Raw genomic sequence first — 57,671 nt, 5'->3', positions numbered from 1 at the left:
CCTGTCCGCTCCCCGGCGCTGCCGAGATTTTCCCCGACGAAGGCGTCGTACTCGTTCATGCCAAACGAGAGCAGGTAGCGGGCAATCGCAGCCGGATTGTTTTCCTGATCGGTCAGGAGGGCCACTTTTTCCTTGCCGTCGATCCGCTGGGCCAGACCCTTGATGCTGCGCCCGTGAACGCTGAGAAACGCGGCATCCTGCCACGCCTCTCCCATCCTGGCAAAAGCAAGCTGGATCGAGCTGAGATGCGGATAAATCTCCACCTGCAATTTTTTCGCGAGCAGGCTGCCGATTCCGTAGAACAGCGGGTCCCCGGAGGCAAGGATGACCGTTTTCCGCTTCTCCTCGCGCAATTGCTCGACCATGGCGGTCAGGCCGCCTTTTAAAACCAGCTTTTCCCCCGGATAATCGGGAAAAAAGGAGAGATGCCGTTCTCCCCCCACGAGCAGCTCGCTTTCCTCTATCCACGTCCGGTACAACGGCAGCAGGCTTTGCGTACCGTCATCTCCGATTCCAATCACCTTCATTGCCTGTGTCATGAACCGTCACCTTCCCCAACAGGGTTCCTTTCATCGTGATCAGCATGGTCTCGATCTCCATGCCCCCGCCAACCTCGCGAAGTCCTGCCCGCGAGCAGCTTTCGCACAGCTTTTCAAAAAAGAGGGGGTATTCTGCCATCATGTCCCCTACCTGGGAAGCGGTATTGGCTCCCCGCGCCTCCTCGACCAACGCTTCCGGTGCACCCGCCTCCCGGACGAGCTGGGCCAGAAAGCCGAAGTCGACGGGAGCGCTTTTGGAATGGACCATCATGACGCCCTGCGCCACCTTGGAGAATTTCCCCATCATGCCCACCAGCGTCACCTTTTCGATGCCCTTGAGCTTGCATTGCTTGAGCGCAAAGCCGACAAAATCGCCCATCTCCACGAATGCTTCCTCGGGCAGCTCCGGATACTGCGTCATGCCAAACTGCTCGCTTTTGCCTCCCGTGGAAAGCACGATGTGGCGGCAGCCCATCTTCTGCGCGACGTTGATCGCCTGGGCGACGCTGGCCTTGTAGGCGGACGTGGAAAACGGCACGACGATGCCGCGCGTCCCCAGGATGGAGATGCCCCCGATGATGCCAAGCCGGCCGTTCAAGGTCTTTTTGGCGATTTCCTCGCCAGCCGGTACGGAAATGACGATTTTGATCCCCCGCTCGATCCCGTGCTCATCCAGGACGGCCTGCGCGGTCTCCCTGATCATTTTGCGCGGGACCGGATTGATCGCAGCTTCACCGATGGGGACAGGCAGGCCCGGCTTGGTGACGCGGCCCACGCCGATTCCGCCGTCCAGCACGATCCCCGGTTCGTCCAGCCAGCTCACCGTACTGATGATCAAAGCGCCGTGGGTCGCATCGGGGTCATCCCCGCCGTCCTTGATAATTCCTGCTGTCGCGGAAACGGCATCAAACTCGCAGCTTTCCGTCTGGAAGCTGACGTCCTGTCCGATCGGCAGACGGATCGTCGCCTCGCGCTGTTCTTGCTGCGTGATCAGGGCGGTCAGCGCCGCTTTGGTGGCTGCCGTGGCGCATGAACCGGTTGTATAGCCGTGACGCAATGGTTTTGCTTCCTTTTCCTCCGCAGTCGCTTTCCCCGCCATGAATTATCCCTGCCGTTCTGCCATCAGCGAGAGTGCGTTGAGCGCAGCCACCGTAACAGGGCTCCCGCCTTTCCGCCCGATGTTTGTGATGAAAGGCACATCCAGCTTGGCCAGCTCTTCCTTGGACTCTGCCGCCGACACAAAGCCGACTGGCATCCCGATGATCAGGCCCGGCTTCGCCTCTCCCTCTTTGACCAGACGGATCAGCTCCAGAAGCGCTGTCGGCGCATTGCCGATCGCGAAAATGCCGCCCTCCGCTTCTTTGACCGCTTTGCGGATGGAGATGATTGCGCGCGTGGTGTTCAGGCGCTTCGCTTCCTCCATGACATCCTTGTCGGAGATGTACACCTTCACTTCGCCGCCGAATTTTTCGATCCGGTTCTTGCTGATCCCGACCTGAACCATCTGGACGTCGGCCACGACAATCTTGCCGCTTCGGATCGCCTGAATGCCCGCTTTCACCGCATCCGGGTGGAATACGAGACTGCGCCCCAGGTCAAAGTCCGCCGAGGCGTGGATGACGCGCTGCACGACAGGGTACTGCTCTTCGGTGAAAGGATGCTCTCCGAGCTCTTCGGTGATGATTTGAAAGCTCTTTTCCTCGATTTCTTGCGGTTGTACGGTCAAAGGCTTGAATTCCGTGCGAAAATCCATGGTATGCTCCTCCTTTGTATTGGGGTTTGGCTTTGGCTGCAGCAAGCCGTTAGATTTCGGCCAAGCCGAACGATTCGTCCTTGCTTACTTGCTTGTTTCAATTTATCTCGCCAAGCGTTCCGCTCTATTTTCTCTGAAAAACCGCCCGTTACGCTTCTTGCGGCAGGGGCAGCAGCTGCTTCAACTGACCGATCACTCCGGCGAAGTCGGAAAATTTGGTGCCGTAATCGATCTTGGGCCGGGCGATGACAATCGTCTCGATGCCCATTTCCAGCGCTGCTTCCACCTTTTCGTCAAAGGCGCCGACTTTGCCGCTCTCCTTGGTGATCATCAGCGTCACTTTGTAGTGGTCATAGAGGGCCTTGTTCAGCTCCTTGGAAAAAGGGCCCTGCATGGCGACGATATTTTTTTGCTCGATGCCCAGCTCCTCGCATTTTTGCATGTTGTCGGTGCGCGGAAGCATGCGGGCCACCAGCGTCGTATCCGGCAAGCCCAAGAGCCGGTCGGAAAAGATTTTCAACGTTTTGCTGCCGGTCGTCAGCATGATCACACCGCGCTTTTCTGCCGCTATCTCGGCGGCTTGGACGTAGTCCTCGGCGAAGATGATCTTCTCGTGCCCCGGCGACTGGGCGCTTTCGCGTTCGTACCGGATGTAGGGAACTCCCGCCGCCTCTGCTCCGGCCATCGCGTTTTTCGACGCTTCCTCGGCATAAGGGTGGCTGGCGTCCACTACCGCCTGAAAGCCTTTTTCACGGATCAACGCCTCGATGTCGGCGGATGTCAGACGGCCTACCTGCACCGGCAGCCCCGCTTCCTCGATGCTTTTGGCCGCGTTATCGGTAACGACTGTGGCAAGCAGGTCATATCCGGTTTCCTTGATCAAGAGAGCCAGCTCCCGGGCGTCACTGGTTCCCGCCAATACAAGAATCATCGCTCGTCCCTCCTTATTTCTTTACAGGGTGATGCTCATGGGCGTGATTGTCGCTGTGTCCGTGTTTATGTTCATGATCGTGGTCATGGTCGTGATCGTGGCTGTGGCTGTGGCCGTGACCGTGCCCATGATCGTGATCGTGGCTGTGACCGTGGCTATGTGCGTGACCGTGACTGTGTCCATGGTGATGATGGTGATGATGCCCATGGTCGTCGTCGTGATGGTGGTGATGATGGTCGATATGCTCCATCGCCGCCAGACGGTACTGGCAAGTATCGCAATTCAGTTTGACTTCGCCGTGCAGCGCCTCTTCCACCCGGTCTTTCAGCACTTCCTTGAGCAGCGGATGGAAGCCGAAGTACTCCGCCAGCGTAAATTCAGCCTCTGGATAGCGAGCGCGGAACTGTTCAAGCTGGTCGGCCATCCGTTTGATCAGCACGCCGGTAAACAGGAAGTACGGCAGGACGACGATGCGGCGGGCACCCAGCCTGAGGCAGCGCTCAATCCCTTCCTCGTACAGCGGGAAGGTCACGCCCATGAAAGCAGTCTCCACCCACTTTGCCTTCCAGCGTTCCCAGAACAGTCGGGACATTTTGTAGATGTCGCTGTTCGCGTCCGCATCGCTGCTGCCGCGTCCGATGATCAGAACGGCTGTGTCCCCGTGCTCCTCGCCGGATGCAAAGCCGGCTTCCTGCATGCGGGTGGCCAAAATATTCAGGACCTCTTCGTGAATACCTATTGGGCGTCCGTAAATAAATTGCACATGCGGATATTTCGCTTTTGCTTCGTCGATCGCCGCCGGAATGTGAATCTTGGCGTGCCCGGCCGAGAACAGAATGATCGGGATGACGGCTACCCGAGTGGCTCCCCGCTTTACGCAGGCGTCCAATCCCTGAAGCATATCGGGACGTTCAAATTCGAGAAAGCATGTCTCCAGAATCGGAACGTCGATCTCTGGCATCAGCGACGCCACAAACTGCCTTACCTCTTCATTTCCTTCGGGATCCTTGCTCCCGTGTCCGACAAACAGTACCGCGTCCATCCTGATTCCTCCCCGTTATTTTTTCTGCCTGGCCCGTGGTTTGGGGCCTTGCTGCTTTTGCAAAACCAAAACCCCCGGATATGCTGGCGCTTGAATCTAGCGGCTAGTCGCCGCAAACAGCGTTTTCAATTTTGGGAATGGCTGGCTCTCTCCAGACGTATCCCTCGATTTCGCCGACCCTTTGGAAAAATTTGTGGAACCTTTCATTCGGGAATGCTTCCCGCTTGTATCTGTCAATAATCCGCTCGATCAAGGGAACGATGTCCTCCGGCTCGATGCCTTCCGCTACCGGCAAGCCGGAATGTGCCGTTCTCCCCACGGTTTTGGCGCCGAGGAACAGATCGAACCTGCCCTTGCGGAACACGAGACCGATGTCTTCCTGAACTGCCCCGTAGCAGGCCATCCCGCAGCCGTTTACGCCGATCTTCAGCTCTTTTGGCATTTCCTGTCCGCCCAGCTTGCGGTGGATCTCCTCCGCGTACGGAATCGCGTCCTTCTTCTCGCCGTCGCAGAAGTCGCAAGCCTTCACCTGCAGGACGTCCCCGACCGGAGTCAAGATGAGACCGAGGTTGCGGAGCGGCGCAGTTACCTCCTCCGGGTTGCTCGTCGGAACACGCAAAATGATCTGGTGGTGCGGCGTGTACTCCAGCTCCCCTTTTTCTCCGGCTGCCTGGGCAAGCGCCATCATCTGCGCCGGAGTGAACTTTTTGTTGGCTACGCCCGGACTTACCGCGCACTCGAAAATCATTTCCGGGACAAAGACCGGGCGATGGGACTGGCTGGAGGATACGAGCGAAGCATCCGTTTCGATCCCCCTGGATTCGTTTACTGCCTGCAAAGCCTGAGCCGCCCAGTCAAACGGCGTCAATGTGCCGGTCTCCTCTTTTGGCTGGGGAGTGGCCCGCAAGCTCGCTGTGTCCGCTTTTTCAACCTGTGGTTCGACAAGTGAAGAAGTTGCGTCGGGTGCCGCTTGTTCCACAGCGTTTTGCGAAGCCGCCTCCAGCGACCACGGCTCGTTTTCCACGCGAAGCCGCTGATGGGGCTTCAGCGATTGCTCATCTGTCGCAAGCGTATACTTCCGCTGATAGCCGCGCGGGGTAATCATTTTGCCGTCATAGACAAATGTGGACGAGTTCCCGATGATGACCGTCGTCAGCATCCCGATGTCATGGTTCAGCATCTCTGCCAGTGTCGTGATGACGATATGCTCCCGCTCCCGATAGGCGCTCTTGACGATCCCGACCGGCGTGTCCGGGGAACGGTACTGCAGCAGGATGCGCTGTGCCTCGACGATCTGTCTGGTGCGACGCCCGCTGCGCGGGTTGTACAGCGCGATGACAAAATCGGCCATGCCCGCAGCGTCGATCCGCTTGGCGATCAGCTCCCATGGCGTGAGATGGTCGCTCAGGCTGATCGTGCAGGCATCGTGCATGATGGGCGCGCCGAGCAGAGCGCCGCAGGAGTTGATCGCCGATATTCCCGGAACGATTTCCACCTCCACGCCCTCCGCAGATGTCCAGCCTTTTTCCACGAGCACCTCGTAAACGAGTCCGGCCATGCCGTACACGCCCGCATCGCCGCTGGAGATCACGGCCACCTTTTTGCCCGCTTCCGCCTGCCGGACGGCTTCGCGCGCACGCGTCACTTCCTCCGTCATCCCGGTGCTGACGATCTCCTGATCGGTCAACAGCCCTCTGATCAGGTCCACATAAGTGGTGTATCCAATGATGATGTCACTCTCTTCGATCGCTTCCCGCGCCCGTTTGGTAATATGCTCAAAGCTGCCCGGCCCGAAGCCGATCACAAACAGCTTGCCGCTCATAGAAAGTCCCCCTTTCATTATTTTGCCTCTATTTGAAAAACGCTGTTCATCCATGCAGAACATAAGCAAAAGCAGCCAGACCGGCTGTGCACATGATCGAAGTGACTGTCATCAAGCGCACCGTAGCCGCAATATCGCCTGCACACAGCGGCCGAAGCGGATCACCCAGCTTGGCGCGGTGAGAAGCCACGCCCTGATAGTAATTCAGTCCGCCCAGTTGAACGCCCAGCGCACCGGCGACTGCCGCTTCCGGAAGACCGCTGTTGGGGCTGGGATGAAGTCCGGCGTCCCGCCGCATGATGCGGTAGCAGCGGCGCCAGTCCAGCCGTTGCAGCCAGCTCGCCCCGACCAACAGCAGAGCGGTGAGGCGGGCCGGTATGTAATTCAACACGTCGTCAAAGCGGGCGGAGGCCCAGCCGAGATTCAGGTATTTATCGTTTTTGTAGCCGACCATGGAATCAAGCGTGTTCGCCGCCCGATAGGCCATCGCCAGCGGGGCGCCTCCGATCGCAGCGTAAAAGAGCGGAGACACGATGGCATCGACGATGTTTTCCGCCACCGTCTCTACAGCCCCGCGGCTGATCTCGGCCTCATCCAGATGCTCCGTGTCCCGCCCGACCACCATCGAGAGCGAACGGCGGGCCATTGCCAGATCCCCGGCCAGCAGGTGGCGGCCTATTTCCAATCCGGCATCCGCCAAGCCTTTTGTCGCGATCGTCGTAGAGATCAGCCAGATTTCCAGCGCGATAGCCAGCCAGGGATGGATCAGCCCCGCGCCGTACACAAGTACGGCGACGACCGCATAGCTGCCCCCGACGATCAGGAGGGGAAACAGCAAGCCGGCTGCCCTCAAGCCCTTCTCCTGTTTGACAGACAGCCGGATGGCGCGCTCCAGGCGGGCAATACACCACCCCATGATCACTACGGGATGCGGCAGACTGCGCGGGTCTCCAACCAGGCGGTCGAGCACGTAAGCCGCCACGATGAGAAAAGCGGTTGTCATCTATGCTTCACTCTCTTCCCTGATGTCGATTGCGTGCGATGCTGGCTTCCACGTCCCCGTTACATGCTCCACGATCATCGCCTGACCGTGCCCGAGGCCTTTCATGTGCCAGTACAATCCGGGGTCACCGTGCAGCCAGGCCGCCTGAAACCAGCGGATGACACCACCGTGCGTCACCAATGCGACCGTGTGATCCGGCTCCGTTAAACCGCATGCATCTCTCATTTCTTTCCACATGCCGCTCAACCAGCGGTTCACTCGTTCGCCCAACTGCGTCAGCGTTTCTCCGCCCGGCGGCGCGATGCCGAACGGATCGTCGTACCAACGGCTTGCCCGCACGCTTTCTCTGACCATCAGTTCTTCGTAGGTGAGCCGCTCCCATTCGCCAAAAGACAGCTCGCGAAGCTCAGGAACCCGGATCGGACTCATCCCCCAGACCGCTGCCAGCCGATCAGCCGTCTGCACGCAGCGGAGCAAATCGCTGGTAAAAAAATGGGCCGGGCGTTCATGCCCGAGCTGTCTGGCGAGAAGCGCCGCCTGCTCCACCCCCGCGTCATTCAGCGGCACATCCGTATGTCCCAGATAGCGCCCTTCGCGATTTTCCTCTGTCTCCCCGTGCCTGATCCAGATCCATCTCACGTCCACCAGCTCCCTGCCGCAACAAGCAGCATCACTGCTTCACTGCTTTCAATGATCGCGCCGTAGCAATCGCCCGTCAGTCCTCCGAGCCTGCGGCAGATGCCGCGTGCGAACCAGAGGCTGAACAAAAGCGACACCGCGACTGCCGCTATCGCCTGAATGCCGGCGATCCACCAGCCAAGTCCGAGGACAGCTGCGTAGGCCGCCACAATATGCCAGAGCCGCAACCCTGCACCGATCCCTTTTCCGACGCCGTTGTCGGAAGAAACGTTGGGGAAGCAGCGTATCGCGAGCAGCACATGAGCGCGGGCAGCAAATGGAATGAGGACAAGCAGGAGAGAGCCGCTATAAAGTGTCAGCCCTTCCGCTCTTGGGCCACCTGCTAACAGACCCGACAAGCTTGCCTGGTTTGGCGGATTTGTCAGCAGACCCGCCAGTTCCGTTATCCCTGCCGTTTTCAAAAAGAGCAGCAGGATCGCAGCCAGGACAGCCATGGCACCCGAGCGGCTGTCCTTCATAATCTCCAGCATGCGTTCTTGCGTACGGCTGCTGCCGAGGCCATCCGCCAGGTCCATCCACCCGTCCAGATGGAGTCCTCCCGTGATGTACACCCAGGCCGTGCACGTCAAAACGGCGGCGATCAGCGGCGGAAAGGCCCATAATGCAGCCTCGTGCACGATCCACAGCACGCATCCGATCACCAGCCCGACAGCCGGATACCAAGCGACGCTGTCACGCCAAGCCTTTTCCGACGGCTTCAGCCACGGCACGGGAATGCGTGTAAAAAAAGTCAGCGCGTGAAAAAATGCGTTCATCCTTTCATCCTCCAGGGGAGCCCGGCGATCACGGCATAAACGGTGTCAGCCTGGCGCGCGGCTTGCTGATTCACATCGCCCAAAATATCGGCAAACCATCGTCCCAGCCTCGACATCGCTACCCCGCCAAGACCCACTTCACTCGTTACTGCAATCACGGTTTGATTCGTTTGGGCGACAGCATCCAGCCACGCCTTTGCTTCTCCCACAATCTCTTTTGTAATGGATTCGTCCCGCCACGCCTGCTCCGGGATGTCCATCAGGCGACCGCTGACCCAGGTGGAGAGACAATCGAGCAAGACGACACTGTACCCTTTGCTCGCGTCCAGCGATTCGGACAGCCGTCCGCCGAGCTCGCACAATCCCCACGTATCAGGGCGGCGCTCCCGATGCAGCTCGATTCGTCTGGCCATCTCATCGTCCCACGCTTTTCCTGTCGCCACGTACAACACGTCCTGCGCGGCATCACGGGCCAATTCCTCGGCAAAACGGCTCTTTCCCGACCGAACGCCCCCTGTGACCAAAATAAGGCTCACAAGACCGCCCCCCTTTTTTCCATCACATCATGAAAGGCAGACAGCAGCCGTTCATTCTCGGCCCGCGAGCGAACGGCGATGCGAAAATCGCGGGCGGTCAGTCCCGGATACATGGCGCAGTTGCGGATCAGAATGCCCCGTTTGCCCATTTCCTCCTGCAGCGCCGTCGCGTCTGTCCATTCCGGGGAGCGAACGAGCAAAAAGTTGGCCTCTCCCGTCCATACCTGCCAGCCCAGCCCCGACTGCAGTCCGTCCAGCAAAAAGCGGCGTTCTGCAGCGATGAGGCGCCTCGTCTCTTCTTCATAATCCGCTTCCTGCAAACACAACTCTCCCGCAAGCAAGGCCAAGCCGTTGACGCTCCAGCTCACCTGTTTGCTCCTCATCCTCTCGATCAGTGCGGGGTGACCGATCGCATAACCGAGCCGAAGCCCCGGGATAGCGAACATTTTGGTCATGGAGCGTATCAACAGGACGCGCGGAAAATGTCCTAGCCGATCCGCAAGTGTAAACTGCTTCTCCCGAGCCGCAAAATCGAGAAAAGCTTCATCGACAATCAAATGGGTACCGGTTTCATTTGTCCATTCGGCCATTTGCAAAAGCTCGTCTGGTTCATACAATAGACCGGTCGGATTGTTCGGAGAACCGATGAACACGAGCTGCGTCTCCCGAAAGAGCCGATACAGCTCCCGCGCGTCTGGCTTGAAGCCGTTTTCTTCCCGTCCCGCGCATTCCACGACGCGAGCGCCGAATTGGCGGGAAAGTTGGGCATATTCGGAAAAGCACGGCGTCACCACACCTGCGCTTTCCGGCTGCAGAGCGAGCACGGCCAGCGCCATCGCTTCCGCCGCTCCATTTGCCGGCAAAAGGGCGTCTTCCGGCAGACGCAGCCGGGCAGCCAATGCCCGCTTGAAAGCTCGATGGCCGGGATCAGGATAGCGGATAACGGCGGTAAGCGACCTCCCCAGCGCTTCCAGGACCCTTGCCGGAGGACCGAGCGGATTTATATTGGCGCTGTAATCAAGGAACGCCTCGGCCGATACGCCAAAGCGCTCTGCAGCCGTCACCAGATCCCCGCCGTGGCCGTAGGTCTCCAGCAGCCCCATCAGTACTCAACTCCGAGTACAGCGGGAATGCCTTCGTCATAGTAGTGCTTGACCGGCTTCATCTCCGTCACAAGATCGGCCATCTCGATGATCGCGGGCTGCGCATTGCGGCCGGTAATGACCAGATGGACGTGGCGCGGCCTGTTTTGGACCGTATCCAGCACGTCAGCCAGCGGGAGCACATCGTCAATCGGAAAACGATCAATTGCCAGGGCATTGTTCAATTCGTCCAGGATCACCACATCGTACTCGCCGCCAAGCACCTTTTCGCGGGCAAAGCTCCACGCCTTTTCAAGGGCGCTGCGGTGCTCCTCCGGTGTTTTGGTCCAGGTAAAGCCGACGCCCATCTGCACCATTTCGATTCCGAGACGGTCGAAAATAATCTTCTCGCCATAGGTGCGTTCCGGAGACTTGATAAACTGGATCATTAAAACCCGTTTTCCTCTGCCGGTTGCACGTACAGCCAAGCCTAACGCCGCTGTCGTCTTGCCTTTTCCGTCTCCTGTATAGACCAGCAGCAGCCCTCGCTTGTTGTCGGCCTTGCTCATCAACAGCCCCTCCTTCGTTCTGCGCAATCCTTTTGAACATACAAAGCCACTCGGGCAAATCTCCGGGTGAAACGCGAAACTGCCGCCTGCTTTTCCAGGGGAGTACACGCCAACCTTCCGAAAAGTATAAAAAAACGCCTTGTTCCCTTTGGAAAACAAAGGGAGACAAAGCGCGGACAGTTCGCTACAACGATCCACCTCTTCCTTTGACCCGAAGGAAATCAGTGCTCAGGCAAGACAGGCAGGTCTCCTGGCTCGAGAATCGCTGCTTTCCTTCTCCTTCCCGTCCCCGACCCGGGGCAGTGGATGGCAAAATGCCTTGAAGGAAAACTCCTCTCTTACAGTGGCGGGACCGCGTTGGATTTTCACCAAACTTCCCTTTTAACTTCGCTTCCCGCGGCGTGCACCGTGCAGGAAGCAAAGACCTGTTTGCGCGATATGGAAATGTTCAGCCAGCCAAAGACTGGCGCTTGCTATCATCATAACAAAAGTGGGCACGGATAGAAAGAACAAGCTGATCATCGAGTTTTATTCAACAAATGAAAATTAAATGCAGTTTACTAAAGTTTTGTTCTTTGCTAGGATGATGGAAAACATATCCACACACAGGAGGTGGTCCAGATGAAACAGGATCTCCCAATTCCTCCGGAGCGGCCACATCTCTACGTACAGCCTCTCCTTGAAGAATGCGGCGAAGCAATGCTCCCCCTCTCCAGCTTGTCCGAAAAAATTACGGTCTGGCCGATGTACTACAAGCAAGGCTACGACGGAACCACTCCCGAAGCGTACTTGCGAAAAAGCGCCGCTCTCCGCCTGGTCCAAGCAGCCGAACGCTTGCCCGACGGCCATCGCTTCGTCGTATTTGACGGCTGGCGCTCCTACCAGGTGCAAGGCTCTCTCTATGAAAGATTCAAGCAAACACTGCTCAAGCAGGGCTGGGAAGAAGGCGAGGCGCTTCAGGCCGAACTGAGCAAATTTGTCGCCGTCCCCAGCAAGGATGTGCAAAAGCCATCGCCCCATTTGTCCGGTGGAGCAGTAGACCTGACGATCGAAGGCCCCGATGGGTGGCTCGACATGGGAACAGAGTTTGACGATTTCAGCGAACGGGCCTCTACCCGATTCTATGAAAACGCTCTCAGCCCTGATGAACAGGCGAAAACGATCCGCGCCAACAGACGTCTTCTGTATCACCTGATGACCGAGGCCGGTTTCGTCAATTACCCCAAAGAGTGGTGGCATTACGAATACGGCACGCTTTCCTGGGCACGGCAAACTACTGGACAAGCCATGTACGGGGGAATCTTGGAAATTGATAGCGAAAATAGTTGAATAACCTCAATTTTTGCAATATATTAAAAATATATTAAATTTATAACAAAATGTTGGGGGTTGATCTCTTTGAAGCGCAGATGGTCATTCGTCCTCACCAGCCTGGTTCTCGCTGTTTCCATGCTCGTTGCCGCTTGCGGCACACCGGCGAACCAGCCTCAAGCTCAGAACAACTCGCCGGAATCGCCGGCAAAAACCGAGCCGACCGCACCGAAGACGTCAGCAGACACACTGTTCGTCGCGATCAACGCGGATCAAGGCACGCTCGATCCCGCCGTCACCTTTGACAACGCCGCATGGAAAATCACTTATCCCACCTACGAACGTCTCGTCGAATACGACGGGGAGTCCACAGAGGTCAAGCCCGGTCTCGCCAAGGAATGGAAAGTGAGCGAAGACGGCCTTACCTGGACCTTTACACTGGAAGAAGGACATAAGTTTGCCGACGGTACTCCGGTCACGGCAGAAGCCGTCAAGTTCACCTTCGACCGCACGCTCGCCATCAAGAAAGGCCCGGCTGACGTATACAGCGTGATCAAAGAAGTCAAAGTCGATTCGCCGACACAGGTTACCTTCGTTCTCTCCAAAAACTTCCCGCCATTCCTCTCGACTCTCGCAGCCAACTACGGCGGCATCGTCAATCCGAAGGTAAAAGAAGAAGAACAAAACGGCGATCTGGGCCAAAACTTCCTCGCAAACAACACGATGGGCAGCGGCCCGTACAAGCTCGAAGAATGGAAAAAAGGCGAATATCTCAAGCTCACCGTCAACCCGCACTCCACAGTGAAACCCGCATTCCAAACCGTATACTTCAAAATCGTTCCGGATGCGACAGCTCAGCGCCTGCAGTTGGAACAGGGCGAGATTGACATCGCCGAAGGCATCCCCAATGAACAATTGAAAGCCGTCAAAGAATTGCCCAACGTAGAAGTCCTGCAAAAACCGAGCCTGTTCGTCGACTACGTGTACGTAAACTCCTCCAAAGGCAACGAAGCGCTCAAAAACCCGAAGGTTCGCCAGGCGTTAAGCTACGCGATCGACTATGACGCCCTGACCGAATCCGTGCAGGAAGGCTACGCTACGCAAATGCGCGGTCCAATTCCAAAAGGTCTGTGGGGGCATGATGAATCTGCCCATCAGTACAAGCGCGATGTGGAAAAAGCCAAAGCGCTCCTGGCGGAAGCAGGCGTCTCCAACCTGACCCTCGATCTGCTGTATTCCGACAACAAACCGTGGTGGGAGACAGAAGCACTCACCCTGCAGGCATTTTTCGCCGACATCGGGGTAAAGCTCAATCTCAAAAAGATCGCCTACGCCACGTCCCGCGAAATGATTGACGCCGGCGAATTCGACCTCGCTCTTGGCGTTTGGAGCCCGGACTTCGGCGACCCGTACATGTTCATGAACTACTGGTTTGACTCCGTCAACTTCGGTCTGGCCGGAAACCGCGCCTTCTATAAAAACGACAAAGTGGACGAGCTGGTGCGCAAAGCCGCATCGATCAACGACAAGGCAGAGCGCGAGAAGCTGTACAAGGAAGCGCAGAAGATCGTCATTGATGAAGCGCCTTACCTTTATCTGTATCAAAAGGACTTCCTCCTGCCGGTCAGCAAAAACGTCAAAGGCTTCGTCTACAACCCGATGCTGGAGGGCATTTACAACCTGGCGGAGATGTCTAAATAACGCCTTGAATAAAGGAGTGCTTTCCTCATGAAACAGATCATCCTGAAACGTCTCGCCATGCTGGTGCTGGTGCTCCTCGGGGTCACATTGATCACCTTTTTCCTCTCTCATGTGATCCCGGGAGATCCGGCGCGGATGATGGTGGGACAGCGCGCCAGTGAGGAAACACTGCAAGAAGTTCGTCGCCAATTGGGCCTGGACCAGCCGGTCTGGGTCCAATATCTTACCTACATGAAAGGGCTTTTTGCAGGTGACTTTGGCACCTCGATTCGCACGCAGCAGCCTGTCGTCCATGATCTGATCGCCTTTTTCCCTGCAACGCTGGAGCTGGCCATCACCGCTTTTATTATCGCGATCGCCATCGGAATACCGCTGGGCGTCCTGTCCGCCGTGAAAAAGGACACTGGCTGGGACCACTCCAGCCGCTTTTTCTCCATCGCGGGAATCTCTACACCCGTGTTCTGGAGCGGCCTCGTCGGCATCCTGATCTTTTACAAGTTTCTCGGGGCGCTGCCATCCAGCGGCAGGCTGGACCTGACTGTCCCGGCTCCGACCAAAATTACCGGCCTTTACCTGTTTGACAGCCTGCTCACGGGCAATTGGGCCGCATTTAAAAACAGCTTGTGGCATCTGATCCTGCCTGCCTTTACGCTGGCATTTGCTCAGCTGGCAATCGTCACCCGCCAGGTCCGCTCCAGCATGCTGGAGGTACTCGGACAGGATTACATTCGGACCGCGCTGGCCAACGGCATCCACGGCCCTGTCCTTTTGATCCGCTACGCCTTGCGAAATGCGCTGATCCCGACGATTACCGTCGTAGGTCTTTCCTTTGGCTCGCTGCTTGGCGGAGCAGTCGTGACGGAAACGATTTTCAGCTGGCCCGGCATGGGGAAATACGTCGTCGACTCGATTGCGTTTCTCGACTTCCCGGCGATGATGGGCTTCACTTTTGTCATATCTTTCGGGTACGTCGTGATCAACCTGCTGGTTGACCTCACTTACTACGTACTAGACCCGCAAATCAAGGAATAGGAGGGGCCACCATGTCCAGTCTATCGGCAAAAGCGGATACTGCTGCCCAGCCGTCCCGTAAGGTAAACCCCTTTTGGTTCCGGATCCGGCAGAGCCCGCTCACCTTGTTTGGCTTGTTTCTGCTCGTCATGCTGCTGCTCTTGTCCGTGTGCGCGCCGCTCATCTCCCCGCATGACCCGACCAAGATCAATATCCCGGAGCGGTTCTCCCCTCCGTCCGCTGCTCACTGGTTCGGAACAGATGAAGTGGGACGCGATATTTTTACGCGCATTCTGTACGGCGCTCGCCTGTCGCTCGGCGTTGGCGTAGCGGTCGTTCTCTCGGCGGGTCTGGTCGGAACGGTCATCGGGGCGATCTCCGGATACTTCGGCGGCCGCGTCGACCAGATCATCATGCGGATGATGGATATCGTCCTCGCGTTTCCTTCGCTCGTGCTGGCGATGGCGGTGGCCGCTGTTCTCGGCCCCAACCTCCAGAACGCCATGCTGGCCATTGCCATCATCAAGATACCTGTCTACGTCCGGCTGGCCCGTGCGGAAACACTGGCTCTGCGGGAAAAGCTGTATGTCAAAGCGGCTGTCACCTTCGGCATCAAGCCCTGGCGGATCATTACCCGCCACATTATTCCCAATGCCGTCTCCCCCGTGATCATCCAGGTCACGCTGGATATCGGCGATGCCATCCTGCTCGTCGCAACACTCGGCTTCCTCGGCCTGGGCGCTCAGCCTCCTACGCCGGAATGGGGCGCGATGATCAGTATCGGCTGGAAATACCTGCTTGATTATTGGTGGTATCCCACCTTCCCTGGGCTTGCCCTATTCCTCGCCTCGTGCGGGTTTAATCTGATCGGCGATGGCATTCGGGACATCCTCGATCCGAAAGCCAACCGATAGGGAGAGATACCTATGCTTCTTACAATCAAAGACCTGTCTGTCGAATTTTCCTCGATGCAGCAGACCGTCAAAGCGCTGAACCACGTCTCTTTTTCCATCGACCAGGGGGAAATTGTCGGCATCGTGGGAGAATCCGGCTCGGGCAAGTCGGTTACGGCGCTAACCATTCTCGGGCTGCTGGATAACAATGCGACGATCAAAAACGGAGAAATTCTTTATAAAGGAAGAAACGTCCTGCAGCTTCACAAAAAGGAGCAGCAATCCCTTCGGGGCAAGCAGATCGGCATGATCTTCCAGGAGCCGATGACGGCCCTCCACCCGACGATGCGGATCGGGGATCAACTGGCCGAGGTCATTCACCGGCACCGTGAGATCGCCTACAAGGAAGCTTACCGGCAAGCCGTCCTCAGCCTGGCGGAGGTAAAGATCAACGAGCCGGAGCTGGTCGCACGGAAGTACCCGTTTGAACTGAGCGGCGGCATGCGCCAGCGGGTCGTGATCGCGCTGGCGATGTCGGCGCCACCTGACTTGTTGATCGCCGACGAGCCGACTACAGCGCTGGACGTGACCATCCAGCATGAAATTCTCAAGCTGATGAAGGAGCTGGCTGAAAAACGCGGCACGTCCATCATGCTGATCACCCACGATCTCGGTGTCGTTGCCGAGGTATGCCAGCGGGTCGTCGTCATGTATGCGGGTGAAGTGGTTGAAACGGGAACGACCGATGAAGTACTCGCTCATCCCGTTCATCCGTACACACGCGCCCTGATCGGAGCCCTGCCAGACCTCGCTTCCCCTGATCAGCCGCTGCATGCGATCCCGGGGGAGTCTCCCGATCTGCGGAATTTGCCGTCCGGCTGCGTTTTCGCGCCGCGCTGCGACCGTGCCTTGCCGCTCTGCCGCGAGGACCATCCTGTTTTGGAGCCGGTACCGGGCTCGCGAGACGCATCGACAGGTACACATCAAGTCGCTTGCTGGGTGAGGTGATTACATATGGAAGCACTGCTGCAGCTTTCCGGCGTCAGCAAGCAATACGGGAAGGGAAGCCAACTGTTTCACGCTGTCTCTGACGCCGCTTTTTCGATCTATCCCGGTGAGACGTTTGGCCTGATTGGCGAATCCGGTTCCGGCAAAAGCACGCTGGGAAAAATGGTAACAGGACTGGAATACCCGACTTCCGGGTCCCTTCTGTACCAAGGAAGTCCGCTTTGGAACGGGAAAAAATTCAACAGAAGGAAGCCTGGCGAGATGCAGATCGTCTTTCAGGACCCGCAGTCCTCTCTCGATCCGCGGATGAAGGTTCAAGACATCATACTCGAGCCGCTGTGGGCCCTGCCTGCCGAAGAACGGAGGCAAAAGGGCAGCACGGAACGATTGCACGCCCTGATCGCACGGGTAGGCCTCAAGCCGGAGCATCTGCCGCGCTATCCCCACGAATTCAGCGGAGGCCAGCGCCAGCGAATCGCCATCGCACGGGCCCTGATTACCGATCCGACGTTCGTTATTTTGGACGAACCCACCTCGGCTCTGGACGTTTCCGTTCAGGCGCATGTCCTCAATTTATTGAAGGAGTTAAAGCGCGAACGGGGCCTCACCTATCTCTTCATCTCGCACAACATGGCGGTCATTCGCTACATGTGCGACCGGATGGCCGTCATGCAGAAGGGAAGAATTGTGGAGACGGGAACCGTTGAAGACATTTTTAAGCATCCGCAGGAAGCCTACACGAAGACCTTGTTGTCGTCCCTTCCAAGCCTGCACAAGGAAAACGCCTCTCTTCACGCATGAATGAAGAACACATGAGCCAACAGACTAGCTTGCATAGCAAAGAAGGTCGATACCATGTTCAACGGAGCGGAACTTAGAGAAATCCGCAAACAAAAACAGCTGACCCTGCAAAATCTTGCCAATCGGACCGGTCTCAGCATGAGCCTGCTTTCCCAAATCGAACGCGGCCTGGTCGATCCCACCGTAGGAACGTTTTGGAAAATCTGCTCCGCTCTCGATGTACCGATCAATCATTTTTTCAAGGCAAAGGATGACGAAGAACCTGTCATCCGACGTGATCAGCACAAGATCATTCAGTTGAAGAACACCCACGTCAAGTATCACGTACTCACGCCCATACAGGCCGGAAAAATCGAATTCCTGCTGATCGAAATCGAGCCCGGGGAGACACTGGAGCAGGAGCAGATTTCCCACTCCGGAGAAGAGTGCGGCTTCATTCTCAAGGGCGAGCTGAAGGTGCTGCTCGCCGATCGCGAGTACCATCTGTACGAAGGCGACAGCATCGGTTTCAACAGCTCGTCGCCCCATCGGTTTATCAACCCTGGAAACTCTGTCTCCCTGGCGATTTGGGCACGGGCTACGTAGGTTTCCTTCGACACCAGAACAACGTCCGTCTGATCAAAAAAGCTCCGGGGCCAGCTTGCAGCCTCGGAGCTTTTTACCGTCGTTTATCGTCGTTTATCGCTTAATCGGAAGGAATAAATACAAGAGTGATGCGTCTGTCTCCATGCGGAGATCTCGCCTCTCCCCCGACTATGTACGATCCCCGGCAGGCTTGGGCGACTTCGCCTGCCCAACGGGAGCTGCCACCCGCTCATTTCCCATCATCAGGATAAACAGAACGGCCAGAATGGCGGGGACCAGCGCCCAAAGAAAGGTATGGGCGATGGAGCTTGCCAGCGTGTCCGTTATTTTTTCCAAAACGGGAGCCGGAATTTGTGCTCTTGTCTCCGGCGATAGAATAGCTCTCGGATCGGAGAGTGACCCGCCTGGAATCGCACCGCCATTTCCCGCAAGAGCAGTGCTCAAGCCACTCTCAAACAAATTTCGCTGAATGATGCCAAAAATCGTGATCCCCAGCGTCATCCCGAGCGAACGGAAAAAGGAGTTGGTCGACGAGGCAGATCCTCGCTGCCGCATGTCAAAATTGTGAATCGCCGCCATCCCCAGGACGGAAAAAGAGAACCCGACGCCAAAGCCGGTAAGAATCATATAAATCGTTACCATGACGCGCGAGGTTTCCGGCGAGAGCGTTCCGAGCAAAAGAAGCCCCGGAACGAAAAACACGGCTGAGATCAGCATGATGTTGCGGAAGCTCGTCTTGGTCGTGAGCAGCCCTCCGACCTGGCTGCCGGCAACAGAGCCGAGCATCATCGGCGTGAGCAGCAGGCCGGAGTTGGTCGCGCTCCCGCCAAATACGCCTTGAATAAAGATTGGAATGTAGATGGTCGCAATGATAAACGCCGAGCCGTACAGGAGCGCCACGCCGTTGCTCGCGGCAAACAAACGCTTTCTGAACATGGCAAACGAGATGATCGGTTCCGCTGCCTTCCGCTCAACCGCGATAAAGGCGGCAAACAGGATCACAAACACAGCGAACAACGCGATGATCTGAACCGAATCCCATGCGTACTGATTGCCGCCAAGCTCCAGAGCAAACATCAAGCTGACGACGGCACCGACCAGGGTTATCGCACCCCACCAGTCAATGCTTTGCTTGTTGTGCGCCAGCGACTCCTTGTAGTGCAGACTGATAAAAAGCAGGGACAATAGCCCGATCGGCACATTGATGTAAAAGACCCAATGCCAGCCGAAATACTCCGTTATGTATGCTCCAAGCAGCGGACCAAAGACACTGGATGTACCGAAGACAGCTCCGAACAGTCCGGTCATCTTTCCCCGTTTTTCCGGCGGGAAAATATCAAAAATGATGGTGAAGGCAATCGGCATCAGCGCGCCTCCGCCAATCCCCTGGATCGCCCGGTATACACTCAGCTCGATCATGCTGCCCGCTGTCCCGCACAGGATGGAGCCCAGCAAAAAGACGGCAAGGCCAAAAATGTAAAACCGTTTGCGTCCGTACATGTCGGACAGCTTTCCGAAGATCGGCATCCCCGCCATCGTGGCTACCATATAAGCGGAGGTCACCCAGACGAACTTGTCCATTCCCCCCATCTCGGACACTATCGTCCCCATGGCTGTAGCCACAATCGTATTGTCCATCGATGCCATCAGCAGACCGAGCAGGAGCCCGGCTACGACAAATCCCGTTTTGCTTTCTTTGGCAATCACGCCGCACCCCTCCTATTTCCATGCTTGCCCACGAATTATATTGTAATCCAGGCCAACGAGTTGTTATGAAAAGATTGATAAAAAAACAGCGCACATGACATGGCGCTGTAAAAGGAAGACCGCTGGACCGCTCAGGCCCCGAGATGCGGTTAACCCGTCATTCTCATCAGCCTGGCGATCAGCGGGGATTGCTGTAATGCGTAGTTACAGACGGTTGAAAGCCAGCCTGCTGGCTCTGATACATTTTGTATCCGGCTTCCGACATCGGTTCCACCATCGGCTTGATCTCTCCGGTGTACACATTTTTGGAGAACGGCATATTAAAGGTCCGCACCCCATCGCTTTTGCGCATGATAGACCCATCCGAGAGCTCGACCCAATTGCTTCGCTGACTGCCGTAATCGACTACATAAACGCCCTCGTCCGTGTAAAACGGAGCGTTATAGCCAGGAGAAGCTTCCGGCTGTTGCTGCGTCTGTACCTTTGGTGCCGGTGTTTTCTTTGCTGCCTGTTTTTTCGGCTGCGTCTTTTTTCTCGCAGTTGCAGTCTGAGTGGCCTTCTTGGCCGGAGACTTGGAGGCCGCCGACTGGGCCGTTTGCTTCTGTTCCCCCGCCCCTGCAGATTGCAATTGAGGGGAAGCAGCGGTATTTTCTCTAGCTGCGAACTGCTGAAAAGCGACCTCGGTCTTTTTCGGGTCTTGGTTGGAAAAATCCGTCCCTGCCGCTGTCGCCTGCACGCGAGATTCGGCCTTTGGCTCCGCTGCCTTTGTCCCCGCCGATACCGACTTGATCAGCGCAGGCCAAATGTACGCATTGAGGCCAAGCAAGGCCACCATCAATGTAATCCCCAGGACTTTTTTCATTTCGTATTCAGCTCCGTAAGTAACCTGATCTATGTAGCAAATGGTTCTGCCCAAATCAATAATGACTTCAGAACTATTATACAAGAAAAAGGTGCCTGGGGAAGCAAGAAATGGCTGATTAATTTGTCTTCAATATATCGTGGTCGACGTAGCGCTCGCCGTTCAGCTCGCTGATGACATTGATCGCTACCTTCGCTCCGTCGCCTGCGGTGATAATCGTGTGGACGCTGGCTCCCGCGCATGTCCCGGCAGCCCAAAATCCGGGTACGTTGGTCTTCCCTGCCGCATCTGCGTCGATGACTGTTTTGATCCGGGGTTCGGTGCCAGGCTTTGTCGCCACGCCTGCTTTTTCCGCCAGTTCGACCAGTACGCCGGTGGCGAGGATGACATGCTTGGCTTCATATGTCGCGTTTTCTCCTGCGGCAATCACAAAGCCATCGCCTGATTTGGAAATATCAGTTACTTGGGCAGCGACCAGCTCAGCACCGAAGTGCGCCGCTTGCTTTTTCCCCAGCTCCACCATGTCCGGTCCGGTAATTCCCTCTACTCCGTAGTGATTCTCAATCCAAGCCCGTTTGGTCATGCTTTTGTCATTGTCGAGAAGCAAAGTGCTCTTTCCCGCCTTGGCTGCAAAAAGCGCTGCGCTTGCCCCGGCTGGACCTGCTCCAATAATGGCGATATCGTACATAATGTCAACACACCCTTTCTGGACTTCTTTTAATCAACTTAATTATATAATAAGTAACAAAAATAGAAACCATTTTTTACAGTTTGCCCGCGGTTTTTCAATCTTACCATCAGCAGTCTCCATTCTTGACGCCTGCTCCGCAGTAGTGATAAAAATAACTGATAAGTTACTTTTCTCGTCGCTTTTGTTTGGGAGGGAACCAAGGATGGAAACACAAGAACGAAACAGGACCGCAAAAGGCGAGGCCAGCAGACAGCGGCTGCTTGCTGCCGCGACTGCCCAGTTTGCCCGCAAAGGCTACCACCATACCAAAGTCAGCGACATCGTCAAAGCCGCCGGATTGACCCAGGCTGCTTTTTATCTCTATTTTCCGAGCAAGGAAGCCATCTTTACAGAGCTGGTGGACAGCTTTCGGATGAAGCTGGCAACGCTCGCCCAATCAGCCGGAAAAGTGGCGTCGCTCGCTCCGGGAGAAGCAGCCAGGCAAATCAAAGAAAATCTGCGGGACGTCTTTGCCTTTCTGCAATCCGAGCCCGAACTGACCCGGATCGCCTGGTTTGAGTCTCCAGACGCAAAAGAAATGAAGGAAAAAGTAATCGCGCTATTGAGCGCCCACATCCTGAACAATCAGCAAGCCGGCCATATTCGCAAAGAGCTGGTCCCCGAAGTGGCCGCCTGCTGCATCGTCGGCATGATTGACCAGTTGACCGAGCGATGGATCGTGACCGGGGAGAAACAGCCGGAGCAGTTGACGGAAGAAATGTCCGAGCTGCTGCTTTACGGCGTACTTGCTCCCTATCAAAGCAGGTGACGCTTCATCCGACTTCTAGCTTGCACATGTTCATACAGTTGACAATGCATCCCGATAGCTAGTCTATACCCGATCATCCGGTTGACTGCATCCGACAATCTGCAGTCGTTCATCCAGATCACGTAAGATTCATATTCGCAATCCAGTCGGAATATCCAAAGAAAAAGTCCCGGGCTTTTCATCCTTTTCTTCCCCGAATTACTTTAAAAATAAGACGCTTCTCCCCACTACGGCCACTTTCCAATCCTTCTTTTAAAATGAATCGTTCTCCGTATCCAAAAAAGCGCTCCCCTTAATCGGGAAGCGCTTTACTATGCTCTTGGTTCACTTTCGAACCTTAGTACTTGTTGAACGTCATGATCCAGATAGAACCGGCAACAATCGTAAACACGATCACCAGCCCCAGGATCAGGGTTTGCACATTGTATCGCGGCTTTTCTCCCTCTCTGATATGCATGAAGAAGAATAGCTGCACAATAAATTGCAAGATGGCCATCACCATGATCGTGATCACGAGTGCCGTTTTTTCAAGCATGTGGTTCATAACCAGCACGAGCGGGATAATGGTCAGCACAATCGACAAGATAAAGCCGATCACATACGATTTGAGCGATCCATGATTGTGGTTGTCATGGTTTTCATGATGCATCCTACATCACCCCCAACAGGTAGACGACCGTGAACAGGAAGATCCACACGACGTCCAGGAAGTGCCAGTACAAGCTCAGGTTGGTCACTTTGCGGCGGGTAACCGGCGTAATCCCGCGGCGGGCGAGCTGGATCATGATCGCCACCATCCAGAACAAACCTACCGAGACGTGCAGACCGTGCGTACCGACCAGCGTATAGAACGCGGAGAGGAACGCACTGGTGGAAATGGTCGCACCTTCATGCACCATGTGCACAAATTCGGTAACCTCCAGCGCGATAAAGCCCAAGCCGAGCAGCGCTGTTACAACCAGCCAGCCAATCAGCTTTTTCACGTTTCCTTTGTTCATTGCCAGAACAGCCAAACCGCTGGTGAAGCTGCTGGTCAACAGGATAAAGGTTTCCGCGATGACACCCGGCATTTGAAACAGTTCCTTTGGTGTCGGGCCACCAGCGTAGTTGTGCATCAGCACCGCATAGGTGGCAAACAGCGTACCAAACAAGATACAGTCGGTTACAACGAATATCCAGAAACCAAGTACTTTGAGCTGCTCATGATCTTCATGACCATGATCGTGGTCGTGCCCGTGACTATGGTCGTGATGTTTTGCCACTTGTTGCATTATACAACCCTCCCCAGTGAAGCCTCCGTGCTGCGCACTTCATCCACCGGTACGTAATAATCCGTATCATATTGGAAGGAACGCGCCCACATCGACAGGGCCACGCCAATAAATCCAATCACGGCCATCCATACCCAGCCGAACGTAAAGCCAAATCCGACCAAGAACCAGAAGCAGGACATGATAAACGGAATACCCGAGTTTTTCGGCATATGGATCGGTTCCAGATGCACAGGCTCTTTTTTATAGGTGCCGTTTGCCATCGCTTGTTTTGTATGCCACCAGTCGTCCGCTTCTTTTACCTCAGGAACGACGGCGAAGTTGTAAAACGGTGCCGGGGACGGAATAGACCATTCCAGCGTGCGTCCGTTCCACGGATCGCCTGTTGTGTCGCGTTCACCGTGCTTGATGCTGTAGACGATCTGCCATACTTGGAAGATGAAGCCGATCCCCATCAGGAACGCCCCGACGGTGGAAATCAGGTTGAGGTCAGCCCAACCGCGGTCCCATCCATACGTGTAATAGCGACGGGTCATACCCATGAAACCAAGCGCGTATTGCGGCATGAAGCAAACGTAGAAACCGATATTCCAGAACCAGAAGCCCCATTTTCCGAGCTTCTCGTCAAGCTTGAAGCCGAACAGTTTTGGCCACCAGTAGTAGATACCTGCCAGGTAACCGAACACAACCCCACCGATCAACACTTGGTGGAAGTGAGCAATCAAGAAGTAGCTGTTGTGGTACTGATAGTCCGCTGGAGCGACAGCCAGCATAACCCCGGTTGCTCCCCCTACGAGGAAGCAAGGAATAAACGCGATCGTCCACAGCATCGGCTGTTTGAACGAAATCCGTCCGCGGAACATGGTGAACAGCCAGTTGAACACCTTCACCCCGGTCGGAATCGCGATGACCATCGTCGATATCGCAAAGAACGCGATAACGCTTGCGCTCGTACCCATCGTAAAGAAGTGGTGAGCCCAGGTGAAGAACGATGCGATCGCAATCGTCATCAAGGCTGCCACCATGGATTTGTAGCCAAAGACTGTTTTCTTCGAGAACGTAGCCACGACCTCAGAGAAGATACCGAAGGCCGGCACGACCACGATGTATACTTCCGGGTGACCCCACATCCAGATCAGGTTGAGGTACATCATCGGATTACCGCCGCCGTCCATAGTGAAGAAGTGGGCACCTGCAAAGCGGTCGAGGAACAGCAGCGCCAGTGTTACGGTCAAAATCGGGAAAGCAAAGATAATCATGATACAACTGGACAGTACGGACCAGCTAAACAACGGCATTTTCATCAACTTCATGCCAGGAGCGCGCATTTTCAAAATGGTCACGATGAAGTTAATCCCCGTGGCCAAACTACCGATACCGGAGATCTGTATCCCCCATATCCAGAAGTTCTGCCCCGGCCCCGGACTGAAATCATTTTCCGAAAGCGGCGGGTAAGACAGCCAGCCGGCATCCGGGGAGCCCCCGATGACGAACGACAGGTTGAACAGCATCGCACCCAGCATGAACAGCCAGAAGCTGACTGCGTTCAGAAACGGATAGGCAACGTCCCGCGCGCCAAGCTGCAGCGGAACGACCATGTTGAACAAACCGAACATCATCGGCATCGCCATGAACAAAATCATGATCGTACCGTGTGTCGTAAAGATGGCATTATAGTGATCGGAGTGCAAAAACTCCACATTCGGGAATGCCAGCTGCAGACGCATCAGGATGGCGTCAACCCCGCCCCGGAACAGCATCAGCAGAGAGGCGATCAGGTACATGATCCCGATTCGCTTATGGTCGACCGTGGTCAGCCATTCGCGCCACAGCCAGCCCCATTTTTTATACTTGGTCAGAACGAAGACGATCGCGACCACGGTGAGTGCGATGGAAACGTCCGCGCCGTAGATCAGTGGATCACCTGTTACAAAGAACGTGGATGCAAACTCCTTTATGTTTTCCCACACTTGGTATTCCTCCTCCCTCTCAACTAGTGGTTGTGATGATGGGTTTCTGTCGAAGAAGCCTCATCTGTCTTGTTGCCCGATTCCTGCCCGGTTGCAGGCATCGGTTTTTTCATGACATAGTCCATGTCATGTCCATGGCTGTGTTTCATGACGATTTCTTCAAACAACCCTTCAGGGAATGCAGAATACGTCTTTTTATCCGTCAAGCCAGGCTTTCTCAACTCTTCGTAATCTTCCTTCGTCATAACAGGTGTCGTGTTCTTCACCTGCTGCACCCATTTGTCAAACTCTTCCTGCGGTTTGGCCTCTACCTTGAATTCCATATGAGCGAACCCTTCTCCAGTAAAGTTGGCTCCTCTGCCATAGAACTCGCCAGGCTTATCCGCTTGCAGGTACAGCTCGGTCGCCATCCCGGACATCGCATAAATCTGGCCGCCAAGCTCCGGTACCCAGAAGGAGTTCATAGGACCGTCCGCCGACAATTGAAATTGAACAGGTACGCCAGCAGGAATTTCCAGATAGTTCACTGTTGCGATGTTTTGTTCAGGATAAGTAAACATCCATTTCCAGTTCAAAGAAGTAACCTGAATGGTCATCGGCTTCACAGCCTGATTCGGCGATTCTTTCAACGCGTAAGTATCCCGCACCGTGAAATATCCCAGGATCGCAATAATGATGACCGGAATACCCCACCAAATAACCTCAAGGGTTGTACTGTGTGCCCAATCCGGCTTGTATGGCGCTTTATTGTCCTTGGTATCCCGATATCGATAGACGATAAAAGCAGTAAGCGCAAGAACCGGAATGATGATGATCGCGCACAATATCACGGAAATCATAATGAGATTGTACTGCGTCTCTGCGACAGGCCCTTTCGGATTCAGGACAACGTAATCGCTTCCGCATCCCGACAACAGGACGCTGGCGATAATCGCCATTAACCAGAAGCCCATCTGACGAAACGTCTTCGCTCTGTTCATTTCTTCTACCCCTTCCTCGTTCGCCACAGAAAAGGAAACGATCGTCCCCAATTTGTTCACATGAATTAAACTTTTCTTCGCCTTCACATACTAACAGACAGAACGATTTTCCGCAGTGGGTTTTTGACACCGTTCAACATTCTGTCTTTATTTTGTTACAAAGTGTTCAAGAAGGGTTCACGAGTTGATCATAATATTGTTATCGATCTCCTGCATTGGATTTGATCTGCCAAAAATGGTCATGTTTTCAGTGAAACTAAAAAAAGCGGATGCTGCCGCTGTGGCAAGCATCCGCTTTATCGGTTGGATCGTTTTGATTCGAGTTCTTTCCATATTATAGACCTGGCCCGTCTGGTCATACTGGTTTAACTGTTCGGTTCCAGATGAAGCAGTCGAAATACAACGCTGAGCAGGAAAATATTCGACGCTGCAATCAAAAACCCGATCGCTGCCATCAGACCGAAGTTTTCCGCCCTGAAATCGCTTACATGCGTAACGAACAAAAGTGCACCGATGAAGAAAGTGATCCAAGCGAACCATTTGAGTGTGTTTGCTGCTTTCATCCCGTTATTCATAACACATGACCCCTGTCTTTGTGTTTTCGAAATATTGTTACTTACATTGTAACACACTTTTCACTTGTTGTTCACTTTTTGTTCAAATTATTTTCAAAATCTTACTCTTGAGGAGTTTGATTGGGAAGCCGGCCGTCAATTATGAACAAAAATCAACAACCCGGCCTCCGCGCAAATGTGACAGACGGGGTCTTTTCCTGCCACGATCCGTTTTCCGTCAATCCGACACATAGACGCGCTCAAGCCGATTTCCCAGCCTGCTGCACAATTCATTCGTAATCGTTCCTGCCTGCTTTGCGACCTGCTCCGCTGTTATCCGCTCCGTGCCGTCCTCGCCGATCAACGTCACGATGTCATTTTGCCGGACATCCGGTATCCCGCTGCAATCGATCATGAGCTGGTCCATGCAAATTCTGCCGATGACAGGAGCCTTTTTCCCTTTCACCAGCACATAACCGCCGCCGCACGACAAGCATCTGGGAAAGCCGTCCGCATATCCGATGGAAACGACTGCGATTGTCATGTCGTAAGGAGCGGTAAAGCGGCACCCATACCCGACGGTCTCGCCCGCCCCGATCTCTTTTGTGAGCGCTACCCTCGCCTTCAAGGAGAGGACCGGGCGCAGGTCCACGGACAACTTCGTTTGATCCTCTGCCGTACTCAGCACGCCGTACAAGGCAATGCCGATCCGGGCGTAGTCGCACTGCAGCTCGGGAAAGTTCAACACGCCGTAGCTGCTCTGGATGTGTACGTTTGGCAGGTCGTATCCCCAATCCCTTAGCTGGGCCAGCACGCCGTAAAAATTGTCGATCTGAAAGCGGGAGAAATTCATTCCCGCCGGGCTGGAATCATCGGCCATGCCAAGATGCGTAAAGATGCCCTCCACGCTCAAGTTTTTGCAAGCAAACATGCCGGCTATCCCGCGTACGTTTTGATAGTCCTCCCCGAGCCGGTGCATCCCTGTGTCAATCTTTACGTGAACCTTTATTTTGCGTCCATACTGATCCAAAAGCTTGCCGTATTCGCAATCGACGACCGTCTGCGTCAAATCGTACCGGACCAGATCCGCAAATTCCTCCGGTGAAGTATAACCGAGGATGAGGATCTCTCCTGTTATTCCCTGTCTTCGCAGATGTACGCCCTCCCGGATGGCAGCCACGGCAAAGGCAGAAATCCCGATTCGATTCAGTTCCTTTGCGACAACCGCATCTCCGTGCCCGTATGCATTTGCTTTCACGACCGCCATCACTTCGCACTTCGGCGGCAAAAGCTTCTTTAAAACCTTTGCATTGTGGCGAAGATGGTTCAAGTTGATCTCCGCCCACGCCCTGCTTTTCATACGATCTTCCTTTCTCTCTTCCGCTGCAGCAGCTTGGTGAGCAAGATAGCCCCCGCAAATGACAGAGCGGCTACCGCCACATAGTGGACGATACTATTTTCAATCAAAAGCGGCTGCATTTTTGCAATCTTGGCAAATCCGCGCACGACAATAATCGCCAGCGGGTGAATGATGTAGACAATCATCGAAATGGTCCGCAGGCTTCGGCTGCTTTTTCCCCTCCATAGAAGCAAGGATTGAAACAGGAAAAACATGCAGGGGAGCAGCATCACGTACATGCTGTCATGGCGCTGGAGAGAAAAATGGTGCAAGAGCAAGCCTTCCGCGAGCAAAAGCAAGAGCGAAACGGCAAGTCCGCCCATGCTTTCTCTCAAGCCAAATCCGCTTGTCTGCCGCGCGATCAGCCCGCCGAGCAAGAGAAAAACCGGGGCAAAAAACAAGCCGTTTCGCGTGTAATCCGAGAAGCTGAACAGCACGTCGTAAAACTGCGCAAAAAGCGGCACCTGCGATGTCAGGCCGTAATAGCTGTCCCCGCCGAGCCCGATCATGTAAAGCAGCCCGGCAATCAACGCCACCACGCCGGTCTTGCAGCTTCGCAGCAGAAGATATACGAGCCCCGCTCCCAGAATCGTCGCCGGCAAGTACCACAAATGATAAAACGTGCCATCGAAGAAAATATCCTTCAGCAGGTTGGGCAAAAGCGGCGTGGTTTCAAAGTAGCCGGCATACACGTTTACGGGGAGAAAAAGCAGGATCGCCATGCCATACAGCTTGCACGACTTGACAAAAAATTTGGCCAGGCTGCCCCTGTCTCCACGCTTCTCGTCCATGTATCGCGGCAGCAAAAAAAATCCCGTTGCCATAAAGAAAAACGGGACGGCTACCCGCCCCAAAATTCTCGTCAAGATAAAGTCCCCTGTCTCGCTGACGGAGACGAGCGGGTACGTGTGGATGGCCACAACCAGAAAGGCTGCGATGATGCGAAAGGTATCAATGCCCGCATAGCCCGCGTCCTGTTTCATCCGTTCTTCCTCCAAACCGTTGCCACGAATCCATCCACGTTATTTCCCGACACCTCGCAGCGGGCGCCGCTCGGAATGTCAATCCGCACTGTCGGGGAAGACAGGGCATGTACGTAAAAAATTTCTGCTGTTTGTCCATCTGCTTCAAACAACAAGTGCTCTCGCCCATAGGGGAAGCTTTTCACAAACTCCGTATACTCTTCCAGGGTAAACTGATGCTTCCGGATCAGCTCCGCATGCGGATAACCGACATACCGGAAGTGCCAGGGCTCGTGGGCGATGCCTGTAATGGCCTCTTTTCCTTGCGGGTAGCGTTCAATAAACCCGTACCTCGCTGCTTTTAGCCGGAACTCCTGACAGATGCCGGTATAGGGAAAGTCCGGCCTGATAAAGTCGATCTCTTCCTTCTGCTCGCCCACGTCAATCGCCAGCCCTGTCTGGTGCTCGCTGTGGTTCGGATAAGCTACGTACTTTCGCGTAAATTCCTCGCCGTTTTCCCGCATCGACTCGGTGTAGATGGTTTCCTGTTCTTTTTTTGTGCGATAGCCGCTGACAGGGACGATCCGCTCTCCGCCGTCGAGCGAGTGAATCAGCGCTGCGTACATCGCCGCCGCCCTTCGTTCCAGCAAAATGTCCGGGTGCCTGTGATCTGCGGGGATGAGCATGTCTTCCGCAGGCTCTTCAAAAACCGGGTGCATTCTGTTGATCAAGATCAGGCTGCCTTTATGCATATTGGCTTGTTCCAAAATCAATGTGTTCATTCCTCGATCGCCATCCTTATCAGCTTGTCTACGATTTCCTCAAACGACATGCCAATGCCCTTGAGCATATTCGGATAACGGCTGTGGGCGGTAAAGCCCGGGATGGTATTCACTTCATTAAAAACAAGCTCTCCCCCCGGCGTTACAAACATGTCGACTCTGGCAAAGCCGCGGCAGTCCAGCGCCTTGTAGATCGCAGCCGCTGTATGCTTTATCCGTTCGGCTGTCTGCTCGTCGACTCTGGCTGGCATGTGGATTTTGGAGGTTTTGAGCGTATATTTTTCGGTGTAGTCAAAGAACCCTTGCGACAGTTCGATTTCGTCCACTTCGCCGATAATCAGTTCCTCATTTCCCATCACGGCGCAGCCTACTTCGAATCCGTCGATGCCCTCCTCGATGACGACTTTTGGATCGTACTCCAGAGCGTTCACCGCCGCTTTGAAAAGGCCGTCTTCTCGCTCGACTTTGGTGATGCCAAACGATGACCCTGCCCTCGCAGGTTTGACAAACAACGGATAAGAAAGCTCCCGGACCAACTGTTGCAATTCTCCCTCGCTGATTTTGCCGTTTACGACGATGGAACGGGGCACCTTGATTCCCGCCTGCATGGCGATTTTGTGAGCCATGTCTTTATCCATGCACAGCGCCGAGCTGAGCGTGCCGCATCCCACGACAGGGATTCCGGCCAGTTCAAGCAAGCCTTGAATCGTGCCGTCTTCGCCGTTTTTTCCATGCAGGACGGGAAATGCGGCATCGATCCTGGTCGCTTTTATTCCGTCCCGATGAAACTCGATCACACCCCGAACATGCCTGCTTGGAGAAATAACGGCATGCACGCAGCCCGGGTCTGTGCTCCAAGTATCATCCATAATCTGTTCAAGGCTTCCGTTATACCGAAGCCATTCTCCCTGCCTCGTGATTCCGATCAAAACCGTTTCGTACCGGGATTGATTGACGTGTTTTATGACTGCATAGGCGGATTGCAGAGAAACTTCATACTCTGTGGAACATCCGCCAAACAGGATGGCTATTTTTTTCTTTTCCATCGGTTCCCGCTCCCTCCTCCAACAATGCCTGTGCCCCGGCTTGCGGGAAGCAGGCAATTGTATTGTAGCGAAACGAGACAGGCCGTCCTTTAACTTTGCCTAAGGGAATCCTTACGAAATCATTACGGAATCATGACGTTTCCAGAACAGGTGAGCTGGAATAGAGGCCTGAAAAAACGACCAACCCTGCTTCGGATTCCCGGAACCAAAGAGCAGGGTTTTCCTTTGATCGGATAATGAATCGATCTATGATACCAGACAGCGGCAAACAATCGTTTTTGAACTGCATTTCTTTGCTTGACTTAGAGTTACCTCTAAGAGGTAGGCTAGTTCTACATCTACAGAGAGGGATGATGATCTTGTTCACCATTCGGGAAGCTGCTGAAAAGTGCGGCATCAGCTCGTATACATTGCGGTATTACGAAAAAATCGGGTTGCTCCCCCCGCCCAAACGAGACAGCGCGGGGAGACGCTGCTACACGGAAACGGATCTCCGCTTCATGCGGTTCCTGAGTAGCGTAAAGGAAACCGGCATGTCTCTGGAAGAAATCCATGAGTTTGTAAAAGACGGCTGTATCATGGAAAAGATTCACCTGGATGTGCCGATAAAGGAGCTTACCCCATCCTTAAACAGGCGCATCGAGATTTTAACGAAGCATCTGGATAATATGGAAGCGAAGAAGAAGGAGCTCGAAGAAGTGATCGCGGCAACAAAGTCGAAGCTCGACTCCTACCATTCCATGCTGAGTGAGGGGTGAACATCAAATGAAGCCTATGAAAATATACGCGATGCTGCTCGGGTTTTCTATTTTTACAGGAGCCACCTTCAACCTCGCCAAATACACAGTCGAATACTTGGCGCCTTCCTCCGCTGCGGCGTGGCGTTTTGGTTTGGCTGCCGTGGTCATGCTGGTCATTTTGCTTTTGACGGAAGGGGTAAACAAAAGCCTGCTCAAGAAAAATGCAATCGCCTATGCAGTCCTTGGAATTGTCGGGATCTTTGGATTCAACGCTCTGTTTTTTATCGGCATGAAATATACGTCACCTGTCAACGCGGCCTTGATCATGGGATTGAATCCTTTGCTCACGACCATTTTCGCCCGGATGATCTTGAAGGATAAAATTGTGAAAAGACAGGCAGTCGGCATCGCTTTTGCCTTTATCGGCGTGTTTCTCGTCATTACCCAGGGCTCGCTGAAGGCGATCGCCACCTTGTCGGTTTCAGTCGGAGATCTGCTTATTTTTGCAGGCAACCTTTGCTGGACGCTATATGCCGTGCTTGGACGCCGCTTTATAAAGGACGCCACTCCACTGTCTACGACAACATACACGATGGCGGCCGGCGCGATTGGGTTAATCGTCGCTTCTTTGTTTACGTCCAACCCTGTTCCTCTTCCGGATGTTCCGGTCGGCGCTTGGGGCGCGGTTGCCTTTATGGCTGTCTTTACAAGCGTTTTGGGCTATCTGTGGTGGAATCAAGGGGTAAAAGAAATCGGGGCTGGGAAAACTTCTCTGTTTTTTAATCTTGTTCCTGTCGTTACGATGATCATTTCATTTGCCGCAGGAACCCCGATAACGTTCTTTCAAATGATCGGGGCTGCTCTCGTCATCGTCGGCGTTTTGGCTTCTTCGGGAATCTTCCATCTTCCCAAAGCCCATGCAGAAAAGCAAAAGCGTATGCTTGCAGCAAAATGAATTGATCTTAGGCTGAATACTGCCGTATTTCTCATACAGAGATGCGGCTGTTGTCTGTCCGTTTACGGATCCATTTTGTAGCCAACGCCCCGTACCGTTTTGATATACGTCGGACTTTCTGCCGAGTCATTCAGCTTTTCACGCAAATTCCTGATATGAACCATGACGGTGTTGGTATTATGACTGTAGTATTTTTCTCCCCAAACCTCCTGGAACAATTTCTCGGAGCTGACCACCTGTCCTCTGTTCTCACTCAAGAGCCAGAGGATCGAAAATTCGGTAGGCGTGAGTGGCAAAAGGTTTCCGTTCAAGAAGCATTCGTGGGAGTTTCTATTTAATAGAAGACCCGCAAAAGCGATTTTGTCATCCTCCTGCTGTGGATCACGATTGTATGTTGTGTATCTTCTAAGCTGTGCTTTTACGCGAGCGACAAGCTCCAGCGGACGGCACGGCTTTGTGAGATAGTCATCCGCTCCGAGCGCCAAGGCGGTGATTCGGTCGATTTCCTCGTCTCGCGCTGACAGCATGATGATCGGAAAATAGGATGTTTCCCGAATGTGTCGGCAGAGCGCGAATCCGTCCATCCCCGGCAGCGTGACGTCCATAATGGCAAGGTCAGGCCGAACAGAATCGAGACAGCGAAGAGCCTCTTCGGCCGTATCGCATTTGTGAATGCTGTAATTCTCGTTTTTCAGGAAAAGCTCGATATACTCCGCGTATTCCCGTTCAGCATCGACGATTAAAATAGTAGAATTCATGACTTCTCCCTCTTTTAGCAAAGCGATAAGAACTCTATGTATTCTACTGAAGAAACACCGGGAATTTTGCGTAGAAATTCTTAAGATTCCCTTACAAAAAACGCACACATGAAAAAACCCGCCTCCGAGATTCGCCGGAAACGGGCATCGGTCTAGCCTTGTGATCCGGGTGCTTGCCCCGCAACGGCACGACGACGTGCTCAATACACGCCCATCCCAACCGCTCATCGCTCAGTTCGTCAAAGATTGTCCGCTTGATTATAGCCTGTGTGAATATAAAAATCCCTCCAGTGAAGCTAAGATAGCAAAAAAACGAAAAATCCACCTCTATTATTTGGAAAAGAGGCGGATTTTTTGGAGGATCCAAAAGCCACATGCCTGTCAAAATTTTCAATGCTTCCTCGTATTTGGCTCTTTTACGCTTTCAAAAATAAGTAAAGCCCATCGACGTCGACATTGCCGCCGGAAATGACCGTCACGACTTTTTTGCCGGAGAATGGCAGCTTGCCGAACATAGCTGCTGCCACAGTCGTAGCGCTGGACGGCTCGATCATCTGCTTCATGCGCTCCAGCACAAACCGCAACGCCTGCCGGATTTCCTCCTCGCTGACGAGGACCAGATCATCGAGGTGCTTCATCAGGACTGGAAAGGTAAGGTCACCCGGCTGCGTCGTCCTGAGGCCGTCCGCAATTGTTTTCGGGCCCGGGACGGACACGATGCTTCGCTGCTTCAGCGAAAGCCATGTATCGTTTGCCAATGCCGGCTCCACACCGATCACCCGGACTTTTGGCCTGGATTCCTTTACTGCAGTCAAAATGCCGGAAATCAGTCCGCCTCCGCCGATGGGTACGATGATCGCATCCACGTCGCTGAGCTGTTCCAGTATTTCCAGCCCGATGGTTCCCTGTCCGGCCATGATGGAAGGATCGTCATACGGGGGGATGTAGACGCCGTTCTCGCTCGCTGCGAGCTCCTTTGCCCGCGGGAGCCTTTCTGCCGATGTGTACCCGTATTTCTCCACCGCCCCCCGGTAGGACCGGATCGCGTCGATCTTGCACTGGGCAGCATCCTCAGGTACCACAATCGTCGCCGGAATCCCCAGCCTTTGCGCGATATACGCCACCGCCTGCCCGTGATTGCCCGAGGATGCCGCCGTCACATAGGCGGCTCCTGCTGATACAGCCTGCTTTACCTTATTGGTCGCTCCGCGAATTTTGAACGAGCCTGTCTTTTGCAAGTGCTCCGCTTTCAAGTAGATGTCATTGCCGCAGCGCAGGGAGAGCTGTTCGGAGTTCAAGAGCGGTGTGACTCGCACGACGTCAGCGATTTGTTGACGCGCTTCCTTCACTTGCTCCAGTCGAATCATCGGCACTTCTCCTTTCATTTATTTGCGTTGACTGCAAACACAAATTCGATTTCCACCGGTGTATTCCCGGGCAGCTCAGCGACACCGACTGCAGAGCGCGCATGCCGTCCTTTTTCTCCAAAAATGGCTTGCAGCAGCTCTGAAGCGGCATCCAATACTTTGGGCTGCTGCGAAAAGCCGGGAGCGGACTGAACAAACCCGGTCACTTTCAATACCTGCTCCACTTTATCCAGACTGCCGAGCTCGGCTTCCAGACAGCTCAATCCTTTTAATACACAGATTTCCGCCAGTTCGCGGGCTTGCTCAATCGTGACCTCTGCCCCAACCTTTCCTGTATAAGGGAGCTCCCCGTTTACCCGCGGCACCTGGCCGCTAACGTAGGCAAAAGCTTCCTGAAACTGCCCATTTCATTTTCCCCTCGCAAAATCTTTGCACGATCTTCATCAATCCTTAACGGTATAGCTGCTACAATTCTTCCATGGGAGGCGGATTTTTGCATCAAAAGCAGCAAACTGTAAATTTTGCACATTTTACAGTTTGACCCAGTTGCCTTTCCATGCCCCGATTTTATATAATGGGTCTTATTTTCTGCGAGCAGGAAGGATGCTGATTCCTGTCCCGTGGCGTTTTTGAAAGAAATTGAGCAACAGAGAGAGAGGAGAGAACCATCGAATGAAAGAACAGAGCATCCAAAAAGCGCCACTCGTCATCTTGATGGTCAACATGTTCATTGCTATGCTTGGAATTGGCTTAATCATTCCGGTTTTGCCAAAATTCATGCTGGAATTCGGGGCCAGCGGTACGGCCTTGGGCTATCTGGTCGCCGCATTTGGCTTGACCCAATTCATCTGTTCACCGATCGCCGGGGAGTTTTCCGACAAGTACGGCCGAAAGCGGATGATCGTCATTGGGCTGGCCGCGTTTGCACTGTCCCAGCTCATCTTTGCCCTCGCTGATCAGATGTGGCTGTTGTACCTGTCAAGGTTGATCGGGGGAATGGGCGCTGCGTTCATGATCCCTTCCATGATGGCTTACGTCGCCGATATTACGAGTGTGGAAGCAAGAGGAAAAGGGATGGGGCTCCTCGGAGCATCCATGTCGCTCGGGTTTGTGATCGGGCCGGGGATCGGCGGGTTTTTGGCCGAGTACGGCTTGCGTGTTCCGTTTTATGTGTCTGCCGCTGTCGCCTGTTTTGCGACCTTGGCTTCCTTCGTGTTTTTGCGTGAAACCTTGTCAATGGAAGACCAGTTGGCAGCCCGCAGCTCAGAGAAAAAGCGGGAGAACATTTTCAAGCAGTTTGCCTATTCGTTTAAAGCGCCTTATCTGGTGCTCCTGGTGCTGGTCTTTACCCTTACGTTTGGCCTGGCCAACTTTGAGGCGATTTTCGGGCTGTTCGTCGATCAGAAATACGGGTATACGCCAAAGGATATTTCCATTTTGATTACAGTCGGGGCTTTGATCGGCGTTGTCATTCAATCGCTTCTGATCGACAAGCTGCTCCGCCGCTTCGGCGAAAAACGGCTGATCAATCTCAGCTTTTTTGTTTCCGCAGTGACTATGGTGCTGATGCTGCTGTCTGGAAACTTCTGGTACGTGATGCTGGTGTGCCTCATCTTCTTTACTTTCACATCGATCCTCCGTCCCGCGATCAATACGCTGCTCTCCAAAATGGCAGGCAAGGAGCAGGGCTTCGTCGCAGGGATGAACAACGCCTACATGAGCCTGGGGAATATCGTCGGTCCTTCTCTGGCCGGTATCCTGTTCGATGTGCACATCAATCTTCCGTACCTGTTCGGAGCCTTCATGCTGCTGTTCAGCCTGTTGTTGTCCGTCTCATGGAATCGCCGCACTAAAGACAAACACATAACCCCTGCTATCCAGGAATAATCAGCAGGGAACGCAAAAGGGACGCGTGCCTTCTATTCGCCGAGAAGCGGATAAAGAGCATGCGTCCCTTTCCTTTTACAATTGCAGGTGATTTCTTTCCTTGAAGCAATTGCGGGTAACTCGCCTTATTGAAACAATTGATGAACTTCTATTTGACTCAGGTAATCCTGAATTTCTTTCCCTCTTTTTTCGAGCATATGGAGCGCTTCCTGTACCTTTTCTTCGGGCATGCGGTAGCTGGGACCCGCGATGGACAGGGAGGCGACGATTTCCCGATCTTTGTTGAACAGCGGGATGCTGATGCCAAATGTGTCCTCGAAATACTCTCCCCTGGAATAACACCATCCCTGCTTTTGGATGTTGTCCAAATCATCGATCAGTTTGTTCGGATCGACGATTGTATTGTCTGTATAGGGAGACAAGCCTTGTTCGATCACTTCCGCCCGCTTTTCTTCCGGGAGATAGGCCATCAGCACCTTGCTGGAAGCTCCGACATACAAAGGGGCTCGATTCCCCACTGTCAGCTCGTATTTTACCTTTTGCGGGCTCTCCACGATCTCGATGTCAACCGCTTCGATTCCCTCCAGGATCGTCAAAATAACCGACTCGCCGGTATCTTCGCACAGCCGGTGCATGATCGGCCGAATCGCGTCAATGAGCTTCAGCCGTTTCTGGACAAGCTGTCCGTACTCCCAAAATTTGATGCCCAGGACATATTTTTTTGTCACCTGATTTTGCGCCAAAAAACCGTGCTTTTCATAGGTGGCCAGAACCCGATGAACAATCGAATGGCTCACATTCAGCTCTTTCGCCAGCTCGCGGACACCCCAGGCAGGGGTTTCATCGGTGAAAAATTTTAAAATTTCCAAAGCGTTATCTAGTGTTTTCAAGCTCATACCGGTATCACAGCCTCACTTCCCTTATACAATGTCGATTATAGTATAAGAGTCCTGATATTGCCATTCGTTTCCATATATATTTCCAGAAACGGAAGATTCGTGCTGAGTGCTGCCCGCTCGCTGACCTTGAGTGACTATAGGCCAGACATCTCTTGTGACCATATCATCTGATGCTGTGACCGCCCAAAATTGTCAACTGTTTTTGACGATATACCAGGCGAGAAGCCCTTCTGCCTCCACTGGATCGATGACGGTCACGCCAAACTCCCTGCGAATGAGGGGTGCCAGGCCGATGGTTGAATACCCGGTGCACGCAAACGCGATCGTCTTTGCCCCGTTCTCCACCATCGTCCGTACAGCGTTCAGCGCTGCTTCCCGACCGTGGGGCGCCATGACCTCTGCGGAATTGGTCACCCCTGGCGGAGATATATGCCAAGCGAGCTGCCTGCCTAAAATCCGCTTCATGACCCGGGGCGGTTCAGAGGCAATGTCGAGCAAACAGACTGGCTCGCCGTATCCTTTGGCAAGGAGTGCCGCCGCACTGCCCGCCCCGATCACGGGCACCCTCACCTGCTGACGCAGCGCATCGATTCCCGGATCATCCGCACAGCTGATCACCAAAACCCGGCAGCCTGATGCGGCCAGCCTTTGACCCAGTGCGACGATTTTCGGGACTGCTTGCCGCTCCGTCACCTCGTCGCAAATGCCGTACGGCTGATCGGGAATGCATGCGGATACGGTTTGGACACCGTACTTGCTCTCGATCAGCTTGCCGTGCTCATTCAGAATGTCCGCATCGTCAGTCGTGATTACCCGGATGATACCGATCATGGCTGGATGGTCACCCTCCCTTTGGAAAGGATTTTCGCTTCGTCGATGAACACGTCCGGCTCGTGGACGACCAGATCGATATGGACACCTGCTGAAATCGTGCCGCCAAACGTCCGGTTGCTGCCGAAGGCTACATGAATCGTGCCGTATACCTTTTCATCCTCGAGCACATTTCCGGTGATGCGCGCCTTGTCATTGGTGCCGATGCCGAACTCCCCGAGCAGCCTGCCGTCTCCCTCTCCCAGCATGTCCAGTAGCTGATCGGCATCAGGGCCTTCCAAATCGATGATCCGTCCCTTGTCAACGGATACGAGCAGAGGACCGCTCACCTTGCCGATACCGGCAATCGAGCCGTCTACGACGATTTTTCCCGATGCCGTTCCCTCGACAGGTGCGATGTACGATTCTCCGGAAGGCAGATTGCCCGACTCGCCGGGATTGCGGTACACGCCCGTACTGGAAATCCCGTCTCTGCCCGCGATGGAAAAGCTGAGCGAGTGACCGTCCTTCTCGATCCGTACGGTGTGGCCAGTTGTCAGGACGCGCGTCACCTGCTCCGTCAGCACCTGTACCTGACCGTAGTCCGCCGTGATCGCTCCTACAAGAAACATGTCGGCTGTAATCCCCGGCATCGTCGCGATACGGGCGCCGCTCGCGGCTGCACGTTTTCTCGCTTCGGTATGGGTGAGGGAATACTCCGTCACACAAACGACGACGTCCGCTCCCCGCATCGCTTCCGCAATCGGTGTCGGCGGCTCTTCCCCGTCCTTTTCCCGCTCCTTCATCACCATCAGGAGCGATTCTGCTCCGATCGCAAGACCTGCCTTCTGAATCGCCTCCGCGAGCTCCTTTTTCTCCAGGTCAGCGACGACCAGGAGCGTATCCTCCTGCTTGAGCACCAGACTTGTCACCAATATGCTTTTGCTGACTTCGACCAATTGCGTGTCCATATCCCGATACCCTCCTAGTACAGTTCCGATACGATTTTGGCAAGCAAGGCGTTTGACAGGATGACAGGCAGGTTCGCATAGGCCTCTACGACCGCCTTGGACGCTTCTACATAGCCCATGCAGTCCATCAGGATCGCGTCCACATTTTGATCAGCCAGCTCTTTTGCGGCGCGGATCAGTTCCGTCTCTCCCTCCGCATATGGAGAAGCCGCTGCGTAGACGGCATCCACAAGGCTCCCCCATTCGTCTTCGAGCGCATCCTGCTGTTCCAGCAGAGGAACGATCACACCGAGTCTCTTGTTTTTCAGCATCGCGGACAAGGTCGAGCGCAGGATGACATCGGGCTCGATCAACAAGGCGTTGTTTGCGGCAAGCCCCTCGAATGTCCCGGTGCACAGGACGACAATCGGATTGCACCCGGCTTCCTCCAGCTCATGCAGTTTTCGCTGGAGTACAGGCGCGATCTTTTCCCGGGACATTACCACAGACTCTCCGGTCACGAGCTTGCTGGTCAAGACGTAGTCACCCTTTTCCGGTGAAAAGGCCGCTTCCGCCTCCGCTTTGGTCATGCCGTCGAGTACGCCTGCCTGCATGATTTCCGCCCGGCCTCCGACGTATTTTTGGAAAATGGGGCCGACATCCATCCGCGGCGCTTGTCCGATCGTGACGAGCCCCAGCTTTTTCATCGTCATGACGATTCTGCCGGCGTCTCTTGGCTGCCCATCGTCTGGAATACCGCCAGCGAGCCGTACAGGCTGACGAGGCGGTCGTACTCCGTCTGATCATAGAAGCTGCAAGTGCCAGCCGTAAACTCCTTGGCTACCTCGATGGCGAACCGGGCGGTGGCTGCGATGTCTACTTCGTGGCTGGCCCCTGTGCCGCAGCCGGGTACGGCAGATTGTGCCGTGATGGCGACTCCGACCACGGGAGCCTTTGTCGCGACAGCCGGCTGCATGATGCTGTTGAAATGATACACGCCGTTTCCGTACGGCGTTATGTCCTGGAGCGTGATCGGGAAGGTGGCCGGAAGCTGTCCCGACGTCATTTCCATGATCCGCAGCAAATCCTCGCTGACGCGCAAAATGTACCCTTCCTTCACTGTCGGGGAGAGCGCAAAGCCTTTGATATTGATCAGCCTGTTTCCTTTGGACGTGTCGATGGACAATATCGCGTCCATCTCCGGACATACCTGGTAGCGGTTCATCGTCGGATCATCGACAGGGGAGTCCATGAAATCAACGGGATCATGCGGCTGGGTAGGCGCATCCGGACAGATGTGCGTCGTCACCAGCACATCTCCTTTCTGCCTGTCGCCGTTTCTCGCCATCTCCGCCAGCTTCAAGCCGCTGGCGACCGCTGCCACCGCGCCATCCGCATCCGATACCATGCCGATCCGGCTCGGACGGGCCCCGATCCCGCCGAGCTGCCCGATGATGCCGAGTGTCGGAGCCGAGCCTCCCCGGGATTTTCCCTCTGTCCCGGGAATCAGGATTTTCACGAAATCCGTTTTGCCTTTGTCTCCTTGCACCGTATCTACTGCAACCTGAACATCGCTGTAAGAAGAGAACAGTTCCTTGATCTTCTCCCCGGAAGCGTATAGACTGTCCATCACCTCATAGACAATGAGTGTCTGTTTCAATGCCATGCCTTACCTTCTCCTTTCAGGAAAACACGTACGAAATGACCTGTTTTCCAATCGCTTCTTCCACAGGTTCAAACAGTTTGCGGTTTCGCATCGTCGAGCTGAGCAGCAGCTGCTCCTTTGGCACCGCGATGACCGCCGCTTTTTGACCATTTGCCATTTTGGCAGATTCCAGCGGGCGTCCGCTTTCTGCATCAAAGGCCATGATCAGATCGGGGAACGTGGCCAGCCGCTCGCCATTTGACTCAAGTGTCATGTACTCGTTCCAAAAGGTAAGCTCCAGACTGCCAATGTCGGCCCGGCCCACATCAAATCCGCCTGTCGTATTCAACGAAAAATTCGAAACAGTCCCGACCTCGATGATTCTGCCCTGCAGGAGCTCGGTCACTGCTTCAATCGCCTTTTCTCCCGTGTGGGCCAGCATCGTCTCGCCGATGCGGATCGCCTGCTGGATCGCTCCCGGACAGCCGTTTTGCTTCACATAGGACACCTGTACGGGATTGCGGGCTACGGCGACCATGCCTCCCGCATCTACAGATGCCCGGCGCACCATTTGCGCCATGTTCTCCAGGGAACCGGACGCGCACAGCTCGATGTACCGGCTGCCCAATCCGCCTGCTGCCGTCTGCGTAGAGACGTAGCCTTCCAGCTCCGTCATATTCATCGAGCCCATGCTCCCTGTCGGATGCGCTCTGCCGTTGCACGGCGCGTCCAAAACGGGCAGTCCGGTAACAGCCGACTGAAACCAGCCATTGACTGTGGTGCTCGCTCCGTTTTCGTTCGTGATCAGCCCGGAGATCGGACGGCCCAGCTTGTCCAGCAGCAGCTGCAGGGCCCGGATATAGTGCATCGGCTTGACGTACTGCTCGGCTGCGGCAGGTGCCCCCACCGCAGAAACCGTCACCACCCACTCGTCATCTAGCAGTTCATCTATCGTAATCAGCTTCGGCTCGCCTACCTCCAGGGCCAGTCTGCCGAGCTGGATGCCTTCTTCGATCGGGCCTCCGCCTCCGCCTCCGAGGACAGCGCCGCCCCAGACAGCAGCCTCCATTTTGCGTTCATCCAGCGTAATCGTTTCCATCTGCCTTCTCCTTCCTTCCTCTATTTTTTCATCGAAAAGACGGAGCTGAAGAAGCTGTACAAAGCATCGCCCGCGATAAATCCGGCTGCCATGATATTCATCGAGGAATCCGCCTCCTGGCCTTTCCATTTCAGGATAATGACGCGAATCAAGAGACCTGCGAGAACAGCCCAGCCCGCCTCGGGATACGTAAGCAGCAACCCGGTCGCAAACAAAATCCCCATTTGCCGCTTGGGCCCGCCGAGGAATTGCAGGATCGCCCCCGGAATCGCCCAGAGGAACAGCTCACCTGCCACATCGCCAGAGACCCCGGCGTTAATCGTCGCTACGTATACGGTATCGACAGGCGGAACGAGGTTTTGCGAAAACAGGCTGTGAAAGCTGAAAAGGACGACGAGGACAGCTACGCCGAAAGCGATCATCCCGGCTGTCATTTGCTGTCTTCTGCCCTCTTTCTCAAACTCGGGATCAGCGCCGTTGCCGCGCAAAATATAACCGGCCTTCAGGTCGTAGCCCATGTCTGCAAAAGCGGGACCCGTAGCTGCACTAAAGCCGACGAGCAGTGCCAGCGCGACAGGCGGAAATCCGATCAGCATGCCGAGGATCAAGGTGATCAGCGCCACCGCAAAAGCCGGAAACCAGCCGGAGTGCATCGCGGAAATGCCGACGATCAATTCGTGCAAATAAGCGGCGAAAGCAGCGAAAATAATGAACAATAGGAACATTCCGAACGACATATGCGTCAACAATCCGCCAATGATTGCCAAAATGACCGAAATCGCCATGTACAGCAAAAGCCCTGTCAAAAGCGTGCGCGAGGTTTCCTTTTCCCCTTTGGTCACCTGCAGCGCTTGCTCCGCCTCTGCGCCTGAACCTTGCTGCGGAGACTTTTTCCTGAAGATGACGAAGCTTACCTGGATCAGGGCGACAATTCCCGCTCCGATCATGAATCCATGCGGTATATACGAATCCTTCAAATCCATTCCAAGCAATGTCCCGGAATAGCCCTTGAGCAAAAGACCGATCCCGAACATCGCCAGCGCCCAGATGTTTCCGATGAAGGCGACACCGAATGCAGACATCGGCACTCCCAGGATGGAGCCGACTACACCGCCGGCAATCCCCACACCGAGCAATCCGGCACGTTTGCCGCCTTTGTCGCCGGCAATGATCGACTCCGCTGTGGCGCGTCCGTCCGGCCAGGTGCCCGAAGCGGGAAAGACCTTCGTGTCAAACAGCCTGTACAACAGAAAGGCGTCAACGAACATCGCCAGCGCCGCACCGATCAGCATCGGCATGATCAGCTCCGGCTTCCCGAATACATATGGAATCCCGATCGGAATGAGCAGGCTGTTCGCAGCCCCGAATGTCGCCGACGAGATGGCGGTCTGAACGATATTTTGCCGATGGACAGAGCGCATCTTGCGAAGAAAGGCAAGCGGCACCCTCGCGATCAGCATAGCCAAGAGCGCTCCGATAATGGCCGTATTGGCCGTAATGCCCAACGTCACGATCAACTGCATCCCGATCGCCGCCCCGAGAATCGCCGTGACGATCGTCAGGATCAGCGTGACAGGCTCTAACGCTCTGGGATGCTTCTTTTGTTCCCCATTGTTCATGTTGCCCTTCGCCCCTTTTGTCTCCATATTCGGACCATAGGTCCTCATTTTAATAACATATGTGCAATTATACAAATCCGCCTTTTTTTATTCAATAATCAATTTTCGTTATTTTGGACTTTTGCAAATATTTTTGCGTCTGTTTGCGAACAGGCTGCGACAGAAAAACGACAAAAAACCCAAGCTGATCCGACTTCTCGGACGTCCGCTTGGGTTTTTCACGAAACTATGTTGAAAGATGGGCTTATTCTTCGACGATCAATTTTCCTGTCATCGTATCATGGCCGGCACCGCACATAACAGAGCAGTTGAATGTAAACTCGCCCGCTTTGTCAGCAGTAAACTCGGCGCTTCCGTCACCTTTGAGGTCTACGTTGAAATCAGGAATGGCTACACCGTGCATGCCTTCTGTATTGGTCAGCGTCAGCTTGATTTTATCGCCTTTTTTCACATGAATTTCTTTTTGGTCAAATTCGAAGTTTGTCGCGGAAAGCTTGATCTCTTTTACGCCGTCTGCGGATTGAGCCGCACCTGCGTCAGCAGTAGCTGTGCTTGCTGCGTTATTGCTTGCAGCGCTGCCTTGGTCGGATTGGCTGTTTCCGCAGCCTGCCAGCGCAAGAGCTACAGCAGAAGCGAGGATAAGAGAAGTGAGTGCTTTTTTGTTCATTGTAATTACCTCCATTGCATCTGATAGATTGATTTATGTTGATATGGCCTGAGCGGCCATGTGTTACTTGGATTCAGGCTGCTGCTGGTTTTCGGTCTTGCCTTCGGTGGTGATGTCATCGACCACGCCTTTGGTCGACGAGCGGAATTCGCGCAGGGTATCCCCAAGCGCCCGTCCTAATTGCGGCAGCTTGGATGGCCCGAATACAACCAGGGCAATGACCAGAATAATGATTAATCCAGGGATGCCAATACTGTTGAACATCGATCATACCTCCTTTTTATGACTTTGACCCAGATACGAGCAAACCGCTTGATCTGCGATGATACCACCCTGAGATGAGGACGCTTAGCTCGAATAACAGAATGAGCGGAATCGTGACCGACAAATGCGAGACAAAATCAGGCGGAGAAATCATCGAGCCTACGATGGCAAGTCCCAGATAGACATATTTGCGAACGGCTTTCAGTTGGGCGGGAGTAATCAGCCCGATCCTCGTCAGGAACAGCACGACTGCCGGCATTTCAAACGCGACCGACAACGGAAAGATGACGTTGAACATAAAGGCGAAGTAGCGGTCAATCCCGTACGTTTCCACCGCTCCGATGCTTTTGTTCACCGACGAGAGGAACGACACCATCATTGGAAACGCGACGAAATAGCTGAACGCCATCCCGCACAAAAACAGAAAGCACGACAGCGGCACAAACCAGATCGTCTTCCGCGCCTCGTCATCGGACAAGCCTGGCCTGACGAACGCCCAGGCCTGGTAGAGCCCGAGCGGAAGCGTCAGCAGGATCGCCACCAGAAAGCCGCATTTCATATAGATAAACATGCCGTCCGTGAACGAAAATACGTTCCAGACTACATCGGCAGCCACCGGTTGCGCTTTGATAAACAGCAAAATGTCAGGGGACATGTACAAGCCGATGCACAGTGACAGAAAGAAGCCGACAATGACCACAATCAATCTCTTTCGCAGCTCAGCCAGATGACCAACAAATTCTTGTTTGTTTTCCATACACACCCCCAAATGAAAGGCAACGGGCAGCATTTTCAGACTAGACGAGGGAGCCGCCTTGCTTGATGTACTTCAAAATGCCTTCGGCTGCTCTGTAGGAGAGGGCCCCTACCGTAGCTGTCGGGTTGTATCCGCCGTTGTGAGCGAATGCGGAAGCCCCTACGACAAACACGTTCTCCGCATCCCACATCTGCAGGTAGGAGTTTACCGCGGAAGTCGACGGATCAGCCCCCATGATGACACCGCCCGTATTGTGCGTGGACTGGTATGGGGTGATGTTGTACGATTTCATTTCTTTGGAGACTTCCATTTTGGTCGGATTCATTTCTTTCATGATCTCTCCGGCCCGCTCAGCCAGATACTTGTTCAATTCCCGGTCCTGATCCTCCCAGTCAAAGGTGATCCGCAAAAGCGGAGTTCCGTACGCATCCTTATAGGTAGGATCGAGGTCGAGGTAGTGGTGCTGCCACGGGAGGCTTGCCCCTTGGGAAGCCAGCGTAAGCGTCGAGTTCGCATACTTGAGCGACTGTTGTTTAAAATCCTTGCCCCAGGAAGGCGTGCCCTTTGGAACCGGATTGGTGGCAATCGGCCTTGCGCCAGTCTGGGTAAAGCGAATACCGGCCCCGTGCAGGAAGTTCAAGTTGCTGTGGTCAAAGTTGTCGCCGTTGAAATCGCTGATCTCCGCGCCGAGCGCACCCGCCCCCATGAACGTGTTGAACTCTTTGTCGTCGAAGAAGCCGACCGCTTTCCCGCTGTTTACCTGGTATGCGTAGTTCTTTCCGATCACGCCTTTTCCGGATGCCGGATCGTACGGTTTGCCCAGCTTGGATGTGAGCAGCAGACGGACGTTGTTCAGCACGTAGCTGGTCATGACCACGAGATCGGCAGGCTGCTCGATTTCTTCACCGGTAATGGTGTTGACGTAAACCACGCCGGTTGCCTTTTTCCCGTCATGCAGGATTTTGGTCACATTGGAATGCGTGCGCAAATCCAGGTTTCCTGTTTTCTCGGCGACTGGAATGACGGTTACGACCGGGTCGGCTTTGGCGCCGTACTCGCAGCCGAAGCGCTCGCAGAACGCACAGTACTGACAAGCGGCACGCTCGATGCCGTCCGGATTTTTGTACATCTCGGACAGGTTGGCCGAAGGAATGATGTATGGGTGATAATTCAGCTTTTTCGCAGCGTCCATGAACATCTTCATGCCAGGCGTGACTTTCATCGGAGGAGTCGGGAACGGGTTGGAGCGTTTTCCGACCATCGGGTTTTGCTCCGCTTCACCCGAGATCCCCGCCATTTTTTCATACTTGTCGAAATAGGGCTCCAGCTCGTCGTAGGTAATGCCCCAGTCCTGAATCGTCATTCCTTTTGGAATCTTTTTCTCGCCGTAGCGTTCGATCGTTTTGGAGCGAATCTCGAAATCGTAAGGCAGAAAGCGTCCGTACTGCCCATTCCAGTGAGACCCTGCGCCGCCGAGACCGTCGCCCAAAAGGAAAGATCCGTACGTCCGCATCGGGAGCGCCCGCATTTTTTCGTTATTGCGGAAGGTGACGGTTTCCTTGGAGAGGTCCTGCATCATCTCATAGCGCAGCGCGTAACGGAGCTCGTCATGAGCCATGTAGTAATCGCTGGTGCTTCTGCCTTTTCCGCGTTCCAATCCAACAACCTTCACGCCGGCTTTCGTCAGTTCCGAAGCGATAATGCCGCCTGCCCAGCCCATACCGACGATCACAACGGGAACCTTTGGTAGCTTCTTGCTCATTTATGTCATCCCTTCCTGGTTATCAGTGGCCCATGTGGTCATGAAGACTTTTAGGCTCAATCTTCATAAATTCGTCCTTCTCGATATCTTTGGCGAAACTCATCTGGTTGCCAGGATAATTGCGCATTTTCCAGCCCTGCATGTCCTTGTTGCCGCCGTACATCGGATCGGCGTAAACGCCCTCGATCGTCATGCTGCGCAGAAGGCTAAAAAACCCTGTGGTCGAAGTTCCCGCAAGCTGATACTCCTTGCCTGCCTCAAAAACCTTCAAGGTCTCGTCTTGCTCTGCTTCGGTCAAATCAGTGAAGCGTTTGTTGTATTTCTTTTTGCTGTAGTCAGCCAGCCCTTGCAGCCCCAATGTGAAAATCTCCGCGCGTTTCAGGGAGGTTTGCATTCCTTGGGTCGGTTCTCCCGGGTAGAACGGACCGGTCATGTAATCTTTCGCATTGATTCCCCATGGACTGGCCAACTGGTGGTCGATGTAGAAGGCTACGCCCAGCTCTTTTGCGCCGGGGCCGTGCTCGTCCTGCGGAAAAATGCGCTCGCAAGCCGCTTCCGTCAATTGGAATTGCTCCTGATTGAAAAACATCAGCGCCTGGTTGTAGTTGACCGATTTCTCGACAACCTTCTCTACTTCCGCTTTCTGGCTTCCGAACAACGAACCACCCAGTACGCCTCCAACCACCAGCCCCCCGAGGGCGATCCCGGAATTCTTGAGGAATTCGCGCCGCGAGCTACTTTTGGGCTGTTTTGAGTTTGTATCTGCCACAGTAGTTCCTCCTTGATGTGTAAAATTAACTAGATAATTATTACCTAGTTCATGATAGTTCCAAAGAAAAATATCTGTCAAACGTTTAGGTGTTATTGTAATTTTCCAATAAAACAAACTTGGAAATCCCTACGCTGTCCAAAATGAAATTTCCATACAATTTTCACAAAAGATACATTTACTTAAAGCCGTTCTGCAAGTAGGATGAATAGTAGTTGCATTTACTTAGGTAAACATTTGAAAACGGATTCATCGCGCCGCTGAGCAGTCCGTTTTTTGGAAATCATAAACAGATGGAAGCAAAAAAATTGTTACCAACCTCTTGGTGTTCCGTCTATGAAAGAAAAGGATCATCTGCCAAAAAGCACCTTTAGGAGGATAGCCATTGAACTACATATATGGACACAAAATAAACCAGGCGGCTAGGAAATTTACCAAAAAATTGAATGAAAAGCTGTCTACCCAAGGGTTGTACAGCTCACAGTGGGGAATTATCTGGTGTTTGCATCAGCGAGGCTCCTTGACCCAGGTCGATATCAGCAATTATTTAAACGTGGAAGCCCCCACAATTACCAGATCACTGACCCGGCTGGAGGAGCTGGGATGGGTGATTCGCGAGGAAGGCGAGGATAAACGGGCACGCAAAGTTTCCCTGACTCCGCAGGCGAAAGAGATGCTCGCCACCTGGCAGAAAACCTCTGACGATCTGGAAATTATCGCCCTGCAAAATATCAAGGAAGAGGATTTGATCGTCTTTGACCGCGTCTTGCAGCAAATGATGAAAAATCTCGATTCGCTCTCTTGATCGTTTCAACATCGGTTACACGCTATCTGGCCAAAAAGCGCCGCTCCGATCCGGAGGGCGCTTCTTTGTGTTTTCCTATGATTCCAGTTGGCTGATCAGGGGGCTCTATTTGAGCTCTATTTGGAGCTCTCTTTTTGAGTGAAGCTACACTCTTGCTATGTCACTTCAGTGCCTCGTCAAATGCGCTTTCGATTTTCTCCGCTTCCTTCGACACCGCCAAAAGAATGTAGCGGCCCTTCGTCTTCAAGACATGTTTTTCCAATAAAAAGTACTCATCTGGGACGTAATCTTTGAATTTTTTCCCTTGCTCTTCTATTCGCTCCGCTATTTTTGCCTTGATGCTTTCTGCCTGACTATCATCCTTTGCGATCAGCACTGCGACCTCGTCAGCCCTTACGTTCGTCGGGGCTGTATACAGGATAAAATCCTCAACCTCTTCCTCGCCGAGCTTGTACAGCTTTTGAAGCTTTTTCGCGTCTCCCGCTTTCATATCATCCAGATGCACAGCCTGTTTGATTCGATCTCCTATTTCTGCCGCTGCAAGCTGACTCTCTTCCGTATTTTGTCCGGAACAGCCGGTTAATGCGGAAAGAGCAACGATACATGCAATCATCGAAACGAGTAATACTGCGTTTATTTTTCCAAGCCATTTTTGCATCATGCTTGGCCTCCTTTCCTATCTCCACTTACACGCTGCGGCGCTCTATGGCGGTGATCGGACGACCTGCTGGCCACCGGCAGCCTGATTCAGCGCTGACTGGCCAGCTCCTTTATCGACGGATCTTCCAAAAACGTATTCACGTTATAGAGCAGCAGCACATCGGTTATGTGGTTTTCCTGTATGAGCTCATCCAGGCGATCCTCGTAATACCGGAGGTCCACTACGTATATTTCCTCGAAATGAGCCGTCAGAAAGGGCAGAAAGCAGTTGGCATATGAGTCCTTGACGACAACGAGTTTTTTTCCATCCCCGGAACCAGTCGTGATTTTGATGAGTGGATGGTTGCCATTTAAAAAGACCGTGTATTTGTCTTTTTTCTTCAGGTTTTCCCTCTCATAAAGGGAATGGGTGCTCCTCTTTTCGCTTGCATACTCCACGCTATACGCTTCATCATCCTTTGGCAGATACAGGTCGATGCTGTCAGGGAGCACATGTCTGAATCCGCTTTTGGAAAAAAGCGAGCCATAGAAGTCATCAGTGGCCCGTTCAATCCGAAAATCCGCTTGCATCCTCGGCGTAAAGCCCATTTGCTTGCCAAGCTCCTGATAGGCATAGTAGGCTCCCCTGGTCGTCCAGTGATGGTCCGTTTTATAGTACAAATACTCTTCCTTTTTGGAACGCAGCGCAGGATAAACGTCCACAAAGGCAATGTCTTTGCTGAGCGCCTCTTTCACTTTTTCCATGTACGTTCGTTCTTCGTCCCCAGTGACATGGGCAGGCAGCTTTTCTTCCAGCACGCTGGCTGCAGTCGGCACCAGCATCATGTACGTATGGAGCCCCGGCAATGATTTGGCAAAGCCGTTTATGGCTTCCGCCTTCTCTTCCAGATCGCCGTCCTCCGGTTTCCCGAATTTTTGAATCAGAAATCCGTCCTTGCCTACATAAACCCCGTTGCTCTCCTTTTTCCCCATCAAGCGATCCGCTTCCGATTTTACGCCGATCCAAAAGTCTCGAAAAACAAACTGGTCAGACAGGTACTTCTCGAAATGGGCAGTAAATGTTCCATTCATACCTTTTTCCAGTGAAAAGGACGGAAGCTGCTCCAACATTCTGTTTTCTGACTCGGAAAACTCGCGTGTCGGCGCACCCGTGTTCAGTACCAGCAGTCCGCCGATAAACATTAGAAATACCAAACCAAGCATCCATTTGGACAGCTTGTCATCTCTCAGCATGAATACCCCCTCCTGCCAAGCCTGCTGATTTGCATGCACACCACCGCATCCGGTTAAAAGCGAAAGTAAAGAAACGGATTGTACGTTTCATTGACCAGATGAGCCGTCGAAAGAAAAAGCAGACCGACGTAGACAGCGGTACCGATGAGCATTCCGGCGATGTTCAGCCTTTCCCGCAGAACAGAAAACGCCTTGTGGGGAAGCGGGGTTGAGCACATAGCCAATGCGCTCAGCAGGACGAAATGGGTCGATAAATCGTATAGCGCTTTGCTATCTACGAGCGAATGCCCGCCTAGTCCAAACAGCGTGCCAATAAATGCCCACGCGGTGGACAGGTCTTCGATCTCGAAAAATACCCAGCCGACGATCACGATCAGCAGTGTATACAGATGTCCGACGAAGCGAGTCCTATACTTCAGCCAATCGAGCAGAAACCGCTTTTCCAGCGCGAGAAAACAGCCGAAGTACAATCCCCACAGGATGAAATTCCAGTTCGCCCCGTGCCATAGTCCGGTCAACATCCAAACGACGAACAAATTCCGAAGCTGTTTGGCCGTCCCCGCCCGATTCCCTCCAAGCGGTATGTAGACGTACTCCCGGAACCAGCTACCCAGCGAGATGTGCCACCGGCGCCAAAACTCCGTGATGCTTCGGGACACGTACGGGTAATGGAAATTTTTCAGAAAGTCAAAGCCAAGCATTTTCCCTAGGCCTCGGGCCATATCCGAATAGCCGCTGAAGTCGAAATAAATCTGGAAGGTAAAGGCGATGATACCCAGCCATGCCGAAAGCACTGTAAGCTCAGCCACAGGCGTCGCTTTCACATTCGTCCAGAGCAGTCCGATGTTGTTGGCCAGAAGCACCTTTTTTGCCAGCCCTTTGACAAACAATTCGGCCCCTTCTCCAAAATGCTCCATGGTTACCTTTCGGGCTGCGAGCTGCTTTGCAATATCGCCGTATTTCACGATCGGCCCTGCGACCATTTGCGGGAACATCGTCACATAGGCGCCGAAGGAGATGAAATTTCGCTGTACAGCCACTTTTCCCAGATAGACGTCAATGACATACGACATCGTTTGAAAGGTGTAAAAGGATATTCCCACCGGGAGCGGAAGCTCTGCCGCATGGATGTTCAGGCCGAACAGATCATTGATCGCAGCGACGAGAAAGCCGTAGTATTTGAAGAAACCGAGGACCCCCAGACTTGATATGATGGAGACGATGAATATGGCTCTGGCAATGCCCTTGCGGCTTCTGTATTTGTCGATCATGCGGCCGTTCATATAGTCAAATGCGGTAGAGAAGATCATGAGAAACAGGTATACGGGTTCTCCCCATGCATAAAACACCAGACTTGCCGCAAACAAGATGCCATTCCGAAGCATGCGCGGTGACAGGTAATAAACAAGCAGCACCAGAGGGAGAAATAGGAAGAGGAATAAGAGACTGCTGAATACCAAGGCTTTCCCCTCCTGGAGTAATTTTTGTTTTTGGGCAAGCTTGCTCGCATAAGGCGTTGCCCAGCATGTTTGGACGCTGCGGGCATGTTTGAGCGCTCAGGAAGAGAACTGCCCTGCAGCCCTCCTGAACCGAATGCAGGGCAGCGAATCTATTTTTGACGGTTCTTGATAAACTCCAGCATGAGAGGATAAAACTCCGCTTTGAAGTGAATGCCATCCGCATCATGCAGATCGGATCGACCTGTAAAAAGCGGCGACAGATCGATATATTCCACCTGCTCCTTTGCAGCCAGCTCCTTCAGTCCCTGATTGTACTCGCCGATCGTGTTATAGCGGGGCTCTTTTTTCTCTGCCTCCGCTGTGACCGGCGTGACGGTAAGGATCGAGATTTTTGCATTCGGCAGCTTTTCTTTGATTTGGCCGATCAGTTTTGCGTATTGATCCAGCGCATAGGCAACCGGATTCTCTACCGGCCAGAGGATGTCATCCGACCCTAGCTGGATGTAGATATGCTCCGGGTTTCTTTTGACCAGATCGTCAATGTCCTCCAGAGCAAACTCGGCCGTTTTCCCGGCGCCGGCAGCCACATTCGCTTCGTCCAAAACATCATGGAAGGACAGCCCTTCCGTAATGGAATCTCCCAAAAATACGCTCGTTTGAAAAACGGATGGCAACGAAGGCTTCGCAGCGGGCTCTTGCTGGTTCGCTGCGGGAGTGGAAAGAGATGTTCCCTGGCTGCTTGCCGTTTCCTGGCTTCCGCACGCCGCCAGCGATGCCGCTGCGACCCCTGTGAGCAAAAATGTCATCCATTTTTTCGTCATATCGATGTCCCTCTCTTGTACATGTATTTCCAAGCCTTGCGCTTGCAAGAGATAGCGTAATCCGGGCAGATAAAGATCAGATGCAGATGAGATCAAGATAAATAAAAAAAGTGCAGAACCTGCAGTTCTACACTTTTTTCGGCAAATAGAAGTAAAACAATACGCCCTCCGCTGTATTGGCCACCCCATAAGCTGCACCGTGCAAATCCAATATTTTTTTGCAGATCGCCAGTCCCAGCCCGGTGCCGCCCTTTGAGCGCTGGCGCGAAGGCTCCCCGCGATAAAAGCGGTCCCAGATTTTCTCCAGATGCTGCTTCTCGATATGGACCCCTTTGTTTTCCACACAGACCTTTACGCTTCCCTCCTCTTCCATAGCCGTAATGGAAATCGACTCCTTCTCCGGCGAGTAGCGGATCGCGTTTGTCAAAAAGTTGGTGATGACTTGTTCGATGCGATGCTGGTTGGCGATGACTTCGACCGGAGCCAGATCGGTATGAAGCTGCAGCTGCTTTTTGTCCAGCTCCAGAGACAACTGCTGGCATATTTGCCGGATCACCGTATCAATAAAAAAAGCATCGAGCTTCAGCTTGTACGTACCGGACTCGAACTTCGCCAATTCAAGCATATCGACGATCAGCATGTCCATCCGGTTCACTTCATTTTCCATCGCTTCCAGATAATGCTCCCGCTTGTGACTCGCGACGCCGTCCCTGACAATCGAGATGCAGCTTTTGATCACGCTCAGCGGCGTTTTCAGTTCATGCGAGACGCCCGCGATAAATTCCTTCCTCGTGTTTTCCAACTGTTTTTCCTTCTCGATGTCCTGCCGCAGCTGTTTGATGTGCGAATGCAGCGTATCGGAAAGCTCATTGATTGTCTGAGAAAGATCGCCAATCTCGTCTTTGGAGGCAATGGAGATTTTCTCCGAGAAGTCCAGCGCGGCAATCTTTTTCGTCGTGCGGTTGATGAGCAATAGCGGCCGCGCAATCCGTTTGGAGTAGTAAAACGAGAGCAACAGAATCAGGATCATCACAAACAGAATCAGATACACGTAGTATGCCTGGATCATCTGTACGGCCTCGTCAACAGGCTGCAGCGAGGTCATCGCGATGACATAGGCGGGTTCTCCGCCGACGATTATCGGGTCGATCATGATTTTGTACTTTACGTCGTTTTCCTCATAATCAATCATTTGCAAACCTACAGGCTGCTTCTTCTCTTTCCCCAGCAGCAGATTGGCCTGGAATTCTTTGACCCGGTCTATAAACAAGTGGTTGGAATAAACAAATCTGCTGGCGCGGTTTCCGTCAGGCAGTTGGACCTTGGTGATGTGGCCATAGAGAAAGTAGGAGGGAAATTCTTCATGCTCCTCTGCCGGATTATCAAAGCTCGGAATGATTTCGTGCTCTTTCTTGGCCATCTGCTGGTTCTCCCAGGCAATATTTCCGTTTCCCAGCCCCACCCGATACGTGACCGCTGCCGAATCCACCGTGATGCCATTCAGAATCACACGCTCCCCTTCGCGAAGAAAAGGATTCTTCTTAGAAATTTCTTCGGCACCCACGAGGCTGTACAGCGGAACGGTTATCGTCTCCCCTGCGATGCTGTGGTCTTGATCAGGATCGAGTTTGACCTCGATATAGAAGTCGTCAGTTCCTTTCAAATTGCCCAGCTTGTCAACGGTGGTAATCCATGTATTGTGCTTGCGGTAAAACTCTTCCTCCAGCTTGTCGATTGCGTGTGTATCGCCGCCGCTATTTGCGTAGGCTGTTTCAAAGCTTTGGAGGCTTGCCTGAATATTATCCACTTTTTTATTCACATAAAACTGCTTGAAAAATACGGTTTGACCGACAAAAATGACGGCCAAAATGAACAGGCACAAGGCGCTTGTCAGCAGAAACAATTTGAATACGATGCCCGTTCTCATGCGTGCTCCTCGAATTTATAGCCCGAACGGACAACCGTCACAATACATTTTGCTTTATCCCCCAGCTTGTATCGCAAATTGCGGATATGGCTGTTCACCGTGCGGTCATCTCCAGCGAAATCATAGCCCCAGATTTTGGTGATCAACTGCTCCCTGTTGATGATGATCCCTTTGTTTTTCATGAGATAGGCGAGAATTTCAAATTCTGTATGCGTCAGGCTGCTGTTCTTTCCATCCACCGTGACGGTACGGGAAGGCAGGTGCATCACAATGCCGCTGCCTGATAAAGTGTCATCGGCTGAAGCTCGCGGCAGCTGCCGGCTTTCCAGAAGCCTTTTCGCCCTCGCAAGCAAAATCGGCGGGCTGAACGGCTTCGTAATATAATCATCCGCACCCAGCTCAAACCCGAGCAGGGTGTCATCTTCATCCGAGCGGGCGGTCAACATGATGATCGGAACGTTGGATATTTTGCGAATCCGCTGGCAAACAGACCACCCGTCGATTTTCGGCAGCATGATATCCAAAATGATCAGATGAACGTCATGTTCCTGGAATAAAGCCAAAGCTTCTTCGCCGTCGACTGCTTCCAGCACTTGATAGCCTTCATGCAGGAAATAATCCTTGATGATTTCACGTAAGATCTCTTCGTCTTCTACGACTACAATTGTTTTTTGCATCATGTTTGTACTCTCCGTTACAAGGTTTATCTGTAGCTTTGCCAAGGATGGGCCGGTGTGGCAAGTGTAAATCGGAGGCAAGACCGGAAATCTCCGGGACTTGTTACATACCATCCTACCTATCAAGTCTACTGAAACAGGTGGCGGGATTCTATCTTTTTTGCTGTTTGGGTTTGTTTTATCTGTTGCGTCCTATTGGATTATCCCGGTTCTCGCAGAGTTTTCGCTACAATAATTGGATTAATTTGTAAAGATACTAAAAAGGTTTTTATTGAACATTATATGAAATTAATAAAGAAGATTTACAATATAGTGGGTAAATGGTAAAAATAGTATATACCAAATTTTAGGAGGTATTTTCAATGAAAAAGATCGTCCTAAGCATGCTCAGTCTTGCACTTTTATCCAGTGTAGCTGTCGCAGCATCTGCAAATGAAGCTTCGACGAATTCTGTGATTAAGCCACAAGCAATCTTCTACGATAGAGAACCAAACGATAAAAGGGCCGATGCCAACTTTTTCTCTATTGGCGACGGAAACCAAATCTCCGGGACACTCCCGATAGGGGACGCTGCGGACTGGTATACATTTACTCCATCGACAACCGGAAAATATCGTTTTTATTTTTCCCATTCGTCCCTCCAGTTTTATTCAATGGTTGTTAAAGGGGATGGCGTTGGAACAGTAGGAAAAATTGAATATAATGACCCAATTAAGTATTTTGACGCCACAGTAGAGGCAGGCAAAACTTACTATATTGAGGTCAGTGGCGGTAAGGACGATACTGCTGATTTTGGTTATGATATTTACACGTACAAAATTAATTAATGAAATGAAAGGAACCACTCGGATAACTCCGAGTGGTTTCGCTTTCCCTTATTCGCTACTGCCGTTTTTCCGGGCTTGCGTTAGTTTTCTAATCAGATCACACTCAAACTCAGCAAGACTTATTTCCATTGGCTGGCATCTACCGGTTTTGCTTTGATCAACTCAGCGACAATTTCTTGTTGCTGCGGAAGATCTTCCTGGAAGGTTACCTGGTAGCCGAGATCGTTCTCTACCCAAAAATAACTGACATTGTCAACTTCATCCGGCGAGCTCAACCTTCCATCTATTTTATATTTTTCTGTGCGGAATACTTTTTTCCCCTCTATTTGCAAAGGAGTCGTCTTCAAGCCAATTTTTTCGCCATTAATAATTTCGTGAAAATAGGTGCCCGTCTTCTGAATCTCTTCATACGTGCTCGTGTCTTTTTCCTGATCAAAATAGAAGCTGTTTTTCCATTTTCCAGGTTTGTTGGTTCTTGCAAACTCCACGAAGAAGCCCATTGATGTGCGGTCCGTATCTCGATAGTACGCCCAAGCTCCAGATGCTTCAAAGATTTCAAGAAATTGCATGGGAAGCTTCGGAGTAAATCCGAGCAACTCCTGCGCATAGCGCAAGTCTTCTGTGTCATAGACGTTTGTTTTGAACTGACCCTTCTGATTTTCATATTGCTTCAACATGTCTTGGTCAGGGAATTTCATCGAGGAAATCACTTTCAACATTTCTTCATCAGAAACATCAAACTCTCTGAGCTTATATTGAAGGCCTTGGTCCTCCCAAAAATAGGCGGTCAGCGAGTCCGATACCCGTGTCAGCTTTAGAATGTCCATTCCATTCAGCTTCAGCGTTTCTTTCTTGATATCCGGGGATTGCTGATTTTCCAACAAGGCATCATCATGCTCGGCTCCACTAGGAAGAATCACCATATCATATAAGTAGTGGCTCTTTCCTTCATATTTGTTAAAACCAATATCCACTTTGGACAGCTTTTGATCATCCAGATACAAGGTAACATAGGCCAAGCTTAACTCCGGCAAGTCCGGCACCTTGAACGGTGTGGGCGATACCTTTACCGCCTTTTCCAAGCTGCCGTAGCTCCGATGAGAAGAATTGAACAGAAGGCGCTCTTTTCCCGTTTCCGCAATGGTTGCCGGGCTGCTTGCCGGAGCAGGTGCAGGCGCGGCGGCGTTTGTTAATGTCGCTACACCGAGACCGGCTACACAGACAACCGCCAGAGCCGACA

General features: G+C 53.3%; 56 protein-coding genes, 2 pseudogenes and 1 riboswitch (2 of these 59 only partly in view). Of the genes and pseudogenes, 13 read left to right on the top strand and 45 right to left on the bottom strand.

From position 1 onward, the window contains the following. The 12 genes from NST37_RS06365 to cobO all read right to left on the bottom strand — a co-directional run. Window positions 1–539 carry the beginning of a bifunctional cobalt-precorrin-7 (C(5))-methyltransferase/cobalt-precorrin-6B (C(15))-methyltransferase gene (locus NST37_RS06365; protein WP_024983472.1) on the bottom strand. The gene continues 691 nt to the left of window position 1, outside the view, so the window shows 539 of its 1,230 coding nt (coding positions 1–539); the start codon lies at window positions 537–539; its stop codon lies off the left edge, out of view. Then, a complete protein-coding gene (locus tag NST37_RS06360; protein WP_327956885.1) occupies window positions 502–1,638 on the bottom strand; it encodes a cobalt-precorrin-5B (C(1))-methyltransferase in 1,137 nt (378 codons plus the stop codon). Before NST37_RS06360 ends, NST37_RS06365 begins: the two co-directional genes overlap by 38 nt. A gap of 3 nt (window positions 1,639–1,641) precedes the next feature. Further along, on the bottom strand, window positions 1,642–2,292 hold the full coding sequence (locus NST37_RS06355; protein WP_003388111.1) for a precorrin-8X methylmutase: 651 nt from the start codon (window positions 2,290–2,292) through the stop codon (window positions 1,642–1,644). Between the two features lie 148 nt (window positions 2,293–2,440). Beyond that, window positions 2,441–3,223: a precorrin-6A reductase gene (cobK, locus tag NST37_RS06350; RefSeq protein ID WP_003388112.1), complete on the bottom strand. Its 783-nt coding sequence runs from the start codon at window positions 3,221–3,223 to the stop codon at window positions 2,441–2,443. Between the two features lie 13 nt (window positions 3,224–3,236). Continuing rightward, complete coding sequence (locus NST37_RS06345) at window positions 3,237–4,265, bottom strand: sirohydrochlorin chelatase (RefSeq protein ID WP_172921070.1); 1,029 nt, start codon at window positions 4,263–4,265, stop codon at window positions 3,237–3,239. Window positions 4,266–4,368: 103 nt separating this feature from the next. Further along, on the bottom strand, window positions 4,369–6,087 hold the full coding sequence (cobJ, locus tag NST37_RS06340; protein ID WP_003388114.1) for a precorrin-3B C(17)-methyltransferase: 1,719 nt from the start codon (window positions 6,085–6,087) through the stop codon (window positions 4,369–4,371). 46 nt (window positions 6,088–6,133) lie between these two features. After that, window positions 6,134–7,090: an adenosylcobinamide-phosphate synthase CbiB gene (gene cbiB / locus NST37_RS06335; RefSeq protein WP_339186440.1), complete on the bottom strand. Its 957-nt coding sequence runs from the start codon at window positions 7,088–7,090 to the stop codon at window positions 6,134–6,136. Next, window positions 7,091–7,729, bottom strand: a complete 639-nt coding sequence (locus tag NST37_RS06330) for a histidine phosphatase family protein (RefSeq protein WP_339186438.1) — start codon at window positions 7,727–7,729, stop codon at window positions 7,091–7,093. Next, window positions 7,726–8,544, bottom strand: coding sequence for an adenosylcobinamide-GDP ribazoletransferase (locus NST37_RS06325; RefSeq protein WP_003388119.1), 819 nt, complete (start codon window positions 8,542–8,544; stop codon window positions 7,726–7,728). Before NST37_RS06325 ends, NST37_RS06330 begins: the two co-directional genes overlap by 4 nt. Further along, window positions 8,541–9,080: a bifunctional adenosylcobinamide kinase/adenosylcobinamide-phosphate guanylyltransferase gene (cobU, locus tag NST37_RS06320; protein ID WP_024983477.1), complete on the bottom strand. Its 540-nt coding sequence runs from the start codon at window positions 9,078–9,080 to the stop codon at window positions 8,541–8,543. The genes NST37_RS06325 and cobU overlap by 4 nt, the downstream gene beginning before the upstream one ends. Further along, window positions 9,077–10,183: a threonine-phosphate decarboxylase CobD gene (gene cobD, locus NST37_RS06315; RefSeq protein WP_339186436.1), complete on the bottom strand. Its 1,107-nt coding sequence runs from the start codon at window positions 10,181–10,183 to the stop codon at window positions 9,077–9,079. The genes cobU and cobD overlap by 4 nt, the downstream gene beginning before the upstream one ends. Next, on the bottom strand, window positions 10,183–10,731 hold the full coding sequence (gene cobO, locus NST37_RS06310) for a cob(I)yrinic acid a,c-diamide adenosyltransferase (RefSeq protein ID WP_003388124.1): 549 nt from the start codon (window positions 10,729–10,731) through the stop codon (window positions 10,183–10,185). The genes cobD and cobO overlap by 1 nt, the downstream gene beginning before the upstream one ends. Window positions 10,732–10,953: 222 nt before the next feature. Continuing rightward, window positions 10,954–11,174: riboswitch (cobalamin riboswitch) on the bottom strand. Between the two features lie 178 nt (window positions 11,175–11,352). Between cobO and NST37_RS06305 the strand changes: the two genes are divergently transcribed. The 7 genes from NST37_RS06305 (at window position 11,353) to NST37_RS06275 (ending at window position 18,041) form a co-directional block, all read left to right on the top strand. Continuing rightward, a complete protein-coding gene (locus NST37_RS06305) occupies window positions 11,353–12,060 on the top strand; it encodes a M15 family metallopeptidase (protein ID WP_003388125.1) in 708 nt (235 codons plus the stop codon). Between the two features lie 69 nt (window positions 12,061–12,129). Then, window positions 12,130–13,743, top strand: a complete 1,614-nt coding sequence (locus NST37_RS06300; RefSeq protein ID WP_003388126.1) for an ABC transporter substrate-binding protein — start codon at window positions 12,130–12,132, stop codon at window positions 13,741–13,743. 27 nt (window positions 13,744–13,770) lie between these two features. Further along, the gene (locus tag NST37_RS06295) at window positions 13,771–14,775 is read left to right on the top strand and encodes an ABC transporter permease (protein WP_003388127.1); all 1,005 of its coding nucleotides are present in this window, start codon (window positions 13,771–13,773) and stop codon (window positions 14,773–14,775) included. A gap of 11 nt (window positions 14,776–14,786) precedes the next feature. Continuing rightward, complete coding sequence (locus NST37_RS06290; protein WP_003388128.1) at window positions 14,787–15,668, top strand: ABC transporter permease subunit; 882 nt, start codon at window positions 14,787–14,789, stop codon at window positions 15,666–15,668. Window positions 15,669–15,680: 12 nt separating this feature from the next. After that, a complete protein-coding gene (locus NST37_RS06285; RefSeq protein WP_003388129.1) occupies window positions 15,681–16,655 on the top strand; it encodes an ABC transporter ATP-binding protein in 975 nt (324 codons plus the stop codon). A gap of 6 nt (window positions 16,656–16,661) precedes the next feature. After that, the gene (locus tag NST37_RS06280) at window positions 16,662–17,456 is read left to right on the top strand and encodes an ATP-binding cassette domain-containing protein (RefSeq protein WP_003388130.1); all 795 of its coding nucleotides are present in this window, start codon (window positions 16,662–16,664) and stop codon (window positions 17,454–17,456) included. Between the two features lie 54 nt (window positions 17,457–17,510). Then, entirely contained in the window at window positions 17,511–18,041 is a 531-nt protein-coding gene (locus NST37_RS06275; RefSeq protein WP_003388131.1) for a cupin domain-containing protein, read from the top strand. A gap of 168 nt (window positions 18,042–18,209) precedes the next feature. Here the strand turns inward: NST37_RS06275 and NST37_RS06270 are convergent, their stop codons facing one another. The 3 genes from NST37_RS06270 to NST37_RS06260 form a co-directional block, all read right to left on the bottom strand. Next, window positions 18,210–19,748, bottom strand: coding sequence for an MDR family MFS transporter (locus NST37_RS06270; protein WP_003388133.1), 1,539 nt, complete (start codon window positions 19,746–19,748; stop codon window positions 18,210–18,212). A 178-nt stretch (window positions 19,749–19,926) separates the two neighbouring features. Next, window positions 19,927–20,610 carry a hypothetical protein gene (locus NST37_RS06265; protein WP_031932184.1) on the bottom strand — a complete coding sequence of 228 codons (684 nt, stop codon included), beginning with the start codon at window positions 20,608–20,610 and terminating at the stop codon, window positions 19,927–19,929. 118 nt (window positions 20,611–20,728) lie between these two features. Then, window positions 20,729–21,298 (bottom strand): FAD-dependent oxidoreductase, encoded by a 570-nt coding sequence (locus tag NST37_RS06260; RefSeq protein WP_003388135.1) that lies wholly within the window; start codon window positions 21,296–21,298, stop codon window positions 20,729–20,731. Between the two features lie 205 nt (window positions 21,299–21,503). Here NST37_RS06260 and NST37_RS06255 point away from each other — a divergent pair, with 205 nt between their 5' ends. Next, a complete protein-coding gene (locus NST37_RS06255) occupies window positions 21,504–22,109 on the top strand; it encodes a TetR/AcrR family transcriptional regulator (RefSeq protein ID WP_003388136.1) in 606 nt (201 codons plus the stop codon). A 337-nt stretch (window positions 22,110–22,446) separates the two neighbouring features. Here NST37_RS06255 and cyoD read toward each other — a convergent pair whose 3' ends face one another. The 8 genes and pseudogenes from cyoD to vanG all read right to left on the bottom strand — a co-directional run bounded on the left by cyoD (window position 22,447) and on the right by vanG (window position 31,073). Beyond that, the gene (gene cyoD, locus NST37_RS06250) at window positions 22,447–22,758 is read right to left on the bottom strand and encodes a cytochrome o ubiquinol oxidase subunit IV (RefSeq protein ID WP_003388137.1); all 312 of its coding nucleotides are present in this window, start codon (window positions 22,756–22,758) and stop codon (window positions 22,447–22,449) included. Window position 22,759: 1 nt separating this feature from the next. Continuing rightward, on the bottom strand, window positions 22,760–23,380 hold the full coding sequence (cyoC, locus tag NST37_RS06245; RefSeq protein WP_003388138.1) for a cytochrome o ubiquinol oxidase subunit III: 621 nt from the start codon (window positions 23,378–23,380) through the stop codon (window positions 22,760–22,762). Next, on the bottom strand, window positions 23,380–25,350 hold the full coding sequence (locus tag NST37_RS06240; RefSeq protein WP_003388139.1) for a cbb3-type cytochrome c oxidase subunit I: 1,971 nt from the start codon (window positions 25,348–25,350) through the stop codon (window positions 23,380–23,382). Before NST37_RS06240 ends, cyoC begins: the two co-directional genes overlap by 1 nt. 23 nt (window positions 25,351–25,373) lie before the next feature. Beyond that, window positions 25,374–26,390 (bottom strand): cytochrome aa3 quinol oxidase subunit II, encoded by a 1,017-nt coding sequence (gene qoxA, locus NST37_RS06235; RefSeq protein ID WP_251255160.1) that lies wholly within the window; start codon window positions 26,388–26,390, stop codon window positions 25,374–25,376. Between the two features lie 305 nt (window positions 26,391–26,695). Next, window positions 26,696–26,905, bottom strand: coding sequence for a hypothetical protein (locus tag NST37_RS06230; protein ID WP_003388141.1), 210 nt, complete (start codon window positions 26,903–26,905; stop codon window positions 26,696–26,698). Window positions 26,906–27,122: 217 nt separating this feature from the next. Continuing rightward, window positions 27,123–29,266, bottom strand: a pseudogene (gene vanT, locus NST37_RS06225) (serine racemase VanT catalytic subunit). Then, window positions 29,263–30,027 carry a M15 family metallopeptidase gene (locus NST37_RS06220; RefSeq protein ID WP_003388145.1) on the bottom strand — a complete coding sequence of 255 codons (765 nt, stop codon included), beginning with the start codon at window positions 30,025–30,027 and terminating at the stop codon, window positions 29,263–29,265. The pseudogene vanT and the gene NST37_RS06220 overlap by 4 nt, the downstream one beginning before the upstream one ends. After that, on the bottom strand, window positions 30,024–31,073 hold the full coding sequence (gene vanG / locus NST37_RS06215) for a D-alanine--D-serine ligase VanG (protein ID WP_024983485.1): 1,050 nt from the start codon (window positions 31,071–31,073) through the stop codon (window positions 30,024–30,026). Before vanG ends, NST37_RS06220 begins: the two co-directional genes overlap by 4 nt. A 353-nt stretch (window positions 31,074–31,426) precedes the next feature. Between vanG and NST37_RS06210 the strand changes: the two genes are divergently transcribed. Then, window positions 31,427–31,831, top strand: a complete 405-nt coding sequence (locus tag NST37_RS06210) for a MerR family transcriptional regulator (RefSeq protein WP_172921086.1) — start codon at window positions 31,427–31,429, stop codon at window positions 31,829–31,831. Between the two features lie 7 nt (window positions 31,832–31,838). Beyond that, a complete protein-coding gene (locus NST37_RS06205; RefSeq protein ID WP_327956893.1) occupies window positions 31,839–32,768 on the top strand; it encodes an EamA family transporter in 930 nt (309 codons plus the stop codon). 62 nt (window positions 32,769–32,830) lie between these two features. Here the strand turns inward: NST37_RS06205 and NST37_RS06200 are convergent, their stop codons facing one another. From NST37_RS06200 to NST37_RS06190, 3 genes and pseudogenes are all read right to left on the bottom strand, one after another. Beyond that, a complete protein-coding gene (locus NST37_RS06200) occupies window positions 32,831–33,526 on the bottom strand; it encodes a response regulator transcription factor (RefSeq protein WP_003388149.1) in 696 nt (231 codons plus the stop codon). 416 nt (window positions 33,527–33,942) lie between these two features. Next, complete coding sequence (locus NST37_RS06195) at window positions 33,943–34,893, bottom strand: threonine/serine dehydratase (RefSeq protein WP_024983489.1); 951 nt, start codon at window positions 34,891–34,893, stop codon at window positions 33,943–33,945. Window positions 34,894–34,907: 14 nt separating this feature from the next. Beyond that, window positions 34,908–35,270: pseudogene (locus tag NST37_RS06190) on the bottom strand (RidA family protein); the annotation flags it as partial. Window positions 35,271–35,532: 262 nt separating this feature from the next. Here NST37_RS06190 and NST37_RS06185 point away from each other — a divergent pair. Beyond that, window positions 35,533–36,780, top strand: coding sequence for an MFS transporter (locus NST37_RS06185; RefSeq protein WP_269745632.1), 1,248 nt, complete (start codon window positions 35,533–35,535; stop codon window positions 36,778–36,780). Between the two features lie 125 nt (window positions 36,781–36,905). Here the strand turns inward: NST37_RS06185 and NST37_RS06180 are convergent, their stop codons facing one another. The 12 genes from NST37_RS06180 to NST37_RS06125 form a co-directional block, all read right to left on the bottom strand. Next, complete coding sequence (locus NST37_RS06180; RefSeq protein WP_339186433.1) at window positions 36,906–37,676, bottom strand: IclR family transcriptional regulator; 771 nt, start codon at window positions 37,674–37,676, stop codon at window positions 36,906–36,908. 195 nt (window positions 37,677–37,871) lie between these two features. Then, a complete protein-coding gene (locus NST37_RS06175) occupies window positions 37,872–38,510 on the bottom strand; it encodes an aspartate/glutamate racemase family protein (RefSeq protein WP_024983493.1) in 639 nt (212 codons plus the stop codon). Next, window positions 38,507–39,460, bottom strand: coding sequence for an aminopeptidase (locus tag NST37_RS06170; RefSeq protein WP_172921075.1), 954 nt, complete (start codon window positions 39,458–39,460; stop codon window positions 38,507–38,509). The genes NST37_RS06175 and NST37_RS06170 overlap by 4 nt, the downstream gene beginning before the upstream one ends. 14 nt (window positions 39,461–39,474) lie before the next feature. Further along, entirely contained in the window at window positions 39,475–40,152 is a 678-nt protein-coding gene (locus NST37_RS06165) for an AroM family protein (protein WP_003388158.1), read from the bottom strand. Beyond that, a complete protein-coding gene (locus NST37_RS06160) occupies window positions 40,149–41,105 on the bottom strand; it encodes a DUF1177 domain-containing protein (protein WP_339186432.1) in 957 nt (318 codons plus the stop codon). The genes NST37_RS06165 and NST37_RS06160 overlap by 4 nt, the downstream gene beginning before the upstream one ends. Before the next feature lie 16 nt (window positions 41,106–41,121). Continuing rightward, window positions 41,122–42,183, bottom strand: a complete 1,062-nt coding sequence (locus tag NST37_RS06155) for a DUF917 family protein (protein ID WP_122958614.1) — start codon at window positions 42,181–42,183, stop codon at window positions 41,122–41,124. 20 nt (window positions 42,184–42,203) lie between these two features. After that, on the bottom strand, window positions 42,204–43,802 hold the full coding sequence (locus NST37_RS06150) for an OPT/YSL family transporter (RefSeq protein WP_327925760.1): 1,599 nt from the start codon (window positions 43,800–43,802) through the stop codon (window positions 42,204–42,206). A 244-nt stretch (window positions 43,803–44,046) separates the two neighbouring features. Further along, the gene (locus tag NST37_RS06145; RefSeq protein WP_003388162.1) at window positions 44,047–44,469 is read right to left on the bottom strand and encodes a cupredoxin domain-containing protein; all 423 of its coding nucleotides are present in this window, start codon (window positions 44,467–44,469) and stop codon (window positions 44,047–44,049) included. Window positions 44,470–44,532: 63 nt separating this feature from the next. Then, window positions 44,533–44,733: a twin-arginine translocase TatA/TatE family subunit gene (locus NST37_RS06140; protein WP_003388163.1), complete on the bottom strand. Its 201-nt coding sequence runs from the start codon at window positions 44,731–44,733 to the stop codon at window positions 44,533–44,535. Window positions 44,734–44,749: 16 nt separating this feature from the next. Next, entirely contained in the window at window positions 44,750–45,490 is a 741-nt protein-coding gene (gene tatC / locus NST37_RS06135) for a twin-arginine translocase subunit TatC (protein ID WP_024983499.1), read from the bottom strand. 40 nt (window positions 45,491–45,530) lie between these two features. Then, window positions 45,531–47,252, bottom strand: a complete 1,722-nt coding sequence (locus NST37_RS06130; RefSeq protein WP_024983500.1) for a GMC family oxidoreductase — start codon at window positions 47,250–47,252, stop codon at window positions 45,531–45,533. Window positions 47,253–47,274: 22 nt separating this feature from the next. Beyond that, a complete protein-coding gene (locus NST37_RS06125) occupies window positions 47,275–48,021 on the bottom strand; it encodes a gluconate 2-dehydrogenase subunit 3 family protein (RefSeq protein WP_339186430.1) in 747 nt (248 codons plus the stop codon). Between the two features lie 385 nt (window positions 48,022–48,406). On the opposite strand from NST37_RS06125, the gene NST37_RS06120 reads away from it, so the two are divergent. Further along, window positions 48,407–48,826, top strand: coding sequence for a MarR family transcriptional regulator (locus tag NST37_RS06120; protein ID WP_003388168.1), 420 nt, complete (start codon window positions 48,407–48,409; stop codon window positions 48,824–48,826). 160 nt (window positions 48,827–48,986) lie between these two features. Here NST37_RS06120 and NST37_RS06115 read toward each other — a convergent pair whose 3' ends face one another. The 6 genes from NST37_RS06115 to NST37_RS06090 all read right to left on the bottom strand — a co-directional run bounded on the left by NST37_RS06115 (window position 48,987) and on the right by NST37_RS06090 (window position 55,604). After that, a complete protein-coding gene (locus NST37_RS06115; protein ID WP_024983502.1) occupies window positions 48,987–49,484 on the bottom strand; it encodes a DUF4358 domain-containing protein in 498 nt (165 codons plus the stop codon). 89 nt (window positions 49,485–49,573) lie between these two features. Next, the gene (locus NST37_RS06110; protein ID WP_024983503.1) at window positions 49,574–50,719 is read right to left on the bottom strand and encodes a DHHW family protein; all 1,146 of its coding nucleotides are present in this window, start codon (window positions 50,717–50,719) and stop codon (window positions 49,574–49,576) included. A 53-nt stretch (window positions 50,720–50,772) separates the two neighbouring features. Then, window positions 50,773–52,179 (bottom strand): MBOAT family O-acyltransferase, encoded by a 1,407-nt coding sequence (locus tag NST37_RS06105; protein WP_339186428.1) that lies wholly within the window; start codon window positions 52,177–52,179, stop codon window positions 50,773–50,775. A gap of 149 nt (window positions 52,180–52,328) precedes the next feature. Beyond that, window positions 52,329–53,000: a GDSL-type esterase/lipase family protein gene (locus tag NST37_RS06100; protein WP_152562206.1), complete on the bottom strand. Its 672-nt coding sequence runs from the start codon at window positions 52,998–53,000 to the stop codon at window positions 52,329–52,331. A gap of 127 nt (window positions 53,001–53,127) precedes the next feature. Continuing rightward, complete coding sequence (locus NST37_RS06095; RefSeq protein ID WP_227278409.1) at window positions 53,128–54,927, bottom strand: HAMP domain-containing sensor histidine kinase; 1,800 nt, start codon at window positions 54,925–54,927, stop codon at window positions 53,128–53,130. Continuing rightward, window positions 54,924–55,604 carry a response regulator transcription factor gene (locus NST37_RS06090; RefSeq protein WP_024983507.1) on the bottom strand — a complete coding sequence of 227 codons (681 nt, stop codon included), beginning with the start codon at window positions 55,602–55,604 and terminating at the stop codon, window positions 54,924–54,926. The genes NST37_RS06095 and NST37_RS06090 overlap by 4 nt, the downstream gene beginning before the upstream one ends. 362 nt (window positions 55,605–55,966) lie before the next feature. On the opposite strand from NST37_RS06090, the gene NST37_RS06085 reads away from it, so the two are divergent. Next, the gene (locus tag NST37_RS06085; protein ID WP_024983508.1) at window positions 55,967–56,431 is read left to right on the top strand and encodes a hypothetical protein; all 465 of its coding nucleotides are present in this window, start codon (window positions 55,967–55,969) and stop codon (window positions 56,429–56,431) included. 119 nt (window positions 56,432–56,550) lie between these two features. Here NST37_RS06085 and NST37_RS06080 read toward each other — a convergent pair whose 3' ends face one another. Further along, window positions 56,551–57,671, bottom strand: partial view of a M56 family metallopeptidase gene (locus NST37_RS06080; RefSeq protein ID WP_003388169.1) — the 3' portion only. The gene runs 1,033 nt beyond the window's last position; the window shows 1,121 of its 2,154 coding nt (coding positions 1,034–2,154); the start codon falls outside the window, past its right edge — the gene reads right to left on this strand; its stop codon occupies window positions 56,551–56,553.

Source organism: Brevibacillus sp. FSL K6-6036 (assembly GCF_037964015.1).
GTDB classification, from domain to species: Bacteria; Bacillota; Bacilli; order Brevibacillales; family Brevibacillaceae; genus Brevibacillus; species Brevibacillus borstelensis.
The sequence above is the reverse complement of the archived record's forward strand: the minus strand, read 5'-3'. Positions and strand labels throughout refer to the sequence as shown.

Bases quoted from the DNA above. Each gene is read 5' to 3' on its own strand.
- NST37_RS06360 (WP_327956885.1), bottom strand. From the start codon at position 1,638: ATGGCGGGGAAAGCGACTGCGGAGGAAAAGGAAGCAAAACCATTGCGT.
- NST37_RS06355 (WP_003388111.1), bottom strand. From the start codon at position 2,292: ATGGATTTTCGCACGGAATTCAAGCCTTTGACCGTACAACCGCAAGAA.
- cobK (WP_003388112.1), bottom strand. From the start codon at position 3,223: ATGATTCTTGTATTGGCGGGAACCAGTGACGCCCGGGAGCTGGCTCTC.
- NST37_RS06345 (WP_172921070.1), bottom strand. From the start codon at position 4,265: ATGGACGCGGTACTGTTTGTCGGACACGGGAGCAAGGATCCCGAAGGA.
- cobJ (WP_003388114.1), bottom strand. From the start codon at position 6,087: ATGAGCGGCAAGCTGTTTGTGATCGGCTTCGGGCCGGGCAGCTTTGAG.
- cbiB (WP_339186440.1), bottom strand. From the start codon at position 7,090: ATGACAACCGCTTTTCTCATCGTGGCGGCTTACGTGCTCGACCGCCTG.
- NST37_RS06325 (WP_003388119.1), bottom strand. From the start codon at position 8,544: ATGAACGCATTTTTTCACGCGCTGACTTTTTTTACACGCATTCCCGTG.
- cobD (WP_339186436.1), bottom strand. From the start codon at position 10,183: ATGGGGCTGCTGGAGACCTACGGCCACGGCGGGGATCTGGTGACGGCT.
- cobO (WP_003388124.1), bottom strand. From the start codon at position 10,731: ATGAGCAAGGCCGACAACAAGCGAGGGCTGCTGCTGGTCTATACAGGA.
- NST37_RS06305 (WP_003388125.1), top strand. From the start codon at position 11,353: ATGAAACAGGATCTCCCAATTCCTCCGGAGCGGCCACATCTCTACGTA.
- NST37_RS06295 (WP_003388127.1), top strand. From the start codon at position 13,771: ATGAAACAGATCATCCTGAAACGTCTCGCCATGCTGGTGCTGGTGCTC.
- NST37_RS06290 (WP_003388128.1), top strand. From the start codon at position 14,787: ATGTCCAGTCTATCGGCAAAAGCGGATACTGCTGCCCAGCCGTCCCGT.
- NST37_RS06285 (WP_003388129.1), top strand. From the start codon at position 15,681: ATGCTTCTTACAATCAAAGACCTGTCTGTCGAATTTTCCTCGATGCAG.
- NST37_RS06280 (WP_003388130.1), top strand. From the start codon at position 16,662: ATGGAAGCACTGCTGCAGCTTTCCGGCGTCAGCAAGCAATACGGGAAG.
- NST37_RS06275 (WP_003388131.1), top strand. From the start codon at position 17,511: ATGTTCAACGGAGCGGAACTTAGAGAAATCCGCAAACAAAAACAGCTG.
- NST37_RS06265 (WP_031932184.1), bottom strand. From the start codon at position 20,610: ATGAAAAAAGTCCTGGGGATTACATTGATGGTGGCCTTGCTTGGCCTC.
- NST37_RS06260 (WP_003388135.1), bottom strand. From the start codon at position 21,298: ATGTACGATATCGCCATTATTGGAGCAGGTCCAGCCGGGGCAAGCGCA.
- NST37_RS06255 (WP_003388136.1), top strand. From the start codon at position 21,504: ATGGAAACACAAGAACGAAACAGGACCGCAAAAGGCGAGGCCAGCAGA.
- cyoD (WP_003388137.1), bottom strand. From the start codon at position 22,758: ATGCATCATGAAAACCATGACAACCACAATCATGGATCGCTCAAATCG.
- cyoC (WP_003388138.1), bottom strand. From the start codon at position 23,380: ATGCAACAAGTGGCAAAACATCACGACCATAGTCACGGGCACGACCAC.
- NST37_RS06230 (WP_003388141.1), bottom strand. From the start codon at position 26,905: ATGAATAACGGGATGAAAGCAGCAAACACACTCAAATGGTTCGCTTGG.
- NST37_RS06220 (WP_003388145.1), bottom strand. From the start codon at position 30,027: ATGAACACATTGATTTTGGAACAAGCCAATATGCATAAAGGCAGCCTG.
- vanG (WP_024983485.1), bottom strand. From the start codon at position 31,073: ATGGAAAAGAAAAAAATAGCCATCCTGTTTGGCGGATGTTCCACAGAG.
- NST37_RS06210 (WP_172921086.1), top strand. From the start codon at position 31,427: ATGATCTTGTTCACCATTCGGGAAGCTGCTGAAAAGTGCGGCATCAGC.
- NST37_RS06205 (WP_327956893.1), top strand. From the start codon at position 31,839: ATGAAGCCTATGAAAATATACGCGATGCTGCTCGGGTTTTCTATTTTT.
- NST37_RS06200 (WP_003388149.1), bottom strand. From the start codon at position 33,526: ATGAATTCTACTATTTTAATCGTCGATGCTGAACGGGAATACGCGGAG.
- NST37_RS06195 (WP_024983489.1), bottom strand. From the start codon at position 34,893: ATGATTCGACTGGAGCAAGTGAAGGAAGCGCGTCAACAAATCGCTGAC.
- NST37_RS06180 (WP_339186433.1), bottom strand. From the start codon at position 37,676: ATGAGCTTGAAAACACTAGATAACGCTTTGGAAATTTTAAAATTTTTC.
- NST37_RS06175 (WP_024983493.1), bottom strand. From the start codon at position 38,510: ATGATCGGTATCATCCGGGTAATCACGACTGACGATGCGGACATTCTG.
- NST37_RS06170 (WP_172921075.1), bottom strand. From the start codon at position 39,460: ATGGACACGCAATTGGTCGAAGTCAGCAAAAGCATATTGGTGACAAGT.
- NST37_RS06165 (WP_003388158.1), bottom strand. From the start codon at position 40,152: ATGACGATGAAAAAGCTGGGGCTCGTCACGATCGGACAAGCGCCGCGG.
- NST37_RS06160 (WP_339186432.1), bottom strand. From the start codon at position 41,105: ATGGCATTGAAACAGACACTCATTGTCTATGAGGTGATGGACAGTCTA.
- NST37_RS06155 (WP_122958614.1), bottom strand. From the start codon at position 42,183: ATGGAAACGATTACGCTGGATGAACGCAAAATGGAGGCTGCTGTCTGG.
- NST37_RS06150 (WP_327925760.1), bottom strand. From the start codon at position 43,802: ATGAACAATGGGGAACAAAAGAAGCATCCCAGAGCGTTAGAGCCTGTC.
- NST37_RS06145 (WP_003388162.1), bottom strand. From the start codon at position 44,469: ATGAACAAAAAAGCACTCACTTCTCTTATCCTCGCTTCTGCTGTAGCT.
- NST37_RS06140 (WP_003388163.1), bottom strand. From the start codon at position 44,733: ATGTTCAACAGTATTGGCATCCCTGGATTAATCATTATTCTGGTCATT.
- tatC (WP_024983499.1), bottom strand. From the start codon at position 45,490: ATGGAAAACAAACAAGAATTTGTTGGTCATCTGGCTGAGCTGCGAAAG.
- NST37_RS06130 (WP_024983500.1), bottom strand. From the start codon at position 47,252: ATGAGCAAGAAGCTACCAAAGGTTCCCGTTGTGATCGTCGGTATGGGC.
- NST37_RS06115 (WP_024983502.1), bottom strand. From the start codon at position 49,484: ATGCAAAAATGGCTTGGAAAAATAAACGCAGTATTACTCGTTTCGATG.
- NST37_RS06110 (WP_024983503.1), bottom strand. From the start codon at position 50,719: ATGCTGAGAGATGACAAGCTGTCCAAATGGATGCTTGGTTTGGTATTT.
- NST37_RS06100 (WP_152562206.1), bottom strand. From the start codon at position 53,000: ATGACGAAAAAATGGATGACATTTTTGCTCACAGGGGTCGCAGCGGCA.
- NST37_RS06095 (WP_227278409.1), bottom strand. From the start codon at position 54,927: ATGAGAACGGGCATCGTATTCAAATTGTTTCTGCTGACAAGCGCCTTG.
- NST37_RS06090 (WP_024983507.1), bottom strand. From the start codon at position 55,604: ATGCAAAAAACAATTGTAGTCGTAGAAGACGAAGAGATCTTACGTGAA.
- NST37_RS06085 (WP_024983508.1), top strand. From the start codon at position 55,967: ATGAAAAAGATCGTCCTAAGCATGCTCAGTCTTGCACTTTTATCCAGT.